At 73.7% G+C, this 55520-nt stretch carries 53 protein-coding genes, 1 tRNA gene and 2 pseudogenes (2 of these 56 running past the window's edge); 26 read left to right on the top strand and 30 right to left on the bottom strand.

Going from position 1 to position 55520, the window contains the following annotated elements:
- Together JSQ78_RS05065 and JSQ78_RS05070 are read right to left on the bottom strand one after the other, a co-directional pair.
- Positions 1–34, bottom strand: partial view of a type IV pilus twitching motility protein PilT gene (locus JSQ78_RS05065; protein ID WP_283245035.1) — the beginning only. 1205 nt of this gene lie to the left of the window's left edge; the window shows 34 of its 1239 coding nt (coding positions 1–34); it begins with the start codon at positions 32–34; its stop codon lies beyond the left edge, outside the window.
- Entirely contained in the window at positions 31–1701 is a 1671-nt protein-coding gene (locus JSQ78_RS05070) for a GspE/PulE family protein (protein ID WP_211449899.1), read from the bottom strand. Before JSQ78_RS05070 ends, JSQ78_RS05065 begins: the two co-directional genes overlap by 4 nt.
- A 421-nt stretch (positions 1702–2122) precedes the next feature.
- Between JSQ78_RS05070 and JSQ78_RS05075 the strand changes: the two genes are divergently transcribed.
- The 7 genes from JSQ78_RS05075 to JSQ78_RS05105 all read left to right on the top strand — a co-directional run bounded on the left by JSQ78_RS05075 (position 2123) and on the right by JSQ78_RS05105 (position 7584).
- A complete protein-coding gene (locus JSQ78_RS05075; RefSeq protein WP_211449901.1) occupies positions 2123–2761 on the top strand; it encodes a TetR/AcrR family transcriptional regulator in 639 nt (212 codons plus the stop codon).
- Positions 2762–2824: 63 nt separating this feature from the next.
- Positions 2825–2897, top strand: a tRNA-Arg gene (locus tag JSQ78_RS05080).
- Positions 2898–2993: 96 nt separating this feature from the next.
- Complete coding sequence (locus tag JSQ78_RS05085; protein ID WP_211449903.1) at positions 2994–3584, top strand: TetR/AcrR family transcriptional regulator; 591 nt, start codon at positions 2994–2996, stop codon at positions 3582–3584.
- A 41-nt stretch (positions 3585–3625) separates the two neighbouring features.
- The gene (locus tag JSQ78_RS05090; protein WP_211449905.1) at positions 3626–3922 is read left to right on the top strand and encodes a metal-sensitive transcriptional regulator; all 297 of its coding nucleotides are present in this window, start codon (positions 3626–3628) and stop codon (positions 3920–3922) included.
- A gap of 31 nt (positions 3923–3953) precedes the next feature.
- Entirely contained in the window at positions 3954–4277 is a 324-nt protein-coding gene (locus tag JSQ78_RS05095) for a heavy-metal-associated domain-containing protein (protein ID WP_249295932.1), read from the top strand.
- Positions 4278–4406: 129 nt separating this feature from the next.
- A complete protein-coding gene (locus JSQ78_RS05100) occupies positions 4407–6599 on the top strand; it encodes a heavy metal translocating P-type ATPase (protein WP_211449907.1) in 2193 nt (730 codons plus the stop codon).
- Between the two features lie 106 nt (positions 6600–6705).
- The gene (locus JSQ78_RS05105; RefSeq protein WP_211449908.1) at positions 6706–7584 is read left to right on the top strand and encodes an alpha/beta fold hydrolase; all 879 of its coding nucleotides are present in this window, start codon (positions 6706–6708) and stop codon (positions 7582–7584) included.
- 11 nt (positions 7585–7595) lie between these two features.
- Here JSQ78_RS05105 and JSQ78_RS05110 read toward each other — a convergent pair whose 3' ends face one another.
- The 4 genes from JSQ78_RS05110 to JSQ78_RS05125 form a co-directional block, all read right to left on the bottom strand.
- Entirely contained in the window at positions 7596–8006 is a 411-nt protein-coding gene (locus tag JSQ78_RS05110; protein WP_211449910.1) for a VOC family protein, read from the bottom strand.
- On the bottom strand, positions 8003–8458 hold the full coding sequence (locus JSQ78_RS05115) for a helix-turn-helix transcriptional regulator (RefSeq protein WP_211450523.1): 456 nt from the start codon (positions 8456–8458) through the stop codon (positions 8003–8005). Before JSQ78_RS05115 ends, JSQ78_RS05110 begins: the two co-directional genes overlap by 4 nt.
- Before the next feature lie 8 nt (positions 8459–8466).
- Complete coding sequence (locus JSQ78_RS05120; protein WP_211449912.1) at positions 8467–9114, bottom strand: arsenate reductase/protein-tyrosine-phosphatase family protein; 648 nt, start codon at positions 9112–9114, stop codon at positions 8467–8469.
- Between the two features lie 86 nt (positions 9115–9200).
- Positions 9201–10634 carry a helix-turn-helix domain-containing protein gene (locus JSQ78_RS05125; protein ID WP_211449914.1) on the bottom strand — a complete coding sequence of 478 codons (1434 nt, stop codon included), beginning with the start codon at positions 10632–10634 and terminating at the stop codon, positions 9201–9203.
- 246 nt (positions 10635–10880) lie between these two features.
- Here JSQ78_RS05125 and JSQ78_RS05130 point away from each other — a divergent pair, with 246 nt between their 5' ends.
- A complete protein-coding gene (locus JSQ78_RS05130) occupies positions 10881–12752 on the top strand; it encodes a phosphoenolpyruvate carboxykinase (GTP) (protein ID WP_211449916.1) in 1872 nt (623 codons plus the stop codon).
- 168 nt (positions 12753–12920) lie between these two features.
- Here JSQ78_RS05130 and JSQ78_RS05135 read toward each other — a convergent pair whose 3' ends face one another.
- Positions 12921–13850, bottom strand: a complete 930-nt coding sequence (locus tag JSQ78_RS05135; RefSeq protein WP_211449917.1) for a putative endonuclease domain-containing protein — start codon at positions 13848–13850, stop codon at positions 12921–12923.
- A gap of 218 nt (positions 13851–14068) precedes the next feature.
- Here JSQ78_RS05135 and JSQ78_RS05140 point away from each other — a divergent pair, with 218 nt between their 5' ends.
- The 5 genes from JSQ78_RS05140 to JSQ78_RS05160 all read left to right on the top strand — a co-directional run bounded on the left by JSQ78_RS05140 (position 14069) and on the right by JSQ78_RS05160 (position 19104).
- Positions 14069–14692: an FMN-binding negative transcriptional regulator gene (locus JSQ78_RS05140; RefSeq protein WP_211449919.1), complete on the top strand. Its 624-nt coding sequence runs from the start codon at positions 14069–14071 to the stop codon at positions 14690–14692.
- 51 nt (positions 14693–14743) lie between these two features.
- Positions 14744–15280 carry a sigma-70 family RNA polymerase sigma factor gene (locus tag JSQ78_RS05145; RefSeq protein WP_249295933.1) on the top strand — a complete coding sequence of 179 codons (537 nt, stop codon included), beginning with the start codon at positions 14744–14746 and terminating at the stop codon, positions 15278–15280.
- Complete coding sequence (locus JSQ78_RS05150) at positions 15277–15999, top strand: hypothetical protein (RefSeq protein WP_211449921.1); 723 nt, start codon at positions 15277–15279, stop codon at positions 15997–15999. The genes JSQ78_RS05145 and JSQ78_RS05150 overlap by 4 nt, the downstream gene beginning before the upstream one ends.
- Before the next feature lie 118 nt (positions 16000–16117).
- The gene (locus JSQ78_RS05155; RefSeq protein WP_211449923.1) at positions 16118–18256 is read left to right on the top strand and encodes a TPM domain-containing protein; all 2139 of its coding nucleotides are present in this window, start codon (positions 16118–16120) and stop codon (positions 18254–18256) included.
- Between the two features lie 53 nt (positions 18257–18309).
- Positions 18310–19104 (top strand): PspA/IM30 family protein, encoded by a 795-nt coding sequence (locus tag JSQ78_RS05160; protein WP_211449924.1) that lies wholly within the window; start codon positions 18310–18312, stop codon positions 19102–19104.
- An 87-nt stretch (positions 19105–19191) separates the two neighbouring features.
- Here the strand turns inward: JSQ78_RS05160 and JSQ78_RS05165 are convergent, their stop codons facing one another.
- Entirely contained in the window at positions 19192–20388 is a 1197-nt protein-coding gene (locus JSQ78_RS05165) for a glycosyltransferase (protein WP_211449926.1), read from the bottom strand.
- A gap of 123 nt (positions 20389–20511) precedes the next feature.
- On the opposite strand from JSQ78_RS05165, the gene JSQ78_RS05170 reads away from it, so the two are divergent.
- Positions 20512–20976, top strand: a complete 465-nt coding sequence (locus tag JSQ78_RS05170) for a hypothetical protein (RefSeq protein WP_211449928.1) — start codon at positions 20512–20514, stop codon at positions 20974–20976.
- A 100-nt stretch (positions 20977–21076) separates the two neighbouring features.
- On the opposite strand, the gene JSQ78_RS05175 is transcribed toward JSQ78_RS05170, so the two are convergent.
- The 7 genes and pseudogenes from JSQ78_RS05175 to JSQ78_RS05205 all read right to left on the bottom strand — a co-directional run.
- Positions 21077–22525, bottom strand: coding sequence for an amidase (locus JSQ78_RS05175; RefSeq protein ID WP_211449930.1), 1449 nt, complete (start codon positions 22523–22525; stop codon positions 21077–21079).
- Entirely contained in the window at positions 22522–22923 is a 402-nt protein-coding gene (locus JSQ78_RS05180) for a hypothetical protein (RefSeq protein ID WP_211449931.1), read from the bottom strand. Before JSQ78_RS05180 ends, JSQ78_RS05175 begins: the two co-directional genes overlap by 4 nt.
- Positions 22924–22970: 47 nt before the next feature.
- Positions 22971–23930 carry an SdpI family protein gene (locus tag JSQ78_RS05185; RefSeq protein ID WP_211449933.1) on the bottom strand — a complete coding sequence of 320 codons (960 nt, stop codon included), beginning with the start codon at positions 23928–23930 and terminating at the stop codon, positions 22971–22973.
- 45 nt (positions 23931–23975) lie between these two features.
- Positions 23976–24758, bottom strand: coding sequence for a uracil-DNA glycosylase (locus JSQ78_RS05190; RefSeq protein WP_211449935.1), 783 nt, complete (start codon positions 24756–24758; stop codon positions 23976–23978).
- Positions 24755–25471: a Type 1 glutamine amidotransferase-like domain-containing protein gene (locus JSQ78_RS05195; protein ID WP_211449937.1), complete on the bottom strand. Its 717-nt coding sequence runs from the start codon at positions 25469–25471 to the stop codon at positions 24755–24757. Before JSQ78_RS05195 ends, JSQ78_RS05190 begins: the two co-directional genes overlap by 4 nt.
- A 91-nt stretch (positions 25472–25562) precedes the next feature.
- Positions 25563–26873 (bottom strand): aspartate aminotransferase family protein, encoded by a 1311-nt coding sequence (locus JSQ78_RS05200; RefSeq protein ID WP_211449939.1) that lies wholly within the window; start codon positions 26871–26873, stop codon positions 25563–25565.
- Between the two features lie 92 nt (positions 26874–26965).
- Positions 26966–27595, bottom strand: a pseudogene (locus JSQ78_RS05205) (nitrilase-related carbon-nitrogen hydrolase); the annotation flags it as partial.
- A gap of 217 nt (positions 27596–27812) precedes the next feature.
- On the opposite strand from JSQ78_RS05205, the gene JSQ78_RS05210 reads away from it, so the two are divergent.
- The 4 genes from JSQ78_RS05210 to cofD are packed head-to-tail and all read left to right on the top strand — an operon-like array spanning position 27813 to position 31667.
- A complete protein-coding gene (locus tag JSQ78_RS05210) occupies positions 27813–28760 on the top strand; it encodes an ABC transporter substrate-binding protein (RefSeq protein WP_211449941.1) in 948 nt (315 codons plus the stop codon).
- On the top strand, positions 28757–29863 hold the full coding sequence (locus JSQ78_RS05215; RefSeq protein ID WP_211449943.1) for an iron chelate uptake ABC transporter family permease subunit: 1107 nt from the start codon (positions 28757–28759) through the stop codon (positions 29861–29863). The genes JSQ78_RS05210 and JSQ78_RS05215 overlap by 4 nt, the downstream gene beginning before the upstream one ends.
- A complete protein-coding gene (locus JSQ78_RS05220; RefSeq protein WP_211449945.1) occupies positions 29860–30672 on the top strand; it encodes an ABC transporter ATP-binding protein in 813 nt (270 codons plus the stop codon). The genes JSQ78_RS05215 and JSQ78_RS05220 overlap by 4 nt, the downstream gene beginning before the upstream one ends.
- Positions 30669–31667 carry a 2-phospho-L-lactate transferase gene (cofD, locus tag JSQ78_RS05225; RefSeq protein ID WP_211449947.1) on the top strand — a complete coding sequence of 333 codons (999 nt, stop codon included), beginning with the start codon at positions 30669–30671 and terminating at the stop codon, positions 31665–31667. Before JSQ78_RS05220 ends, cofD begins: the two co-directional genes overlap by 4 nt.
- 11 nt (positions 31668–31678) lie before the next feature.
- Here cofD and cofC read toward each other — a convergent pair whose 3' ends face one another.
- The 7 genes from cofC to JSQ78_RS05260 all read right to left on the bottom strand — a co-directional run bounded on the left by cofC (position 31679) and on the right by JSQ78_RS05260 (position 40710).
- Entirely contained in the window at positions 31679–32284 is a 606-nt protein-coding gene (gene cofC, locus JSQ78_RS05230; protein ID WP_211449949.1) for a 2-phospho-L-lactate guanylyltransferase, read from the bottom strand.
- 48 nt (positions 32285–32332) lie between these two features.
- Entirely contained in the window at positions 32333–34582 is a 2250-nt protein-coding gene (locus JSQ78_RS05235) for a transglutaminase-like domain-containing protein (protein WP_211449951.1), read from the bottom strand.
- Between the two features lie 41 nt (positions 34583–34623).
- On the bottom strand, positions 34624–35736 hold the full coding sequence (locus JSQ78_RS05240; RefSeq protein WP_211449953.1) for a DUF58 domain-containing protein: 1113 nt from the start codon (positions 35734–35736) through the stop codon (positions 34624–34626).
- Positions 35736–36716, bottom strand: a complete 981-nt coding sequence (locus JSQ78_RS05245) for an AAA family ATPase (RefSeq protein ID WP_211449955.1) — start codon at positions 36714–36716, stop codon at positions 35736–35738. Before JSQ78_RS05245 ends, JSQ78_RS05240 begins: the two co-directional genes overlap by 1 nt.
- Positions 36706–37500, bottom strand: a complete 795-nt coding sequence (gene cofE / locus JSQ78_RS05250; protein WP_211449957.1) for a coenzyme F420-0:L-glutamate ligase — start codon at positions 37498–37500, stop codon at positions 36706–36708. The genes JSQ78_RS05245 and cofE overlap by 11 nt, the downstream gene beginning before the upstream one ends.
- Entirely contained in the window at positions 37497–37979 is a 483-nt protein-coding gene (coaD, locus tag JSQ78_RS05255; RefSeq protein ID WP_211449958.1) for a pantetheine-phosphate adenylyltransferase, read from the bottom strand. Before coaD ends, cofE begins: the two co-directional genes overlap by 4 nt.
- Before the next feature lie 535 nt (positions 37980–38514).
- Positions 38515–40710 (bottom strand): ATP-dependent DNA helicase RecG, encoded by a 2196-nt coding sequence (locus tag JSQ78_RS05260; RefSeq protein WP_249295935.1) that lies wholly within the window; start codon positions 40708–40710, stop codon positions 38515–38517.
- A 71-nt stretch (positions 40711–40781) separates the two neighbouring features.
- On the opposite strand from JSQ78_RS05260, the gene rsmD reads away from it, so the two are divergent.
- Positions 40782–41354: a 16S rRNA (guanine(966)-N(2))-methyltransferase RsmD gene (gene rsmD, locus JSQ78_RS05265; protein ID WP_249295937.1), complete on the top strand. Its 573-nt coding sequence runs from the start codon at positions 40782–40784 to the stop codon at positions 41352–41354.
- An 18-nt stretch (positions 41355–41372) separates the two neighbouring features.
- Here the strand turns inward: rsmD and thiL are convergent, their stop codons facing one another.
- Entirely contained in the window at positions 41373–42365 is a 993-nt protein-coding gene (gene thiL, locus JSQ78_RS05270; RefSeq protein WP_211449962.1) for a thiamine-phosphate kinase, read from the bottom strand.
- A 153-nt stretch (positions 42366–42518) separates the two neighbouring features.
- Between thiL and JSQ78_RS05275 the strand changes: the two genes are divergently transcribed.
- Positions 42519–42977, top strand: coding sequence for a DUF3515 family protein (locus JSQ78_RS05275; RefSeq protein ID WP_208063649.1), 459 nt, complete (start codon positions 42519–42521; stop codon positions 42975–42977).
- A 19-nt stretch (positions 42978–42996) separates the two neighbouring features.
- The gene (locus tag JSQ78_RS05280) at positions 42997–43326 is read left to right on the top strand and encodes a hypothetical protein (protein WP_211449964.1); all 330 of its coding nucleotides are present in this window, start codon (positions 42997–42999) and stop codon (positions 43324–43326) included.
- Here JSQ78_RS05280 and JSQ78_RS05285 read toward each other — a convergent pair.
- The gene (locus JSQ78_RS05285; protein WP_211449966.1) at positions 43323–43676 is read right to left on the bottom strand and encodes an SseB family protein; all 354 of its coding nucleotides are present in this window, start codon (positions 43674–43676) and stop codon (positions 43323–43325) included. The two genes, JSQ78_RS05280 and JSQ78_RS05285, sit on opposite strands and share 4 nt — an antisense overlap.
- A 76-nt stretch (positions 43677–43752) precedes the next feature.
- Here JSQ78_RS05285 and JSQ78_RS05290 point away from each other — a divergent pair, with 76 nt between their 5' ends.
- From JSQ78_RS05290 to JSQ78_RS05310, 5 genes and pseudogenes are all read left to right on the top strand, one after another.
- Complete coding sequence (locus JSQ78_RS05290; RefSeq protein WP_211449967.1) at positions 43753–44391, top strand: 3'-5' exonuclease; 639 nt, start codon at positions 43753–43755, stop codon at positions 44389–44391.
- Between the two features lie 328 nt (positions 44392–44719).
- On the top strand, positions 44720–46057 hold the full coding sequence (locus JSQ78_RS05295) for a quaternary amine ABC transporter ATP-binding protein (RefSeq protein ID WP_211450526.1): 1338 nt from the start codon (positions 44720–44722) through the stop codon (positions 46055–46057).
- A complete protein-coding gene (locus JSQ78_RS05300; RefSeq protein WP_211449969.1) occupies positions 46047–46997 on the top strand; it encodes an ABC transporter permease in 951 nt (316 codons plus the stop codon). Before JSQ78_RS05295 ends, JSQ78_RS05300 begins: the two co-directional genes overlap by 11 nt.
- 64 nt (positions 46998–47061) lie before the next feature.
- Complete coding sequence (locus tag JSQ78_RS05305; protein ID WP_211449971.1) at positions 47062–47979, top strand: glycine betaine ABC transporter substrate-binding protein; 918 nt, start codon at positions 47062–47064, stop codon at positions 47977–47979.
- A gap of 154 nt (positions 47980–48133) precedes the next feature.
- Positions 48134–49348: pseudogene (locus JSQ78_RS05310) on the top strand (HNH endonuclease signature motif containing protein); the annotation flags it as partial.
- Positions 49349–49474: 126 nt separating this feature from the next.
- On the opposite strand, the gene JSQ78_RS05320 reads toward JSQ78_RS05310, so the two are convergent.
- The 6 genes from JSQ78_RS05320 to JSQ78_RS05345 all read right to left on the bottom strand — a co-directional run.
- Entirely contained in the window at positions 49475–51124 is a 1650-nt protein-coding gene (locus tag JSQ78_RS05320; protein WP_211449973.1) for a transposase, read from the bottom strand.
- A 432-nt stretch (positions 51125–51556) separates the two neighbouring features.
- On the bottom strand, positions 51557–52627 hold the full coding sequence (locus JSQ78_RS05325) for an alpha/beta hydrolase (RefSeq protein ID WP_211449975.1): 1071 nt from the start codon (positions 52625–52627) through the stop codon (positions 51557–51559).
- Positions 52624–53253, bottom strand: a complete 630-nt coding sequence (locus tag JSQ78_RS05330; protein WP_211449976.1) for a CoA transferase subunit B — start codon at positions 53251–53253, stop codon at positions 52624–52626. Before JSQ78_RS05330 ends, JSQ78_RS05325 begins: the two co-directional genes overlap by 4 nt.
- A gap of 37 nt (positions 53254–53290) precedes the next feature.
- A complete protein-coding gene (locus JSQ78_RS05335) occupies positions 53291–54061 on the bottom strand; it encodes a CoA transferase subunit A (RefSeq protein WP_211449978.1) in 771 nt (256 codons plus the stop codon).
- The gene (locus JSQ78_RS05340; RefSeq protein ID WP_249295939.1) at positions 54061–55005 is read right to left on the bottom strand and encodes an alpha/beta hydrolase; all 945 of its coding nucleotides are present in this window, start codon (positions 55003–55005) and stop codon (positions 54061–54063) included. Before JSQ78_RS05340 ends, JSQ78_RS05335 begins: the two co-directional genes overlap by 1 nt.
- Positions 55002–55520: the 3' portion of a 3-hydroxybutyrate dehydrogenase gene (locus tag JSQ78_RS05345; RefSeq protein ID WP_211449980.1), read on the bottom strand. Its footprint extends 228 nt past the window's final position; only the last 519 of its 747 coding nucleotides appear in the window; the start codon falls outside the window, past its right edge; it ends in the stop codon at positions 55002–55004. The genes JSQ78_RS05340 and JSQ78_RS05345 overlap by 4 nt, the downstream gene beginning before the upstream one ends.

Below are 55520 nucleotides of genomic sequence, written 5' to 3' on the forward strand. Positions count from 1 at the left end.
CACGCGTCGGCATGCCCTGGACGTCGATGCTCATACGATCACCCGCTGCACTTCCTCGACCGTCGTGAGGCCGAGCGTCGCCTTCTCCCACGCGTCCTGCCGCAGCGAGCGCATGCCCTGCTGCGCGGCGACGCGCGCGACGTCGGAGGTCGAGGCGCGCTCGACCGTGAGCCGCTCGATCTCCTCCGAGACGGTCATGACCTCGTGGATCGCGATGCGGCCGCGGTAGCCGGTGCCGGAGCAGTGGGTGCAGCCGACCGCGCGGTGCACGCCGAGCTGGCCGCCGACCTCGAAGCCCATCGCCGCGAACTGCTCAGGGCTGCGGAGGTCGGGCTCCTTGCAGCGGTCGCAGAGGCGGCGCGCGAGGCGCTGGGCGACGACGCAGTCGAGGGCCGAGCCGACGAGGAAGGGCTCGATGCCCATCTCGGTCAGTCGCGTGACGGCGCTCGGGGCGTCGTTCGTGTGGAGCGTCGAGAGCACGAGATGGCCGGTGAGCGACGCCTCGATCGCGATCTGCGCCGTCTCGTGGTCGCGGATCTCGCCGATGAGCACAACGTCGGGGTCGGAGCGCAGGATCGAGCGCAGCGCGGCCGCGAACGTGAGACCCGCCTTCGCGTGCACTTGCACCTGGTTGACCCCGGGCATCCGGTACTCGACCGGATCCTCGACCGTGATGACGTTGACCTCGGTGCGCGCGACGGCGTTGAGGGTCGTGTAGAGCGTCGTCGACTTGCCGGATCCGGTGGGCCCGGTGACGAGGATCATGCCGTAGGGCTTCTTGTACGACGCCTGGTAGCGCTCGAAGTTGTGCGGCAGCAGGCCGAGGTCGGAGAGCTGGAGCTGCGTGCCGCCGGTGTCGAGGATGCGCATCACGACCTTCTCGCCCCACACCGTCGGCAGCGTCGCGACGCGGAGGTCGACCTTGCGGCCGCCGTGCATGACCGACATGCGGCCGTCCTGCGGGCGGCGGCGCTCGGCGATGTCGATGTCGCTCATGATCTTGAGGCGAGAGATGATGCCCTGCTGCATCGTCTTCGGGGCCGACTGCATCTCGTGCAGCACGCCGTCGACGCGGAAGCGCACGCGCACCGATGACTCGCCGGGCTCGATGTGGATGTCGCTCGCGCGGTCCTGCACGGCCTGGTTGACGAGCAGGTTGACGAAGCGCACGATCGGGGCGTCCTCGTCGGCGGCGTCGGCCATGCCGAAGCCGAAGGGGTCGGCGGCGCCCGCTGCCTCCTGCTCCTCCTGGATTGTGGAGGTGATGTCGCTCAGCTCGGAGTCGGCGCGGTGGAAGCGGTCGATCGCTGCGAGCAGGTCGCCGCGCTCGGCGACGACGGGCTCGACGGCGAGGCCGGAGGCCTGGCGCACGTCGTCGATCGCGAGCACGTCGGCGGGGTCGGTCATCGCGACGACGAGCCGGCCCTCCTCGTGCGCGACGGGGAGGAGGATGTGCCGGCGCGCGATCGCGCTCGGCACCCGGGAGGCGGCGGCTCGGTCGACGTTCATCTCGCTCACGACGACGAACGGGAGGCCGGCCTGCTCGGCGCGCACTCGCGCGGCCTGGGCGCCAGTGATGGTGCCGTCCTCGACGAGGGCGCGGATGGCTCCCTCGTCGTCGAGGCCGGCGGCGAGCAGCTGGTCGCGGCGAGCTATCGAAAGCTCGCCGCGACGAGCCAGCAAGTACGTCAGCGACGCCATGGCGTCCGCGCATTCTTGCGCGCCGAGCGATCGGCGCAGGGCGCATCGATCGCACACGACTGTGCGTACATCTCAGGGACCTTCGTGACAGGGCCTTGGAGCTGGGGGCTCCGGTGCTGGGGTGCTTCGATCGATCCTGGGGAGATCGACCGCCGTGAGAGTGGCACACCGATTGCTCGGCACGCAACATTCATGATGCTCAGGGATTCCTCAGGGCTCCGGGTGCTCCCTCAGCATTCGTGCGGATGGGGCACGTTCGGCTTGACCGAGTCGGTCGCCGAGCGCAGACTTGCGACGCCGTCGCGCCTGCGCCGGCACCGAACCGACGGAGCACGACGGCGCATCCGAGCCCGGCCGTGCCCCAGTGGGCGGGCGGCTGCGCACGGATCCGAGCTGCCGATCCTCGCCCCAGTGAGGCCCCATGTCCCAGACAGCACCGACCGGCGCCGACGATGAGCCGATGCTCGGCCTTCGCGAGCGCAAGAAGCGCCTGACGCGGCGCACGATCGCCGAGGCGGCCTTCGAGCTCACGCTCGAGCGCGGCCTCGACGGCGTGACGATCGACCAGATCGCCGAGCGCGCCTTCGTCTCGCCGCGCACCGTGTCGAACTACTTCCCCTCCAAGGAGGCCGCAGTGCTCGCGGTCGACGGCCACGCGCCGCTCGACCTCCTGCACGGCCTCGAGTCACGGCCCGCCGACGAGCCCCCGCTGCAGTCGCTGCGCGAGACGCTCGTCGCGCGCATGCGCGGCATGAGCAAGGCCGATGCGAAGGTGCTGCGGCGGCGCGAGGAGCTCATCGACCGGCACCCCGCGCTGCAGCTGCAGCGCGCGGCGCAGTACGACTCGTTCGAGGATGCGGTGCGGGCGCTGGTCGCGGAGCGCGCGGGCCTCGATGCCGAGGCCGACCGCTACCCGCGGCTCGTCGCCGGCGCGGCGAGCACGGCGGTCAAGACGGCGATGCGCATGTGGATGCACGCCGACGGGGGCGCGAGCGAGATCGCCGAGCTCATCGACCGGGCGTTCCACGACCTCGAGGCGGGCTTGAGCTCGGCCGAGTGAGCCGGCGGTCGGGCGGCTCGTCGCCGCGGTGGTAGATTGATCGACGCTGCCTCGGGCAGCCCGGCCCCCATAGCTCAGGGGATAGAGCGTCTGCCTCCGGAGCAGAAGGCCGCAGGTTCGAATCCTGCTGGGGGCACCGACAGGCGCTGTCGACGGAACACACACCCCGCGGCCCCGCAACACACAGTGGGCGCATCGGGCCGCCAGGACGAAAGCACGTAGGGTTTGCCGCATGGGACGACCTCGCCTCCACGATGAGCACTTGCGCCAGCGCCTGCTCGAAGCCGCCACGGATCTGATGGCGGTCGAGGGCCCCGACTTCTCGCTGCGCCCGCTCGTCGCCTCGGTCGGCACGTCCACGTCGGCGGTCTACTCGCTCTTCGGCTCGCGCGGCGAGCTCGTCGAGGCGATCACCGTCCGCGCCGCCCGCTCCTTCGTCGATGCGCAGCACGCGATCGAGGCGGAGGAGCCCGCAGAGCTCGTGCCCGCGCTCGCGCATGCGATGCGCTCGTGGGCACGCGAGCACTCCGCGATGTTCCAGGTGGTGTTCGGCCGCAGCGAGGACTCCCCCGCCGTCGACGAGGCGCGCGAGAGCACGACCGACCCGCTGCTGCACGCCGTGACCGCGGCGATCGACGCCGGCACGCTGCACGGCGACCCCGTGACCGCCATGCGCACGATCTTCGCGAGCGTGCACGGCTTCATCACGCTCGAGCTGCTCGGCCTCTACCCCGCCGAGCAGGCCGACGACCTCTTCGACGCGCTGCTCGCGGCGATCTGGCGCAGCTGGGCCTCGACCGAGGTGGAGAGCGCCGTCGCCTGACCCTTGTAGCGCATACCCCTCGGGGGTATGATGGGCGCATCATGATCGACCACTCGGCGCCCGGCTACTCGGCTGACAAGGCTGCGCTCCTCAAGCGCCTGCGTCGCGCCGAGGGCCAGGTGCGCGGCGTCGCCCGCATGGTCGACGAGGACGCCTACTGCATCGACATCCTGACCCAGGTGTCGGCCGCGACGAAGGCGCTCGAGACGGTCGCGCTCCAGCTGCTCGAGGATCACCTCGCGCACTGCGTCGCCGAGGCGGCAGAGCGCGGCGGCCCCGTCGCGCAGGAGAAGCTGAGCGAGGCGAGCGCCGCGATCGCGCGCCTCGTGCGGTCGTGACCCCGATCCGCCTCACCTAGGAAGGCAACCCATGCTGCAGAACATCGAGATCATGTCGACCCCCGCCGAGGCCGACGCGCAGCCCCAGGCCGGCGGCTGCTGCGGCGGCGCGTGCCACGCGCCCGCACCGGCTGCCGACGGCGCCGTCTCGCAGTCCTTCGAGGTCGAGGGCATGACGTGCGGCCACTGCGTCTCGTCGGTCACCGAGGAGCTCTCGGGCCTCGCGGGCGTCGAGGGCGTCGAGGTCGAGCTCGTCCCCGGCGGCCGCTCGACGGTCACGGTGGCGTCGGATGCGGCACTGCGCGTCGACGACGTGCGCGCGGCCGTGAGCGAGGCTGGCTACACGCTCGTCTGAGCGATGGCTTCGAGAGCGCCGGCTTCCCTTGAGGGGGCCGGCGCTCTTGGTCTCGACACGACCGGCTGCGCCGGTTCACTCGACCAACGGGTGATGGCGACCGATACCCCTGGGGGGTATCGTCGTGGCATGGCTGAAGCGCAGATCGTCGAGCTCGAGATCGGCGGCATGACGTGCGCGTCGTGCGCCGGCAGGATCGAGCGCAAGCTCGGCAAGCTGCCCGGCGTCGAGGCGAGCGTCAACTACGCGACCGAGGTCGCGCGGGTGACGCTCCCGAGCGGCATGACCGTCGACGATGCGATCCGCACCGTCGAGCAGACCGGCTACACCGCCGCACTGCCCGCGCCCGAGACCGAGCGCGACGAGCACGGGACGCGCCTCGCGACGCGCCTCATCGCATCCGCCGCCCTCGCCGTGCCCGTGGGCGTCCTCTCGATGATCCCCGCCCTGCAGTTCCCCGGCTGGCAATGGGTCGCGCTCGTGCTGACGCTGCCCGTCGCCGTGTGGGGCGCGTGGCCCTTCCACCGCGCCGCTGCGATCAACCTGCGGCACGGCGCCGCCACGATGGACACCCTCATCTCGCTCGGCGTGACCGCCGCGCTCGGCTGGTCGCTGTGGGCGCTCGTGCTCGGCGATGCGGGCCACATCGGCATGCGCATGGAGATGTCGTGGTTCGGCGGGCACGGCGACGAGCTCTACCTCGAGGTCGCCGCGCTCGTGACGGTCTTCCTGCTCGCCGGCCGGGTCATCGAGTCGCGCGCGAAGCGCTCGAACCAGCAGGCGATGCGCGCGCTCGCGCGCCTGGGCGCGAAGGAGGTCACGCGCGTCGGCGCGGCGGGCGACGAGCGCATCCCGGTCGGCCAGCTCGCGGTCGGCGACCGCTTCCGCGTCGTGCCGGGCGAGAAGATCGCGACCGACGGGGTCGTCGTCGAGGGCGCGTCGGCGATCGACGCGTCGCTGCTCACGGGAGAGTCGCTCCCCGTCGAGGTGACGGCCGGCAGCGAGGTCGTCGGCGCGACCATCAACGGCCACGGCATGCTCGTCGTCAGGGCGCGCCGCGTCGGCGCCGACACCGAGCTCGAGCGCATCGCCTCGCTCCTGCGGCGCGCGCAGGACGGCAAGGCCGACGTGCAGCGGCTCGCCGACCGCGTCTCGCAGTGGTTCGTGCCCGCGGTGCTCGTGCTCGCGCTCGGCGCGCTCATCGGCTGGATCGTGCTCACCGGCGACGTCGCCGCGGCCTTCACCGCCGCCGTCGCGACGCTCATCATCGCTTGCCCGTGCGCGCTCGGGCTCGCGACGCCGACGGCGCTGCTCGTCGGCACGACGCGCGGCGCCGAGCTCGGCGTGCTCATTCGCGACGCTCGCGTGCTCGAGTCGAGCCGCGGCATCTCGGCCATGCTCGTCGACAAGACCGGCACCGTCACCGAGGGTCGGATGCGCGTCGAGGGCGTCGTCGCGGCTGCCGGTGAGGACGCCGACGAGGCGCTCCGCATCGCGGCCGCCGTCGAGCGCGCGAGCGAGCACCCGATCGCGCGGGCGATCGCGGCCGCTGCGCCGGACGCGCCGGTCGCGAGCGACGTGCGCGCCGCCCAGGGCGCCGGCGTCGTGGGCGTCGCCGAGGGCCGCGCCGTGCAGGTCGGCAAGCCCGCGTGGCTCGCCGACGACTGGGGCGTGTCGATGCCGAGCGAGCTCGCGGATGCGTTCGAGCGCTTCGAGCGCAAGGGCGCGACCGCGCTCGCGGTCGCGTGGGATGGTCGGATGCGCGCCGTGATCGGCGTGCGCGACACCGTCAAGGCGACGAGCCGCGCCGCGGTCGAGCGGCTCGCGCGGCTCGGCGTCGAGGTCGTCATGCTCACGGGCGATCACGAGCGGGCTGCCCGCGCGGTCGCCGACGAGGTCGGCATCGAGCGGGTCATCGCCGGCGTGAGCCCCGCCGAGAAGGTCGACGCCGTGCGCGCCGAGCAGGCTCGCGGCGCGAAGGTCGCGATGGCCGGCGACGGGGTCAACGACGCCGCGGCGCTCGCGGCGGCCGATCTCGGTCTCGCGATGGGCACCGGCACCGACGCGGCGCAGCAGGCCGCCGACATCACGCTCGTGCACGGCGACCTCGCGGGCGCCGCCGACGCGATCGCGCTCTCCCGCCGCACGCTCCGCACCATCCGCGGCAACCTCTTCTGGGCCTTCGCCTACAACGTGCTCGCGATCCCGCTCGCGATGGCCGGCATGCTGAGCCCGCTCATCGCGGGCGCCGCGATGGCCTTCTCGAGCGTCTTCGTCGTGCTGCACTCGCTCACGCTGCGCTGGTTCCGCCCGATCGCCTGAGCGAGGTGCACGGCGCGCAATGCTGCTCTGGCGCGCCGCGAGCGACAGGTCTAGCATCGGCGGCACTCGACGCCGTGCTGGCGTCGCGGCTCCTCCGGGGGTGACCATGGCGCGCGAATCGCGATCGGTCGAGGGCGGGAGGTTCCTCGACCTGCCGGGCCTGCGGATGCACGTGGTCGAGTCAGGCTCGGGCACGCCGGTCGTGCTCGTGCACGGGTTCCCGCAGAGCTCGCGCGAGTGGGCGCACGTCATGCCGCTGCTCGAGCCGCACGCGCGCGTGATCGCGCCCGACCTGCGCGGCGCCGGTCGCAGCGAGGCGCCCGACGGCCCCTACCGGCTCGACACGATGTGCGGCGACCTCGTCGAGCTGCTCGACGCGCTCGGCATCGAGCAAGCGGTCGTCGTCGGGCACGACATCGGCGCGCTCGGCGCGCTCGGGCTCGCGATGGACCGGCCCGAGCGCGTCTCGCACCTCGTCGTGCTCTCGGTCCCTCCGATGTACGTAAAGCGGTCCCCCGCGCTGCTGCGCTCGGCGCGCCACTCGTGGTACCAGGTGGCGCTCGCGATGCCGGGTATCGGCGAGCGGCTGCTCGGCGGCGGCGCCCAGCGGCTGCCGCGCTGGCTCCTCTCGACCTCCGCCGTCCGGGGTGGGGCGAGCGAGCGCGATCGCGAAGCGTACATCGCACGGCTGCGCGAGCCCGATCGCGCCAGGGCCGGCTCCCGCACCTACCGCCAGCTCGTCGTGCCCGAGATCCTCCGCATCCTGCGCGGCGGCTACCGCGACCGGTTGCCGACGATGCCGACGCTCGTGCTCTACGGCGCCGACGACCCGCTCGTCTCGCGCGCCGTGCTCGACGACGTCGAGCGCTTCGCGCCGAGCATCCGCGTCGAGGAGCTGCCGGGCACCGGCCACTGGCTCGTCGACGAGCAGCCGGCCGAGGTCGCGCGCCGGATCCTCGAGTTCGCCGGGATCGCGACGGAGTGACCGGAGGCGGCTCAGCCGGCCGACTGCTCGATCCGCACGAGGTTGCCCGCGGGATCGCGCAGCGCGATGTCGCGCACGCCCCAGAACTGCTCGGTCGGCTCCTGCACGATCTCGACGCCGTCGTGCGCGGCGGCCCGATCGAAGACGTCCTCGAGGTCGCTCGCCCGCAGGTTGACGCTGCCGAGCTCGCCCTTCGCGAGCAGCGCGGCGACCGCTTCGCCGTCCTGCTCCGAGCGGCCCGCGCGCGGATGGGAGAGGACGATCTGGATGTCAGGCTGCGACTCGGGCGAGAGGGTCACCCAGCGATAGCCCTCGTTCTCGACCTCGCTCGTGACGGTCATCCCGAGGACGTCGCGGGAGAACCCGACCGCCGCATCCGGGTCGTCGACGATCACGTGCACTGCGCTGATGGAGATGCTCATGCGCTCGAGGCTAGGGCCGGCATCGCGCGCCGCGCTTCTCGGAACCTGCTCGACGGGTCGCCCTTGCGCGGCCGCGTGAGCACCATCGCGAGGCAGCCCGGCATGCCGTCGAGCGCCTCGTGCTCGCGCGCGCGGTACGCGCTCGGCGTCTCGCCCATGAGCTTCGTGAAGCTCGCCGAGAACGAGCCGAGGCTCGAGCACCCGACCCGCATGCACGCATCCGTCACCGACACGTCGCCCGTGCGCAGGAGCGCCGCCGCCCGCTCGATGCGGCGCGTCATGAGGTAGGCGCAGGGCGCCTCGCCATAAGCCTCGCGGCAGCGGCGGCTGAAGTGCGCTTGCGCCATGAGCGCCGTGGGCGCGATCACGGCGAGGTCGAGCGGCCGCGCGAGCTCGCGGTCCATGCGGTCGCGCGCGCGACGCAGGCGCCGCAGCTCGTCGAGGTCGGCCATGCGCTCGCTCACGCCGGGAGCGCGGCGAGGAACTCGGCCACTCGCCGCCGCACGCGGTCGCGGATGCGTCGCACCGCGTCGGTGCCGAGGCCCGCGGGGTCGTCGAAGTCCCACGCCTCGATGCGCTGGCCGTCGCGGAGGTCGAAGGGGTGCTCGATGAGCATCGTGATGATGACGTCGGCAGCGCGGGCGATGTCGTCGGTGACGGGCTTCGGGTAGCTCGCGGCGACCGGGACGCCGTCCTCCTCCATCACGTCGACGACCGTGCGGAGCACCTGGTCGGCGGGATTGATCGCCGCCGAGAGCGCCTCGACCCGGCCGTCGCCGAGCGCGTTGAGGAACGCGGCCGCCATCTGCGAGATGCCGTCGTTGCGGATCGACTCGACGAGCACGCGCACGGGCCTGCCCTCCCTCGGGCCGCCCTCCCCCGCGGCGTCGGCGACCTCGAGCGCCCGCAGCCGATCGGCGGCGAACTTGAGCGCGAGCGCCGGGAGGTGCGTGCGGATGCGCGCCCCGCGCGCGAGCGTCGCGTGCGACTCGAAGACGATGCGCTCGATGAGGCGCGCGTCGAGCCGGGGATGCGAGTCGGCGAGATGCCGAGCGCCGCGGCGCAGGGTCTCGTCGGGCGAGTCGAGCCCGCCGGGTCGCTCGGTCATGTCGGCTCCTTCGGTCGACGTGGCGACTTCAGGCTAGGCGTCGCGGTCGACGCGGCTCAAGGGCCCGCTGCCGGTCTGCACCGGGCTCAGATGACGGGCGCGTGCCGCTCGAGGAACTCGTAGAGCTCGGCGTCGTCGACGCCCGGGTAGGTGCCCGACGGCAGCGGCGCGAGCGTGTGCTGGTGCATGCGCGCCGACGCCCAGGAGCGGTGGCGCCACCGCTCCTGCAGGCCGTCGGTCGGGCGGATGCAGCAGCGCTCGTCGGGGCACGTCGACACCTCGCGGAACGCGGTCTGCGCGCCGCGGAAGAACTTCGCGTCGTCGAAGCGCACCCCGAAGGAGATCGAGAACTCGCCGTCGGTGCCGGAGCCCGTCTGCGTCGAGCACCAGAAGGTGCCGTTCGGCGTGTCGGTGTACTGGTAGAACTCCGTCGTCCGGCTCGTGCGCTCGAACGCCGTGCGGGCGGCGAACCTGCGGCAGACGAGCTGCCCCTCGGCGTGGCCGGATGCGTCGACGGGCACGGGCAGGCCATCGTTCTCGTAGACGCGCGAGAGCGCGCCGTCCTCCTGCACGCGCAAGAAGTGCACGCGCATGTCGAGGTCGGTCGTCGCGAGGTTCGTGAAGCGCATCGCCGCGGTCTCGTGCGTGACGCCGAACGCGTCGCGGAAGTCCTCGACGGCGAGGTTCCGCTCCTTCTTCGCCTTCCGGAGGTAGTCGACGGCGCGCGAGCGCGGCATGAGCGTCGCGGCGGCGAAGTAGTTGATCTCGAGCCGCTGCTGCAGGAACTGCTGGTAGTCCCGCGGCTCGTGGTGGCCGAGCAGCCGGTGCGCGAGCGCCTGCAGCGCCATCGAGCGCAGGCCGTGGCCGCCGGGGATCGACGCGGGCGGCAGGTAGATGCGGCCGTTCTCGAGATCGGTGACCGAGCGCGTCGAGTGCGGCAGGTCGGTGACGTAGACGAGCTCGAAGCCGAGCCGCGCGGCGATCTCGCTCACGGTGCGGTGCGTGAGGCTGCCGCCCTCGTAGCCGACGGCGCGCAGCTGCTCCTCCGCGAGCTCCTCGATCTCCGGCAGCGAGTTGTTGCGCTCGCGCATCGTGTGGCGCAGCGCCGTCGCGTCGCGGCGGGCCTGCTCGGGCGTCGCGATCGCCTCGCGCGCGCGGCGGTCGAGCTCGCGGTGCAGGCCCACGAGCGCGCCGAGCACGTCGTCGCCCATCGAGCGCGTCGGCCGCACGAGCGGCAGCCCGAGCCGCTTGTAGCTCGCGCCCTCCTGCAGCCGCTGCAGGTCGAGCTCCATGCGGCTGCGCTCGCTCGGCGGCTCGGGGTCGAGCAGCTGGCCGGTCGAGACGCCGAGCGTCTCGGCGATCGCCTGCAGGTGGCTGAGCTTGGGCTCGCGGTGGCCGTTCTCGATGAGCGAGAGCTGGCTGCCGGCGAGCCCGATGCGCTCGCCGAGCGCGTCGAGCGTGAGCCCCGTCGCGGTGCGGAAGTGACGGATGCGGTGCCCCAGGACTGCTGCGTCGACCATGCACCCAGCATACGAAAGAAACGACGATCCTTGCACTACGCCCGCCGAGGCGCGTCCGACCGAGCGTTCCCAACGCATCCGACGCCTCGTGCGGCGTGCGCGCGCATCGTGATCGGGCGCCGGAGCTGCGATCTGGCGGCCGTGAGCGCGCACGGTCCCCTCGGACGCTTGCTGATCGCGAAGGAATCGCAGAACCTTTGCGGCCGAGCGTGTGCGCCGTGGGGCGCGACGGAGTTGACTCGAAGCATGACGATCCTCCCTCCCGCGCCGTCCCGCTCCACCTTCAAGACCGTGAAGCCCGCATCGGTGAGCGCGCCCGCCGGCGCCGACCCGGGCGTCGTCTCGTGGGTCGCGTCGATCGCCGAGCTGCTCGAGCCGAAGGACGTCGTCTGGGCGGACGGCTCGCAGGAGGAGCTGCAGCGCCTCATCGGCACGATGCTCGACGCCGGCACGATCGTGCCCGTGCCCGCACGGCCGGGCAGCTACCTCGCGCGCTCGAACCCCGATGACGTCGCCCGCATGGAGGACCGCACCTTCATCTGCTCCGAGGACCGCGAGGACGCTGGCCCCACGAACAACTGGCGCGACCCCGAGTCGATGCGCCAGGTGCTCGGCGGCCTGTTCGACGGCGCGATGCGCGGTCGCACGATGTACGTCATCCCCTTCTCGATGGGCCCCGTCGGCGGCCCGATCTCCAAGCTCGGCATCGAGATCACCGACTCCCCGTACGTCGTCGCATCCATGCACTACATGACGCGCGTCGGCACCGAGGCGCTGCAGGCGATGCACGGCACCGACGACTGGGTGCCCGCCGTGCACTCGGTCGGCGCGCCGCTCGACCCCGGCCAGCAGGACGTGCCGTGGCCGTGCAACCCGACCCGCTACATCTCGCACTTCCCCGAGACGCGCGAGATCTGGTCGTTCGGCTCGGCGTACGGCGGCAACGCGCTGCTCGCCAAGAAGTGCTTCGCGCTGCGCATCGCCTCGGTGCAGGCGCGCGACGAGGGCTGGCTCGCCGAGCACATGCTGCTGCTGCGCATGACGCACGACGACGGCCGCCGCGTGCACATCGCCGGCGCCTTCCCGTCGGCGTGCGGCAAGACGAACCTCGCGATGCTGCGGCCCACCATCCCCGGCTGGAAGGTCGAGACGCTCGGCGACGACATCGTCTGGATGCGCCCCGGCAAGGACGGCCGCCTCTGGGCGATCAACCCCGAGAACGGCTTCTTCGGCGTCGCCCCCGGCACGAGCGAGGCGACGAACGCCACCGCGATGGCGATGCTCGAGCACGACACGATCTTCACCAACGTCGCGCTCACCGCCGACGGCGACGTGTGGTGGGAGGGCATGACCAAGGAGGCCCCCGAGGGCCTCACCGACTGGCTCGGCAACCCCTACGACCCGGCCAACGGCCCCGCCGCGCACCCGAACGCGCGCTTCACGGTGCGCGCCGAGCAGGCGCCGTCGATCGCCCCCGACTGGGAGGCGCCCGAGGGCGTGCCCGTCGACGCGATCATCTTCGGCGGCCGCCGCCCCACGCAGGTGCCGCTCGTGCTGCAGGCGCGCGACTGGGAGCACGGCGTCTACGTCGGCGCGACCGTCTCGAGCCAGCAGACGGCGGCGGCCGAGGGTCCGGTCGGGGAGATCCGCCGCGACCCGTTCGCGATGCTGCCCTTCTGCGGCTACAACATGGGCGACTACTTCACCCACTGGATCGACATGGGTCACCGCCTCGGCCGCCACGCGCCGAAGATCTTCTCGGTCAACTGGTTCCGTCGCGACGACGAGGGCGGCTTCCTGTGGCCGGGATTCGGCGAGAACGCGCGCGTGCTCGAGTGGATCGCGGGCCGCGTCGCCGGCACCGCCGCGGGCGTCGACACCGCGATCGGCGTGCTGCCCGCGGAGGGCGCGCTCAACCTCGAGGGGCTCGACATCGACGACGCGGTCGTCGAGGAGCTGTTCGAGATCGACGCGAAGGCGTGGCTGAACGAGCTCGTCGACGTCGAGGCGTTCTTCGGCCAGTTCGGCCGCGCGCTGCCGACCGGCCTCGTGCGCCAGCTGAACCACGTGCGGTGGCGCCTCGAGCACGTGCAGCAGGCGCAGCCCGTCGGCGTCTGACGGCTCCTCGCTCGTTCGCGCAGCGGCGCGGCCCCTCGGGGTCGCGCCGCTGGCGTCTCCGCAGGCATGCGCCGGCCGCCTCTGCAGCATGGATGTGTGGCGATCTGCTCCAATGTCGCGCGCGACAGCGCACATCGCCACACTTCTCCCAGCGAAGCCGTGGATGCGTCAAGTGCGTCGAGCGCGCGCGGCTCGCACGCGATCCACGAAGTGGGCGCCGCGGCGAGCCATGTGGTCGCGCGTCACCCGCACGTTGATCCAGCCCGCGGCCTCGAAGCGCGCGTAGCGGTCGATGTCGACGTGCCACTGCCGCTCGCCGCGGTGGCCGTCCCCCTCGTACTCGATCGCGATCTTCAGCTCTGGGTACGCGAGGTCGGGATGCCACTCGATGCCGTCGATGACGACGAGCGGATGCACAAGCGGCTCGGGCAGCCCCGCCTCGACGATCAGCAGCCGTGTGATGGTCTCGAAGCGCGAGTCGACCCCGACGCGCGCGTCGAGAGCCGCGGCGCGGAGGGCCGTGATTCCCGCGAGTCCTGCGCAGCGCTCGATGAACGCGGTCAGCTGCTCCGGCGTGGCGTACGGCTGCTCCGGCTTGCGCGGCAGCCGCAGACCGGGGTACCAGCGCGACGGCGTGAGCAGCGCGTCGAGCACCTGCACGAGCGCTTCGTGGTCGAGCTCGCGCGCTAGCGAGAGCGCGGTCGCGAGCGGCTCCAGCAGGACGAGCCCCTCCGAGCGCATCTTGAAGAGGCGGGTGCCGTGGACCGCGATGTGCCTCGTGCCCTTCGCGTAGCCTCGATTGCTGCCGTGCGCCCGCGCGATCACGAGCTCCTCATCGCGGTGCCAGTCCTTCGCGAGCGGCAAGCCCCAGAGCCGCGCGGCGGTGATCCCGCCGTACATCTGATGCGGCGCCATCACCGTCGCGTAAGCGAGGGCAAGGCTGCGCACATCGGTGATCGCCGCGGTGCGCACGCGCTTGAACGGCACGATCAGATCACTCCCGCGCAGCCTGCCGCGGCCTACGCCCGCCTTCAACGCCTCGGCGACGCGGAAGGGCTCCGTCGCGAACGGGTCTGGCAGCCGAGTCGGTTGACGCATCCGCGGAGCATGCTGCATCCCCGCGGCACCGCGAGCGCCGCCGGACACCTCGTGTGGATGGGGACGTCCGCCACCACGAGCGCCGTCGAGAGATGTGTGAGGATCGGCTGGCAAGGCTGCGCGATAGAAGCCGATCGCCACACATCTGCGAAGAGAGTGGGGAGCAGCGACGGGCGGGGCGGGCGCGGGAAGCGCGCTCCATGCGCCACCATGGGGGCGTGCAGCCCAATCCGCTCTACCGCACCGGCGAGACCGAGGTGCGCGACCTCATCCGCCGCGCGCCGTGGATGCTGCTCGTGTCGCATCCCGCGAACGGGCCCGTCGCATCCCCCTCCCCCGTGCTGCTCGACGAGGCCGCGCCCGAGGGCGAGCTCGCGCTGCTCACCCACCTCGGCCGTGCCGACGCGCGGCTGCACGGGCTGCTCGCGCCCGGCCCGCACGAGATGCTCGTCGTCGCGCAAGGCGCGCACGGCTACGTGTCGCCCAGCTGGTACGTCGGCGACGACGTCGGCCAGGTGCCGACGTGGAACTTCGAGATGGCGACGATGCGCTGCGACGTCGAGGTGCTCGACGCCGACGCGAACATGCGCACGCTTCAGCAGCTCGTCGCGCACTTCGAGCAGGCCTACGCGCCCGATGGCGGCGTGCGGCTCGACATCGACGACGAGGGCAACCGCGGCATGGCGATGGGCACGATCGGGCTGCGGCTGACCGTCCGCGAGTTCGACGCGAAGTCGAAGATGAGCCAGAACAAGAGCCCCGAGACGCGAGCGAGCGTGCTCGAGCACCTCGACGCATCCAACCCCCCTCTCGCCGCGCGCATGCGCGCCGCCGGAGCCTGACCCCAACGTTCGACTGCGCTCGTTCGTCGACAGGGGTAGAGGGAGGATCGCGTGGCAGCCAGGTGGGAGCTGGTGGTGGCCGAGCTGGTCGCCGAGCGCGGCGGTGCGCTCGTGCGGTACGCGATGCTCCTCAGCGGCGATGAGGAGGAGGCGCGCGACATGGTGCAGGACGCGCTCGCGGCGACGTTCGGTCGGCTGCGCAACGGCTTCGAGGTCGAGCAGGCCGAGGCCTACGTGCGGCGCGCGATCGCCAACCGCTTCCTCGACCGCGCGCGCCGCGGGCAGCGGTGGCGCCGCATCGCGCCGCTCGTCGGCGAGCGCGAGCGGCTCGACTCGGGCTCGACGCTCACGGGCGAGCGGCTCGACATGGCCGCACGGCTGCAGCGCCTCACGCCGCGCGAGCGCGCGTGCATCGTGCTGCGCTTCGACGAGGACCGCACCGTCGAGCAGATCGCGACCGAGCTCGGCATCTCGGCGGGCGCGGTGAAGCGGTACCTGTCGGATGCGCTGGGCAAGCTGCGCGGGATCCTCGAGCGCGAGCAGGGTCGCTTGCAGCGCGAGGAGCGGGCGCCGGGAGGGACGGCATGAGCGGCGAGGAGGAGCTGCGTCGTCGGCTGCGAGAGCTGCCCGGCCCTGCGGGCAGGCTCGACGTGGATGCGGTGGTCGAGCGGGCGCGGAAGCGCCGGCGTCCGAAGGTCGCGGCCGTCACCGCGGCGGTGACGGGCGCCGGGGTGCTCATCGTCGCGCCGTTCGTCGTGCCGGGGCTCTCGCCGATGTCGCCGTCGAGCACGGTCATGTCGGATCACGGCGCCGCGCAGGAGGCGGCGCCCGAGCAGGCGCCGGCCGAGCAGCACGCTGGCGGCGACTCGGGCGCGGCCGGCGCGGCGCAGGCCGCCGACGCGTGCGCGATCGAGGATGCAGAGGCGGCGCTCGGCGTCGACGTCGCGTTCGAGGACGACCCGGACGACGGCGTCGCGGATGTCTCCTTCACCTTCCTCGAGGACGCCACCTTCCAGGTCGACGGCATCGGCGTCGCGCTCGTCGAGCGCGGCACGGGCAGGATCGTCGAGGTACCCGACCCCGGCGACCCCGCCGTCGAGCGCCTGCGGGGCTCCGCTCGCCACGGCTCGATCGAAGGCGCGGGCGGCGGCACGGACGGCACCGTCATGCTCGGCGTGCCCCTCGTGCTCGCCGCGCCGGTCGCGTGCGGCGGCGGCGACCCCGCCGGACCGGCCCCGGTCGTCTGGCTCACCGATGCGAGCGGCGCGCAGCGCGTCGTCGTCGGCGATCCGTACCGGACCGGCTGACGGCCGCGTTCGCTGAGAGCGGGCGCGACTGGGGGCCATCCCCCGGGCTCGCCGACACCTGCGCTGGTTAGACTCCGGAAACGTCGGCATCGCAGGAGTGCCGTCAGAGGGAGCGCAGATGCAGGTCCGGTTCGTTCGCCCGTTCGCCGTGGTCGCCCTCGGGGCGGCGACGTCGCTGGGGCTCTCCGCCGGCGCGCTCCTCACCGAGGACCCCGTCGACGTCGGCGGCGATCCCTTCGTCGACACGACCGGCGACTACGCGGGCGACGACGCGGAGGTGACGGCGCACCTCGAGGAGGAGAACGCATCCTCCACCGCCGACGTCTACGTCGTGGTCGTCGACTCCTTCGACGGCATCGAGCGCGGCGACTGGTCGGTGCAGGCGGCGGAGGCCTCGAGCCTCGGCCAGGACGACCTGCTCATCGCCATCGCGATGGACGACCAGCAGTGGGGCTACGCCTACCCTGACGGCTACCCGCTCTCGGAGGCCGAGGTGAACCAGCTGGCGCAGTCGAACCTGCTGCCCGCACTCGACAACGGCGACGTCGCCGGCGCCGCGATGGGCTTCGGCACCGCGGTCGCGCAGTACGACCCCTCCTCCGGCGACGGCGGCGGCACGCAGGTCAACGTCGACGGCTCGGCCGTGCTGCCCGTCGTCGCGCTCGTCGGCGGTGCCGCGGTCATCGGCGGCGGCGCGTGGCTCGTCTCGCGCGGCATGCGCTCGCGCCGCAAGAAGCAGGGCGAGATCGCCGCGAAGCAGCAGCAGCAGCTGAGCCTCGACGAGCTCAAGCAGCGCGCCGACATCGCGCTCGTGCAGCTCGACGACACCGTGCAGCAGAGCGAGCAGGAGCTCGCCTTCGCGGGCGCGCAGTTCGGCGAGGATGCGGTGCGGCCGTACCGCGAGGCGCTCGAGAAGGCGAAGGGCGGGCTGCAGGAGGCATTCGCGCTGCAGCAGCAGCTCGACGACGCCTTCCCCGACACCGATCAGGAGCGGCACGACTGGTCGAGCCGCATCCTGCAGATCGCCGAGGGCGCGGGCACGGAGCTCGCGAGCCACGCCGGCTCGTTCGAGCAGCTGCGCGACCTCGAGCGCAACGCCCCGCAGGTGCTCGAGGCGGTCGCGCAGTCGCGGCAGTCGCTCGACGGCCGCATCGCGAACGCGCGCGCGATCCTCGACCGGCTCGACGATGTGCATTCCGGCTCGTCGATCGATCCCGTGCGCGAGAACATCGCGGGCGCCGAGCGGCAGCTGCCGAACATCGACCAGTCGATCGCGGCGGGCCGCGAGGCGGTCGCCCGCGGCGACGGCGCAGCCGCTGCGCTCGCGGTGCACGCGGCCGAGGCCGCCCTCGCGCAGTCCTCGGGGCTGCTGGCGGCCGTCGAGCGCGCCGAGCAGGATCTCGGCAATTCGGCACAGCAGCTGCGCGGCCTCGTCGAGGACTCGATCGGCGACATCGCCGCCGCGAAGACGCTCCGCAGCACCGATCGTGTCGACCTCCGCCCGCTCATCCAGCACGTCGAGCAGCAGGTGGAGCTCGCGCAGCGCCGCCCGACCGACACCCTCGCGGTGCTCGCGAACCTGCAGCGCGCGAACCAGCGCCTCGACGAGGCGACCGCGCAGCTGCGCGAGGGCGGCGTGCAGCTCGAGCGCCAGCGCGCGAGCCTCGACCGCTGGATCGGCTCTGCCCGCGCGAACATCGACCGTGCCGAGGACTACATCCGCACGCGCCGCCTCGGCGTCGGCATGCACGCCCGCCAGCTGCTCGCGACCGCCCAGCAGGAGCTCGCGCAAGCGCTGCGGCTCGCCCAGCAGGACCCGGCGACGGCGATGCAGTACGCGCAGGCAGCGTCGCAGCACGCCGAGCAGGCGATGCAGGATGCGTCGGGCGACGTCGGCGGGTGGGGCGGCATGGCGCAGAACCCCTACTACCGCGGCGGCGGCGGTCGCGGGCAGGACATGCTCACGGGCGGCCTGCTCGGCTACATCCTCGGCGACATGCTGAACGGCTCGAACCACCACGGCGGCGGCTGGGGCGGCGGCGACGGCGGCGGGGGCGGCGGCCTCGGCGACCTCTTCTCCGGCGGGGCGGCGGCTTCGGCGGTGGCGGCGGGGCCTTCTGGCGGCGGCTTCGGCGGCTTTCGGGCGGAGGCGGCGGCTTCGGCGGCGGCGGAGGCGGCTTCGGGGACTGAGCCGGCACCCGCGCGGGCTCCCCGCGCTCGCGAGCCGACGCATCCACTCATCACTTGCAGAGCATGACCAGACGACAATCGATCAGAGGCCGCCTCGGCGGCAGTGCAGGAAGGAACCCCATGTCCAAGCAGTCCATCCTCGGCCGCATCGCGCAGCTCGCGAAGGCCAACATCAACGCGATCCTCGACCAGGCCGAGGACCCGCAGAAGATGCTCGACCAGATGGTGCGCGACTACACCAACTCGATCGCCGAGGCGGAGGCCGCCATCGCGCAGACGATCGGCAACCTGCGCCTGCAGGAGCAGGACTACCAGGAGGACGTGCGCGCCGCCGAGGACTGGGGCCGCAAGGCGCTCGCCGCCTCGCAGCGCGCCGACCAGCTGCGCGCCGAGGGCAAGCCCGACGCCGAGAAGTTCGACAACCTCGCGAAGGTCGCGCTCGGCAAGCAGATGCAGTCGGAGCAGGAGGCGCGCGCCGCCGAGCCGTCGATCCAGTCGCAGAACCAGGTCGTCGACAAGCTCAAGACCGGCCTCGACACGATGAAGCAGAAGCTCGACCAGCTGAAGTCGAAGCGCTCCGAGCTCATCGCGCGCGCGAAGGTCGCCGAGGCGCAGTCGCAGGTGCACGACGCCGTCAAGTCGATCGACATCCTCGACCCCACGAGCGAGATCGGCCGCTTCGAGGAGAAGATCCGCCGCGAGGAGGCGAAGGTGATGGGCCAGCAGGAGCTCGCCGCCTCGACGCTCGACGCGCAGTTCGAGGCGCTCGAGGACGTCGGCCGCCAGACCGAGATCGAGGCGCGCCTCGCCGCGCTCAAGCACGGCGGCTCGGCGAACCAGGGCCAGCTCGGCGCCGGTGCCGGCTCGACGCAGAGCGAGGGCGACCACGTCGAGGCCGAGGTCGTCGACCGCTGAGTCGCGACCTTCGGGCGTGAGAGGGGTGGGCTGCGGCCCGCCCCTCTTCTTCGTCTGCAGGCGGGCGAGCGGATGCGTCGGGTCGCGTCAGGCGCGCGCGCGGACGGCTGCGCGGTAGACCGTCTCGAGCTCGAGCGCGACGTCCTCCCAGTCGCGGCGGGTCGCGGCCCGGCGACCGGCGAGGCCGAGCTCGAGCGCGAGCTCGGTGTCGCCCAGGATCGCGTCGACCGCATCCGCCCACTCCTCGGGGTCGCGGCTGTCGATCAGCACGCCGGTCTCGCCGTCGATGACCGACTCGCACAGCCCGCCGACGCGCGCGGCGACGACCGGCGTGCCGCACGCGGCCGCCTCGAGCGGCACGAGGCCGAACGACTCGGTGTGGCTCGGCACGACGACGACGTCGGCGGCGTCGAGCAGCTGCGCGAGCGCGTCGCGCTCGAGGCTGCCGATGTGGCGCACGCGGCCCTCGACCCCCGCCTCCCGCGCGATGTCGTGGAGCGATTCGAGGTAGCGCTCGTCGCCCGGCACCGCGTCGCCCGCGATGACGAGCACCGCGTCGGGCAGGTGCTCGAGCATGCGCACGGCGAGGTCCTGCCCCTTGAGCGGCTGCACGCGGCCGACGACCGCGATGAGCCCCTGCTCGGGCAGCACGCCGAGCCGCGCGCGCAGCTCGAGCCGCGCGGGGATCGGGCCGGGCTGGAACCGCTGCGCGTCGACCGCGGGCGGCACGAGCCACACCCGCTCGGCGCTCGCGCCGACCCCGTCGCACAGCACGTCGACCTCGGCGCGCGAGACGGCCGCGATCGCGTCGACCTGGCCGGCGAGGTAGCGCTCGGTGAGGAGCCGCCGCTCGGGCTCGGGCCGGTCGCCCTCGGCGACACGGCGGTTCTTCTCCGCCGCGAGCGTGTGGAAGGTCTGCACGATCGGCATGCCGAGCGAGAGCGAGACGGGCAGCGCCGCGAGGCCCGAGAGCCAGTAGTGCGCGTGGATGACGTCGTAGCGCACGCTTGCGGTGAGCGCCGCGCGCTCGAGCTGCTCGCCGAACGCATCCGCGAGGTTCGGCAGGTCGTGCTTGCGGACGATGCCGCCGCCGGTGTCGAGGGCGCGGAGCGTCACGCGCGGCGCGATCGTCTCGGCGTGCTCGGCGCCCGGGGAGCGCGTGAAGAGGTCGACGTCGTGGCCGTGCGCCGCGAGGGCGAGCGCGCTCTCGAGCACGACGACGTTCATGCCGCCCGCGTCGCCCTTGCCGGGGCGGTCGGCGGGCGACGTGTGCATCGACACCATCGCGATCCTCACGGCGTCGGCCTCGACGCGCCGCCCCGCCTGCCGCCGCGACGGCTCGGGGAGGCCGTGCTGGGCGAGACGCGGGTCATGGGCTCAGCGTATCGGCGCGCTATCGTCGGCCGCATGGCCGTCCATCGCTCCCCGCTCGCCGCGGCCGGCGCCCGCGTCGGCGCGCTCGGCCGCTCGCTCGCCGGTCCCGCCTTCCGCGCGGTCACCGCGAGGCCCGTCGCCGCGGCGGGCCACCGCCTCGCGACCGAGGCGGCGCGCCTCTGGGGGCGGATGCTCGGCGGCGAGGAGCGGCAGGTGGGCGAGCTCACCGTCATCTCGGGGCTGCCGCCCTGGGCGTTCGGCCGCGGCGGCACGACGGTGGGCGCGACGTTCCTCACGCGGAGCGCGACGAGCCCGGACATCCTCGCGCACGAGGACGTGCACCGCCGGCAGTGGGAGCGCTACGGGCTGTGGTTCATCCCGATGTACTTCGCCGCGGGCCTCGACGGGCTGACGAACAAGTGGGAGATCGAGGCTGGGCTCGAGCGGGGCGGGTATCTGCCGAAGCGGAGCGCGCGGCCTCGCCCGCTCGTCGAGTAGGCGCCGAAGGCGCCGTATCGAGACGATCTCGATACGCGCGCTGCGCGCGCTACTCGATCAACGGTGGGGGGCGCCTACTCGACGAACGGGGGCGGCGGGGTCAGGGGCGCATGCGGTCGACGACGCGCTGCTCCCACGGCACGCGGCGCTCGAGCTGGCGGCCGATCGCGAGGAGCGTCGCCTCCTCCCCCGGCCGGCCGATGAGCTGCACCCCCATGGGCAAGCCCTCGCCATCCTCAGACGGCGCCGTCCGGTGCACCGGCAGCGCGATCGCGGGCAGGCCGGTGAGGTTGACGAACGAGGTGTGCGGCGTGTGCAGCACCTGGTGGCGGAAGTCGGCCTCGCCGTCGTCGATCGGGTACCAGTCGAGCGGCCGGGGCGTGAGCGCCGTCACGGGCGTGAGCACCGCATCCCACGGCGCGAAGGCCGCGAGCACGCGCCGCTCGAAGTCCGTCGCCCACAGCTGCGCCCTCGCGAGCCCGCCCGCGGTGAGCGCGTCGCTCGACTCGATGATCCAGCGCGCGAGGGGCTCGAGCCGGTCGCGCTCCTCGACGGGGATGGGGATCGTCGCCGCACCGCCTCGCCACAGGTCGGTGAACGCCTCGGGGTAGCCCGACGCATCCGGCAGCGCCACCTCGCCGACCTCGTGCCCGAGCCGCTCGAGCAGCGCGACCGTCTCGTCGACCGCCGCGGTGGCCTCGGCGGCGATGCGGATGTCGTCGCTCGAGTCCCAGGGCGTGCCGCCCGTCATGACGGCGATGCGGTAGCGGCCCTCGCCGCGCATCGCCGCCGCGAGGAGCGAGCCGTCGTCGCGCTCGGGCGAGCGGAGCACGAGCTCGTGCGGCGCGACGCCGTTGACGCGGCCGATGAGCGCGTCGGTGAGGAGCGCGACGTCGATGACCGAGCGCGCGATCGCGCCGGCGGTCGCGAGCCCGCCGACCTGCCCGACGCCGCCCTGCGCGGGGATGCGGCCGCGCGTGGGCTTGAGCCCGACGAGCCCGCACGTCGCGGCGGGGATGCGGATCGAGCCGCCGCCGTCGGAGCCGGGCGCGAACGGCAGCAGGCCCTGCGCGACCGCAGCCGCGGCGCCGCCCGAGGAGCCGCCCGCGTGCAGGTCGGGTCGGCCGGGCAGCGTCGTGGATCCGTGCAGGGCGGAGCGGGTGTAGCCGGCGAAGCCGAACTCGGGTGACGCGGTGCGGCCGAGCACGACGCCGCCGCCCGCATCGAGCACCCGCGGCAGCGGGTCGGTCGCCTCGGCGACCGTGCCCTCGAGCCATCGGCTGCCCATGTCGGCGGGCTGTCCCTCGCGCAGCGAGAGCGCCTTGTCGGCGAACGGCAGGCCGTGGATGATCCCGGTGCGGTCGTCGGCGTCGTCGACCTCGCGCGCGCGGCGGAGGGCGAGCTCCGGGTCGACGTGCACGAACGCGTTCGCCTCGTCGAGCCGCTCGACGCGGTCGAGGAAGTGGCTCGCGACCTCGACGGCGCTCAGCTCGCGCGCGTGCAGCAGGCGCCAGAGCTCGAGCGCTCCGAGCTCGTGGATCGCGCTCACCCGAAGTACCGGTTCGCTCGTCGCTGGAGGCGCTTCCGCTCGGTGCGCTCGCGCATCTGGTCGCGGGTGGCGTAGTTCGTCAGCTCGCGGAAGGGATCGCGGCCGACGACGTGCGGCGGCTCCTCCAGGATCGCCGAGATCGCCCGCTCGAGCTCCCAGTACTCGCCGATGCGCGTGCCCTGGCCGGGGTTGATGTGCCGCAGCCGCGCCTCGAACCGCAGCTCGCGCTTCACCTCGATCTGGGTGATGAAGCCGCGCGTCGCGCCCGAGACCGTCACCATCCAGAAGCCGGGGCCGAGATCGGTCACCGTCGCGTGCGCGTCGCTCGCCGCTGCAGCCGCCGCCGCTGCCGCGTCGGCGCGCTGCCGGGCGTCGCGCCAGGCCTCGAAGTCGTTCACGGCTCCCATCGTGGCACCCGTCGCTGACACGGGCTCCGGCGCGCCGATCACGGGCGCGGCTGCCGCGAGCGCTCGACGATGCCGGCGAGCACCGCGGCGCCCTCCTCGGCCCCGTCGACGGTGACGGCGAAGCGGCTGCCGTCGCGAGTCGTCACGACGATGCCCGGCCCCGAGCGCAGCACGATCGCGACCTGCCCCGGCAGGCCGCGGTAGCCCCATCCGCCCCAGTGCATCGGCTCGATGACGGCGGCGTCGACGGCGCGGATGCGGTCGGTCGCGATCGTGCGCAGCGGCACCGGCAGGAGCGCCCCACGGACGCGGAGGGCATCGCCGTCGATCGTCACCCGGATGCGCGCCATGGCGAGCAGCACGAGCCCGGCAGCCGCCATGACGACGCCGAGCAGCACGCGCAGCGCGACCGCCCCGGTCTCGGGCGCGACGAGCGCGATGACCGCCCCGAGCACGAGCACGCCGACACCGAGCCACGCGAAGACGGCCGAGCCGAGCTCGCCACGCCACTCGGTCGCGTCGCTCAGGAGCAGCGGCATGCGCTCAGCAGGGCCGGCCCAGACATCCTCCTCGCGGGGATGGACGAACCACGGCACGAGCAGCAGCGCGAGGGGCGCGAGGAGCACGAGCAGCCACGCGCCGAGCACCGCGTCCTCGGCGCTGCCCGCCTGCAGCGTCGCGCCGACCGAGGCGATGAACGCGCCCGCGAGCATGCCGCTCACCGCGGCGAGGCACGAGAGCAGCATCGCGCGCAGCCGACCGTCGATCGTCACGGCGGCGAGCACGAGGGCGACGACGAGCATCGCGCTCGTCGCGACGAGCAGCCAGGTCGCCGTCGGGATCGTGGCCGAGAAGCCGTCGGCGACGTCGGCGCCCGACCAGTGGGTCGCGATGACCTCCGGCAGCTGCGGCGCGAGCGAGAGCCACGTCGAGGCGATCGCGAGCGGCGGCAGCGCGAGCACGAGCGCGGCGAGCCAGATGCGGAGGCGGGGCGACATGGTCGTCCCATCCTGGCGGAGGCGCGCGTCGGCGGCGCGCGGAGGTCAGGAGCGCGGGCCGCGGGTTCCGCAACGATGTTGCGGAATTCCTCGGCTCAGGGCTTCCCCGGCCCAGGCCCCGTCGGGGATGCGCCAGTCGATCGGCGGCGCGCCCTGCGCGACGAGCGCCTCGTTCGCACGCGAGAACGGGCGCGAGCCGAAGAACCCGCGACGTGCGCTGAGCGGCGAGGGGTGCGCCGAGACGATCGTCGGCACGCCCTCGAGCAGCGGCGCGAGCGACTGCGCCTTGTTGCCCCACAGGATGGCCACGAGCGGCGCGCGCGAGCCGTCGGGCCGCTGGCGCGCGACGAGCGCGCGGATCGCTGCCTCCGTCACGCGCTCCCATCCCCAGCCCCGGTGCGAGTCGGTGACCCCCGCCTGCACCGTGAGCACGCGGTTGAGCAGCAGCACGCCCTGATCGGCCCATGCCGAGAGGTCGCCGTGCGGCACCGGCTCGAGCCCCAAGTCGTCGTGCAGCTCGCGGTAGATGTTCACGAGCGATCGCGGCAGCGGCCGCACGTGCCGCTCGACGGCGAACGCGAGCCCGATCGAGTGGCCGGGCGTCGGGTACGGGTCCTGCCCCACGACGAGCACCCGCACGTCGTCGAGCGGCCGTCGGAAGGCGCGCAGCACCGCGTCGCCCGGCGGGAGGTACGGCCGCCCCTGGGCGACCTCGGCGCGCAACCGCTCGCCCAGGTCGCGCACGACGTGCTCGACCGGGCGGAGCGCATCCGCCCATGCTCCATCGAGCCGGCCCGCGTCGACGAGCTCGTCGAGCGCCTCCGTCATGCCCCGAGCACGGCCACCGAGACGCGCTCGGTGTCGACCTCGCGCTCGGCCGCCCACACGCTCCCCTCGCCCGCGACGACGAGTCCCCCCGCGCCGACGACGAGCGACGTGCACTCGTCGATCGCGACCACCCGGTCGGCGAGGCCCGCGTGCACGATCGCGACGGCGCGCGAGAGGTTGCCGTACTGCGCCGCGTGCACGTCGACGACGAGGTCGACGAGGCCGAGGCCCGCGTCGAGCGTGACCTCGTCGAGCTGCTCGCTGCTCGCCTCGGGGCAGACGGGCACGCCGCCGATGCGCCAGCCGCCGAGCAGCGCGACGTCGCCCGCGATCATCGCGCCCGCCGAGTAGCCCGCGTAGGGGAGCCCCGAGGCGACGAGGCCGCGGATCGTGTCGGCTGCCGGCATGATCGCGCGGTGGTAGCCGGGCGTGAGCCCGCCGCCGACGAAGATGCCGTCGGCGCTGCCGAGATCGGTCGGGCGCAGCTCGCGGTCGGGGCCGAGCTGCACGATGCGCACCTCGCCCGCGCCGAGCTTCGTGAGGTCGTCGCGGTAGTCGCCGTGCCAGCGCTCGCCCTCCTCGGCGTCCTCCGCCCACAGCACGCACGCGATGACGGGCGGTACCTCGGCGCGCTCGCGGGCCTCGGCGACGAAGCGGCCGGTCCAGGCCGACTCGTCGTCGGCCCAGCCGCCGCCCAGCAGATGGATGCTCATGCCCCCATCCTCCCCCATCGTCTTCAACCGGACAGCCGGTGGGGCGAGGACATATGCGTCGCGCCCTCCCGGCTATCCGGTTGAAGATGCCTCAGAGCGCCGAGAAGGCGTCGTCGAGGATCTCGAGGCCGCGGCGCGCGTCGTCGTCGCCCATGACGAGCGGCGGCACGACGTGGATGCGGTTGTCGGTCGTGAACGGCACGTAGCCGCGCTCGAGCAGCGACGACTTGAGGCTCGCGACGACGGATGCGTCGACCGGCTCGCGCGAGCCGCGATCGGTCACGAGGTCGAGGGCCCAGAAGCAGCCGCGACCGCGCGCCTCGCCGATGATCTCGTGCCGCTCGGCGAGCTCGCGGAGCCCGGGACCGAGGATGTCGGCGCCGAGGTGGGCGGCGTGCTCGACGATGCCCTCCTCCGTCATGGCGTCGATCGTCGCGACGATCGAGGCCGCCGCGAGCGGGTGGCCCGCATACGTGAGCCCGCCGGGGATCGCGCGCTGCTTGAACGTCTCGAGCACGCGGTCGCTGATGATGACGCCGCCGACCGGCACGTAGCCGGAGTTCACGCCCTTCGCGAAGGTCACCAGGTCGGGGCGCACGCCGTCGTGCTGGTGCGCGAACCAGTGCCCCGTGCGGCCGAACCCCGCCATCACCTCGTCGAGGATGAGCACGATGCCGTGCTCGTCGGCGAGCTCCCGCAGCCCCTGGAGGTAGCCCGGCGGCGGCACGAGGATGCCGGCGGTGCCGGGGAGCCCCTCGACCATGATCGCCGCGATCGTCGACGGCCCCTCGGCCTCGATGACGCGCCGCATGTGCTGCAGGGCGCGCTCCGACTCCTGCTCCTCGGTCTCCGCCCAGAACTCCGAGCGGTAGAGGAACGGCCCGAAGACGTGCACGTGGCCGGTCGCGAACTCGTTGCCGATGCGGCGCGCATCCCCCGTCGCGTTCACGGCGGCGCCGGTGTTGCCGTGGTACGAGCGGTAGTGCGAGACGACCTTGACCCGCCCCGTGTGGATGCGAGCCATCCGGATCGCGTTCTCGACCGCATCCGCCCCGCCGTTCGTGAAGAAGACGGCGGCCATGTCATCGATCTTCGAGAGGATGCGCTCGGCCGCCTCACCGCGGACGAGGTTCGTCGTGGCGGGCGCGACGGTCGCGAGCTGCGCCGCCTGCCGCTGGATGGCCTCGACGACCTTCGGGTGCGAGTGACCGATGTTGGTGTTGACGAGCTGGCTCGAGAAGTCGAGGTACTCGCGGCCGTCGTAGTCCCACAGCCGCACGCCCTCGCCGCGCGCGACGGTGAAGGGGTTGGTCGAGCCGTGCTTCGACCACGAGTGCAGGATGAGCGGGTCGAGCTCGCGGGCGCGGGCGCCGTCGGCGGGGTCGAACTGGGGTGCTGGCATGGGGGCCTCCTCGGGGCGCTCGGGGGTCTCTTCACCGTAGCCTGCCTGCCCGGGCGGCTCAGGCTCGGGCCGGGGGGGCACGCGGCGGAGCGGCCGACGCGATTGGGCTGCAGCACGAAGTAGCCGTTCGCGACCGCCGCGGCCGGGCCCTCGATCTCCCACAGCCGGTTCGAGAGGCCGGGCTTCGTCGCATTCGGGTTGAACACCATGTGGGCGCCCGCGAGCCCGAGCTCGCGCCAGCCCTCGGGGAAGTGGCGGTCGTAGCAGATGTAGACGCCGACCTTGCCGACGGCGGTGTCGAACACCGGGTAGCCGAGGTTGCCGGGGCGGAAGTAGAACTTCTCCCAGAAGCGGTCGAGGTGCGGCAGGTGGTGCTTGCGGTACGTGCCGAGGATGGAGCCGTCGGCGTCGACGACGACCGCGGAGTTGTAGTAGACGCCCGCCTGCTCCTCCTCGTAGATCGGCAGGATCGCGACCATGCCGAGCTCCTTCGCGAGCCTCGCGAAGCGCTGTACGATCGGGCCGTCGGCCGGCTCGGCGTAGGCGTAGTACCGCTCGTCCTGCGTGATGCCGAAGTAGGGGCCCTAGAAGAGCTCCTGGAAGCAGACGACCTGCGCGCCCTGCTCGGCGGCCTCGCGCATGAAGGCCTCGTGGCGATCGAGCATGGATGCCTTGTCACCGGTCCAGGTGGTCTGGGTGATCGCTGCGCGCACCGTGGTCATGGTTCCCTCGACTCTCCTCAGTGCCGACGGCAGCGCATCCGCAGCCGGGCGTCGACGCTGACGCCCGCTCGGAGCCTCGCGACCCTTGGGTCGCGGCGGCGCCGAGCGACGGTGCCCTGAGTCTGCTGGGCGGGGCTACAGTGGTCAAGCGCCGGGCATCACCTCCGCGCGCGGACCCATGCACACCGTTCGCGCCAGCCTGCCCGAGGAGCCTGAAGTGTCCCGCCGCCCCGCTCTCGTCTCGACGATCGTCGCCGCCCTGCTGCTCGCCGGTTGCGCCGCGTCCCCCGCTGAGCCCGAAGCGACGCTCGAGGCCAGGGCCGCGACCCCGAACTGCGACGCCGAGGTCTTCCCGCTTCCGGCGCCCGCGGAGCGCATCGTCGCGGTGAAGTCGACCGCTGCCGAGCTCGTCGTCGCGCTCGGGCTCGGCGACGCGCTCGTCGCGACCGCGTTCCTCGACGGGCCGCTCGAGGGCGCCGACGCGCCGACGATCGACGGCATGCCCTCGCGCGAGGCGGTGCTCGCGCTCGAGCCCGACGCGATCGTCGCGGGCTGGGAGTCGGCGTTCGCGCCCGAGGCGATCGGCGACCGCGCGCACCTGCACGAGCTCGGCGTGACGACGTGGGTCTCCCCCGCAGCGTGCTGGTCGACCGACGTGCCGCGGCTCGACTGGGAGGGGCTCTTCGCCGAGCTCGGCGGCGCGGCCGCGATGCTCGGCGTGCCCGAGGCCGGCGGCGAGCTCGTCGATGAGCAGCGCGCGGCGCTCGCGGCGATCGAGCCGCTCGAGGGTGCGCCGACCGCGCTCTGGTACTCGTCCGGCGAGGACGCGCCCTACGTCGGCGGCGGTTCGGGCGCCCCGCAGCTCGTGCTCGAGACCGCGGGCCTCGGCAACGTCGCGAGCGAGCTCGACGACGGCTGGGCGACGCTCTCGTGGGAGGCGGTCGCGGCGAGCGACCCCGACGTCATCGTGCTCGTCGACGCCCCGTGGCACACGGCCGCGTCGAAGGTCGAGCGGCTGCGCGCGAACCCCGCGACCGCAGCGCTCGAGGCGGTGCGGGAGGAGCGCTTCGTCGTCGTGCCGTTCCCGATGGCGGAGGCGGGCGTCGGGACGGTGGATGCGGTGGCCCTCGTCGCGCGCGAGGTGCGGGAGCTGGGGCTCGGATGACGCGCACCGAGCAGCCGGCCGCAGATGTGCGTGCATCGGCTGCCACGGCGGGCGCCGACGCGCCGATCGCCGCACACCTGACCCGCGGGCCGCGCCGCCGTCGTAACCCGGTGCTGCCGCTCGCGCTCGCGCTCAGCGGGCTGCTCGTCGTCGCGATCGCGGTCGCCGCGAGCGCCGGCCCCGCCGGCATCGGCGCGCTCGAGGCGCTCGGCGCGATCCTCGCGCGGCTCGGCATCGGCGAGTCGCCGCTCGGCACCGTCGACGACGCGATCGTCGTCGACCTCCGGCTCCCCCGGGCGCTCGCGGCGTGCGCGGTCGGAGCGGGGCTCGCGGTCGTCGGCGCGATCATGCAGTCGCTCGTGCGCAACCCGCTCGCCGACCCCTACGTGCTCGGCGTCTCCTCCGGCGCGTCGGTCGGCGCGGTGCTCGTGCTCATCGCCGGGCTCGGCGTGCTGCTGCCGGTCGCCGCGTTCGTCGGCGCGCTCGCGGCGCTGCTCGCGACGCTCGGGCTCGCCGCCGCGGCGGGCGGCGCCACCCCGACGCGCACCGTGCTCGCGGGCGTCGTGGTCGCATCCGCCGCGAGCGCGCTCGTGAGCCTCGTCATCTTCTGGGGCGCCGACGGCGACGCCTACCGCGAGATCCTCGCGTGGCTGCTCGGCTCGCTCGCCGCCATCACGTGGCCGACCGCGACCGTCGCGCTCGTCGGCGCGGGGCTCGCGCTCGCGCTGCTGCCGACCGGCCGGCTGCTCGACGCGCTCGCGCTCGGCGACGCGGCGGCCGGGGCCCTCGGCGTCGACGCGCGGCGCGTCCGGTGGGCGCTGCTCATCGCGTGCGCGCTCGTGACGGGCGTGCTCGTGTCGGTCTCCGGCGCGATCGGCTTCGTCGGGCTCGTCGTGCCGCACGCGGTGCGGCTCGCGGTCGGCGCGGGGCACGCGAGGCTGCTGCCGCTCTCGGCGCTCGCGGGCGCGCTCGTGCTGCTCTTGAGCGACACGGTCGCCCGGGCGGCGTTCGACCCGCGCGAGCTGCCGGTCGGCATCGTCACGGCGCTCATCGGGGCGCCGGTGTTCGCGGCGCTCATGCTCTCGGGGCGGGTGCGCACGTGAGCGGCGCGGGGCTTGCGGTCGACGGTCTCGAGGTCGAGGCGCTCTCGGTGCGGGTGCGGGGGCGCGCGCTCGTCGACGACGCGTCGTGGAGCGCGCCCGCGGGGCGGCTCACGGCGCTCGTCGGCCCGAACGGCGCCGGCAAGTCGACGATGCTGCGCGCGATCGCGGGCGTCGTCCCCGAGCGGGCCGAGCGCCGCGGCCGCGTGCTGCTCGGCGGCGAGCGGCTCGACGCGATGCCGGCGCGCGAGCGGGCGCGCAGCGTCGCGCTCGTCGAGCAGCTCGCGGACGGCGCCCCGCAGCTGACCGCGCGCGAGGCGGTGCGGCTCGGCCGCACCCCGCACCACCGCATGCTCGGCTTCTCGCTCGGCGACGACCGGCACGTCGACGCCGCGCTCGACGCCGCGGGCGCGACGGCGCTCGCCGAGCGCCCGCTCGCCGAGCTCTCAGGCGGCGAGTTGCAGCGCGTGCACCTCGCGCGCGCGCTCGCGCAGCAGTCCGGCGACGAGCCGGGCCTGCTGCTGCTCGACGAGCCGACGAACCACCTCGACGTCGCGTGGCAGCTCGAGCTGCTCGAGCTCGTGCGCCGGCTCGCGGCCGACCGCCCCGTCGTCATGACCGTGCACGACCTCGCGCTCGCCGCGACCCACGCCGACCGCGTCGTGCTCGTCGATCGAGGCAGGGTCGTCGCGAGCGGCACGCCGTCCGACGTGCTCACGCCCGAGCGCATCCGCGCTGTCTACGGCGTCGACGCCGAGATCGACGAGCAGCCTGGCGGCGTCGCGATCCGCTACCGGAGGATGGCCTCATGAGGATCACCGTGCTCGCCGGAGGCGTCGGCGGCGCCCGCTTCGCGCTCGGGCTGCGCGAGGCGGCGCGCGCGCTGCACGGCGATCCCGCCGACATCCGCGTCGTCACGAACGTCGGCGACGACCTGTGGCTCGCGGGCGTCAAGGTCTGCCCCGACCTCGACTCGCTCATGTACGCGCTCGCGGGCGTCGGCGACACCGAGCGCGGCTGGGGCCGCGCGGGCGAGAGCGAGCGCGTCGCCGCCGAGCTCGCCGCCTACGGCGTCGGGTGGCCGTGGTTCACGCTCGGCGACCTCGACCTCGGCACGCACCTCGCCCGCACGGCGATGCTGCGCGAGGGCGCGAGCCTCACCGAGGCGACCGCGCGGCTCTCGGCGCGCTGGGAGCTCGGCGCGCGCCTGCTGCCCGTCACGGACGACGAGGTGCCGACGCACGTCGTGACCGACGAGGGCGTCATCCACTTCGAGGAGTGGTGGGTGCGCACGCGCGCCGAGCTGCCCGCGCGCCGCTTCGTGCAGCACGGGCTCGAGCGCTCGCGCATCTCGCACGCCGCGCGCGACGCGATCGCGGCCGCCGACGTGCTGCTCATCGCGCCGTCGAACCCCGTCGTCTCGATCGGCACGATCCTCGGCATCCCCGGCGTGCGCGACGCGCTCGAGACGGCGGCGGCGCCCGTCGTCGGCGTCGCGCCGATCATCGCGGGCAAGGCGCTCCGCGGCATGGCGGCGACGTGCCTGCAGGTGATCGGGGTCGAGGCGGATGCGGCTGCGGTCGCCGCGCACTACGGCGCGCGTCGGGCGGGTGGCCTGCTCGACGGCTGGCTGCTCGCGGAGGAGGACGCCGGCTCGATCGGCGCGCTCGCGGAGCTGGGGATCGTCGCCGAGGCGCGGCCGCTGCTGCTGACGCCGGGCGAGCCCGCGCAGCAGGTCGCGACCGACGCGCTCGCGCTCGCGGAGCGGGTGCGCGGCGCGCGCTCCGCGCATCCGTCCGCCGGTTGAGCCGGCCCGCGCTACGCCGGCAGCGACGCCTGCGCGAGCACCGCTCGGGTGTGCGGGCCGACGCCCGCGTCGAGCGCGGTGTGCAGGTCGGCGAGCTCGTCGACGTCGAGCCGCAGCCCCGTGCCCGGCGCGATGGGCAGCTCGACGTGCCCCGCTTGCCGGTGCCGCTCGGCCGAGCCCGGTCCGAATCGCGGCCGCAGCGCATCCGCCCGCGTCGCCGTGAGCATCGTCGTGCCGACCGCGATCGCGTCGGGCACGAACGCCCGGTGCTCCCGCTCTGCGAGCGCGAGCGCGGCGTCGAGCTCGTCGGGCGTGAGCGCGGGCAGGTCGCCGAGCAGCACCGCAGCGGGCGCCGCGGGGTCGATCGTCGAGAGGCCCGCGTCGATGGCCGCGAGCAGGCCGCCGCTCGGGTCGTCGACGACGCGCACGCGCTCGAGCCCCTCCGTGACCGCGGGATCGCACGTCACGACGATGACCTGGTCGGCGGATGCGCTCCGGCAGGCGGCCGTGATGGCGTCGCGCGCGAACGCGACCGCGAGCGCCGCGCGCGCGTCGCCCGCCGCGAGGCGCGACTTGCCGATCGAGCCCTTCACGGGGATGACGATCGACCACTGCACGAGGCCCAGCCTACGTCGCGGCGGATGCGCCGCCGCTCGAAGCGGGTCTCACCCCTCGATCGGCGGGACGACGCGCGCGAGGCTCGGCGGCAGCGCCGTCGTGAGCGCGCGGCGCCACGGCGGCTGCGAGCGCGCGAGCGCCCGCTCCACGAGCCGCACGTCGGCGTCGACCGCGCCTCGCTCGCGCGGGCCCGCGTCGAAGACGGCTCGCTCGGCCGCGAGCCGCACGCGATCCGCGGCGCTCCGCGCCTCGGCGTCGTCGCCCAGGCGGTCGCCGATCGCGGCTTGCACCTCGCCCGGCGTGGCCGAGGCCGGCAGCCGCGTGCCGGCGTCGGCGAGCGCGGCGCGCAGCTCCTGCCAGCCGCCCGGCGCCCCGCGTCGCAGCCGCACGGCGCGTTGCGCTCGCCGCACGAGCCACGGGAGCGCGAGCAGCAGCGCCACGGCCGCGCCGATGAGCCACGGCCGCAGCGCCGCCCAGTCGATCGCGCTCGCCCCGGGCTCGCCGGCGCCGGGCGCGGTCGGCGTGGGCGAGGCGCTCGGCGCGACCGTCGGGGCGGCGCTCTGCGTCGCGCTCGGCGTCGGGGTGGGCGAGGCCGTCTCGGTCGGCGTGGGCGTCGGCTCCTGCGTCTGCTCGTCGCCCTCGGGGCTCGACTGGCCCGTGCCGGCGCCGGGCGTCGTCTCGACGCGCACCCAGCCGGCGCCGTCGACCCACGCCTCGGCCCACGCGTGCATGTGGTTGGTGGTGACGGAGCGCCCGCCGGTGATCTCGTCGCCCGGCAGGAAGCCGACGACGACGCGCGCGGGCACACCGGCGCCCCGCAGCAGCGCCCCGGTCGCGCTCGCGTAGTGCACGCAGTAGCCGCTGCGCGTCTCGAGGAAGCCCTCGAGCGCTTCCCAGCCGTCGCCCGAGGCGCCCGCGAACCCGGGCAGGTCGAGCTGCTCGGAGTAGTCCCACACGCCCGTCGTCATGTAGGCGTGCACGGCGCGGATGCGGTCGGCAGCGCCCATCTCGGCCGTCACGAGCGAGCCGCCCAGCTCGCGGATCGGCTCGGCCGCCTCGGGCAGGAGGAGCAGCTCGTCGTGCCCCGTCGAGGCATCCCCGACGAGGCTCGCGAGCTCGGGCGAGCGCGTGCCGGCGGAGGTGAACTCGAGCCCGTCGGTGTCGACGCTGCCCTCGATGCGCAGCGCGTCGTTCGCGTCGTCCCAGTGCGCGCCCCGCGGCGCGCTCGCGCCGGCGACGCGCTCGGGCGTCGGCAGGCTCTCGGCGCGCACGGGGCTCATGCGCACCGTGAGCTGCATCGGCGCGCCGAGGTCGGCGCCCTCGACGAGGATCTGCGGAGTGCCCGCAGTCGGCGCCACTTGGCGGAACCCGTCCTCCCCCGCCTCGGGGAGCGTCATGAGGCGCGTGACGGTCGGCAGCCCGTCGCTCGTCGAGTAGGTGAAGACCTGCCGGGCCTCCGGTCGCCGCAGCTCGTCGCCGAGGTCGATGTCGGTCTGCAGCACGGGCGTCGGCGAGCGCAGCAGCTCCTCGAGCGTCGGCAGGTCGAGCGCGACGTCGCGCGGGCTCGGCGCGACGAGCGGCACGGCCGCCGCGAGCACCGCGGCGACGCCGACGAGCGCGAGGGGGGCGACCCATCCGCGCCCGATCGCGACGCGCTCGTCGATCGCGGGGGCCGCGAGCGCGAGTGCCGCCGCGGCGACCCCCGGGAGCGCGTGCCACCACGGGATGTCGGCACGGAACGCGATCGGCAGCAGGAGCGGCGCGGCGGCGAAGAGCACCGCGATCGCGGGCAGCCGCATCGCGTGGCCGAGCAGGTCGACGCCGAGGGCGAGCACGACCGCACCCGCGACGACCGCGGCGAGCACCGCCCCCTCGACCTCGATCGGCGTGCGGAGCGCCCACGCGATCGCCTGTACGCCCTCGCCGATCGCGGTCACCGAGACACCGACCGACTCCGGGGTCGGGATCACCCCCAGGAGCGCCTCGTCGGGCGCCGAGAGCGCGGTGATCCAGCCGACGCCGACGAGCGCGGCGACGCCGGTCGCGGCGAACGCGGGCATGAGCGCGCGGGCGAGCGCGGCGAGGAGCGCGATCGTGAGCACGGCGCCGAGCACGGGCAGCAGCCAGTCGTCCTCGAGCACGGTGCCCGTCGACCACAGCCAGGCGATCGGCAGCACGGCGAGCGCCGTGGTCTCGACGGGCCCGGCGTGGATGCGCGCGGTGGAGCTCGAGGGCGGCGACCCTTTCGGGTCGCCGCCGCGACCCCAGCGCCGTGGCCCGTCCCGGGCCACGGTCACGCCGGAGCCGCCGGTCGATACCCGCCCGGTGGCAGCGGCGCTCACGCGAGCTCCCGCACGGGTCCGGCGCGGTCGATCCAGCGGTGGACGGCGACGCGCGAGCCGGCCGAGATGCGCCTCGGCGGGTCGCCGGGCCGCGCGACGAGCCACAGCGTGGTGCCGGGCGAGAGCGACCAGCCCTCGGGGGCCGACTCCTCGAGCGCGACGACGTGCGCGGCGTCGGCGTCCATCGGCCGCGGCTCGTCGGCGGCGTGCGCCTCGAACGATGCGAAGGCCGCGAGCGCCGAGCGGAGGTCGCGCCAGTCGGCTCCCGGGAGCGACGGCTCCCCCGTCTCCCGCACCTGCACGGCGCGGTCGCGGCCCGCGAGGGCGAGCGCGATCGAGCACGCGGCGCGCGCGAGCCGGTCCTCGGCGTCGCGCCCGTGCCCCGCGGCACGCGCCGTGTCGACGACGACGATGTCGTCGTCGGTCGCGGGGTTCGCCTCCTGCCGCACCATGAGCTCACCGCGCTTCGCGCTCTGCCGCCAGTGCACGCGCCGCTGCGGGTCGCCCGGCCGCCACTCGCGCACCATCGCGTCGACCTCGTCGGCCGTGCGCGACTGCGCGAGCCGGCCCTCGGTGCGGTTCGAGCGCAGCTCGCTCGAGGCGACCGAGAGCACTTCCGGCCCGACGACGAGGCTCGCGCGCGGATCGATCGAGCGCGTCGTGCGCACGACGCGGAACGGGTCGAGGGTCGTCACCTCGACCGGCGCGAGCCGCCAGCGGCCGCGCGGATGCACGCCGAGGTCGACCGACGCCTGCGCCGGCTCGCCGAGGTCTCCCTCGAGCAGCAGGAAGCGCTCGGGACCCGGCGCCCACGTCGACCAGCGCGCGCCGACCTGCCGCGCATCCCCCACGATCCGGAGCGCCGCCGACTGCCCCTCGGCGAAGACGCCGGGCACGCCGAGCCGCACGCGGCCGACCGCGCCGATCGCCCACCACAGCCCGAGCGCGACGACGCCGAGGCACAGCGTCGCCGGCACGAGCAGCACGACCTGCCGCTCCCAGTAGGCGGCGAGCACGAGGCCGAGCCCGGCGAGCACGAGCACGAAGCCGCGCGGGGTGAGGCGCGACCTCGACCGATCCTTCGCGGCCCGGCCCGTGCGCGCGGCCATCAGCGCATGACGGGCGCGACGGTGGAGGCGATCGCGAGCGCGACGACCGCTCGCGCGTCGTCGTGGCGGGCGCGCGGGTCGTGCATCACGAGGTGGTGCGGCAGCACGTGCTCCGCGAGCGCCTTGACGTCGTCGGGCGAGAGCCAGTCGCGGCCGAGCAGGTGGGCGCGCGCCTTCGCCGCCCGGACGAGCTGGAGCGTCGCGCGCGGGCTCGCGCCGAGGCGCACGTCGGGGTGCTCGCGCGTCGCTCGCGAGAGCCGCACGGCATAGCGCTCGACGAGCTCGTGCGCACGCACGGCGTGCGCGGCGGCGATCTCGGCCGAGAACTGGGCGTCGGTCGTCACGGGCCGCACCGCGTCGAGCGGCTGCGCCGTCTCGCGCGCCTGCACCATCGCGAGCTCGGCGCCCTCGTCGGGGTAGCCGAGCTCGAGCCGCACCATGAAGCGGTCGCGCTGCGCCTCGGGCAGCGCGTACGTGCCCTCCATGTCGATGGGGTTCTGCGTCGCGACGACGAGGAACGGCGTCGGCAGCCGGTGCGTGACGCCGTCGACCGTCACTTGCCCCTCGGCCATGCACTCGAGCAGCGCCGCTTGCGTCTTGGGGCTCGCGCGGTTGATCTCGTCGGCGATGACGATGTTCGCGAAGACGGGGCCGGGCTGGAAGCGCAGCTCGCCGCTCGCGCGATCGAGCACCGACATGCCGGTGATGTCGCTCGGCAGCAGGTCGGGCGTGCACTGGATGCGCCGCACCGTGCCGCCGATCGCGGCGGCGAAGGCGCGCGCGAGCTGCGTCTTGCCGACGCCCGGCACGTCCTCGAGCAGCACGTGCCCCTCGGCGAGCAGCACCGTGAGCACGGTGCGGATCTCGTCGGTCTTGCCCGAGATGACGCTCTGCACGGCGCGCTGGATGCGCTCCCCCGCGGTCATCGGCAGGTCGGGCACGTGCTCGAGCACGCGCGCCTCGCGCTCCTCAGCCGTCATGGCTCGCTCCCGCCTCTGCCAGTGCGTCGATCCTGCCCGCCTCGCGCCCGAGCCGGTAGGCCTCGTCGGAGCCGAGGTGGAACATGTCGCCCTCGCGCCGCACGAGCCGCGTCGCGCCGGGCTCGTCGAGCCCCGTCACGTGCCGGCCGAGGCCGCGCACGAGCACGACGGGCACGCCGTCGGCCTTGCCGGCGACGAGGTCGGCGGCGCCCGCGATCTCGTCGGCGATCGCCGGGGCGGTGACGGTGAGCGGCCTGCCGTTCGCGTCGAGCGCGCCCGCGAGCGGCTCGAGCACGCGGATGCCGGCGGCGCCGATCGCGACGTCGGTCTGCCCGACGCGCCACGCGCGGCCGAGCGTGTCGCTCACGACGACGCCGATCTCGGCACCGAAGCGCGACCGCAGCCGCTCGGCGATCGCGCGAGCCGACGCATCCGAGTCCTCCGGGAGGAGCAGGATCGTGCCGTCGTCGGTGTTCGACGCGTCGACGCCCGCGGCGGCGAGCACGAGGCCGGTGCGGTGCTCGACGATGCGCGTGATGCCGCCCGGGAACGCGCGCGAGGCGACGAGCCGCACGGATTCCTCGGTGATCGCCTGCTCGCGCTCGGCGGCGGGGCGGATGCGTCCCTCGGCCTTCGAGACGACCTTGCTCGTGACGACGACGATGTCGCCGTCCCGCGGCTCGAGCGGCGCGATCGCATCGGCGACGAGCGACGGCAGGTCGTCGCCGGGACGGATCTCGCCCATCCCCCGCACGGCCCGCAGCTCGAGGTCGGGCTCGCTCATCGCGACTGCAGGAAGGTCGCGACCGCCCGCGGCACGTAGGGGCTGATGTCGCCGCCGAGCTCCGAGACCTGCCGCACGAGGCTCGACGAGACGTGCGCGTTCTCGGGGTTCGGGAGCATGAAGATCGTCTCGACGCCCGCGAGGTTGCGGTTCACGATCGACATCGGCGTCTCGTACGAGAGGTCGGTCGACGAGCGGATGCCCTTCACGAGCACCTCGGCGCCGACTTGCTGGCAGTAGTCGACGAGCAGGCCCATCGACCAGTTCGCGATGCGGATCTGGCCCTCGATGCGAGCCTCCTCGATCGAGCGCTCGATGAGCGCCTCGCGCTCGACGACCGGCAGGAACGCGTGCTTGTCGGGGTTGTGCGTGACGACGACGTGCACCTCGTCGAAGATCTTCGCGGCTCGCCCGATGACGTCGAGGTGACCCAGGGTGACAGGGTCGAACGAACCGGGCACGACGGCGATGCGAGGCATGTCGCCAGCCTATAAGGCAGACGCGTGCGCGGATGCCGCGCGGAGTGCGAGGACGGGGATGCATAGGCGCGGCATGGGCGGGGTCGCTCGGTCGCGATCGCTCGCGAACCTCTACCGGCCTCGCGAACTCGACACGGTGCGCGGGATCCGCGGAGCGACGTGCCGCGGCGAGGCGACCCGTTCTCTCCCAGCCGAGCCGTTGCAGCAGGTCGATTGGGCGAGAGGGGGTCGAGTCGCCGCCCGAACCGGTCGAGTCGCCGGGAACGGGTCGAGTCGCCGCCCGAACCGGTCGATCGGGCGAGAGGGGGTCGAGTCGCCGCCCGAACCGGTCGAGTCGCCGGGAACGGGTCGAGTCGCCGCTTGTCTGGGTCGAATCGGCGGAAGCGCGTCCCGTCGCTGCTGAGAGCAGTCGCGCACGATGCGATCGCGGAGGCCGCGTGCCGCGGTCGCACGACGCCGACCCGATGCGCCGCCCCGGACCCGCCACGCGGCGTCCGCGGAGCGGCCCGCCGCGCGTCGGTTCATGGAGCGGGCGCTACGCCGTCACGAGCGCCGCGCGGGCGTCGGGGTCGAGCCGGCGGTCGACCGCGAGGCGCAGCGCCGGGTTCGCGAGCAGCTTCGGGTCGGCGTCGAGCACCGCGCGGGCGGCGTCGCGCGCGGCCTCGATGATGCCCGCGTCGCGCGCGACCCGGAGCACCTTGAGCCCGCTGCGGCCGCCCGACTGCGCGGCGCCGAGCACGTCGCCCTCGCCGCGCTGCTCGAGGTCGACCTCGGCGAGCTCGAAGCCGTCGAGGGTCGAGGCGACCGCCTCGAGCCGCTCGCGAGCGGTGCTCTCGGGATCGACCGAGGAGACGAGCATGCACAGCGCCGCGTGCTCGCCGCGGCCGACGCGGCCGCGCAGCTGGTGCAGCTGCGAGACGCCGAAGCGATCGGCCGAGAGCACGACCATCATCGTCGCGTTCGGCACATCGACGCCGACCTCGATGACGGTCGTCGCGACGAGCACGTCGATCTCGCGATCGCGGAACGCGCGCATGACCGCGTCCTTCTGCTCCGTCGTGTCGGCCCCGGTGAGCTGCGCGAGCACCTTGCCCCGCAGCTCCGGCCGCTCACGCAGCCGCGCGAGCGTCGTCACCACGTCGTCGACGGGAGGCAGCGGCCTCGTGCCCGCCGACGCATCCGCCTCGTCGTCGCTCCGGTCGATGCCCTCGAGCTTGCCGGGCGAGATCGCCGGGCAGACGACGAACGCCTGCCGGCCGGCGTCGAGCTCCTCGCGCATCCGCGACCACACGCGCCCGAAGTGCGCGGGGCGCTCGACGGGATCGACGACGAACGTCTTGATCGGGCTGCGGCCCGCGGGGAGCGATCGGATGGTCGAGACGTCGAGGTCGCCGAACGCGGTCATCGCGATCGTGCGCGGGATCGGCGTCGCGGTGAGAACGAGCGTGTGCGGGTGGATGCCCTTCGCGCGCAGCGCCTCGCGCTGGGCGACGCCGAAGCGGTGCTGCTCGTCGATGACGACGAGCGCGAGCTCGGCGAAGGTCGTGCGCTCGCTCAGCAGCGCGTGCGTGCCGACGACGATGCGCGCCGACCCCGCCGCGATCGCGAGCGCCGCGCGCTTGCGGTCGGCGGCGGGCATCTGGCCGGTGAGGAGCGTCGGCTGCAGCTGGGCGGCGAGCTCGGGACCGAGCGAGCGCACGATCGAGCGGAGGTGCTGCACCGCGAGCACCTCGGTGGGTGCGAGGAGCGCCGCCTGACCGCCCGACTCGGCGACCGTGAGCATCGCGCGCGTCGCCACGACCGTCTTGCCCGAGCCGACCTCGCCCTGCACGAGCCGGTGCATCGCGGTGCCGCTCGCGAGATCGGCCGCGATCGCATCGCCCGCCGCGCGCTGGTCGTCCGTGAGCTGCCACGGCAGGCCCGCGTCGAAGCGCTCGAGCAGGGCACCCGGATGCCTCGGCTGGGTCGGGAGGGTGTCGAACCAGTCGCGGGTGGCGAGCAGGTAGGTCTGCAGCAGGAACGCCTCCTGCCACGCGAGCGAGTGGCGGGCGCGGTAGGCGTCCTGCTCGGTCTCGGGCTGGTGCGCCATGCGGAGCGCCTCGAGCAGCGACATCAGCCGGTGCTCGGCGCGCACCTCGGCGGGCACGGGGTCGCGCACGACGTCGAGCGAGTCGAGCGCCTGCGCGACCATCGCCTGGATCTTCGTCGTCGCGAGCGATTGGGTCGCGGGATAGATCGGCACGGGCTGCTGCGCCCAGCGCTCGGCGTCGACGCCCGCCTCCTCGTCGAAGAGCTCGTAGTCGGGGTGGGTCAGCTGCCGCTTGCCCTTGTAGTCGCCGACGACACCGGAGAAGAGCGCGGTGACGCCCTGGTGCAGCTCGGCCTTCCGCCACGCCTGGTTGAAGAACGCGAGCTCGAGCTCGCTCGAGCCGTCGGTGATCGTGATGCTCGTGAGGCTGCGCGGGCGGCCGCGCGCGTCGCGCTGCAGGTCGCGCGTCTCGACGCTCCGCACCTTCGCGACGACGGTGACGTGCTCCCCGGGCACGAGGCTCCGCAGCTCGGTGAGCTCGCCGCGCTTCGCGTAGCGGCGCGGGAGGTGCCAGAGCAGGTCGCCGACCGTCTCGAGCCCGAACGCGCGATGCAGCTTCCCCGCTTGCGCCTTCCCGAGCAGCCGCTCGAGCGGGCGCTCGAGCCCCTCGGGGAGCGCTCCGCCGGCTGCCTTCGACACCACTCGCCCAGGGTAGGCGCTCCCGCCCACGCGCCCCGGCGCATCCCCCAGTCCCCATGCGTCAGGATGTGTCCGTGACGCGCATCATCGGAGGGCTCGCGGGCGGGCTGCGGCTGCACGTGCCGCTGCGGGGCACGCGCCCGACGGCGGAGCGCGTGCGCGAGGCGATCTTCAGCGCGCTCGACGCGCGCGGGCTGTGCGACAGCGCGAACGTGCTCGACCTCTACGCCGGCTCGGGCGCGCTCGGGCTCGAGGCCGCGAGCCGGGGCGCGGAGTCGGTCGTGCTCGTCGAGCGCGACCGCGCGGCGGCGAAGGTCGCGGAGCGGAACGCCGCGGCGGTCGCGAAGGCGGGCGCGGCGCGCGCGGTCGTCGAGCCGGTGTCGGTCGCGCAGTTCCTGCAGCGCTCGGGGCGGCAGTTCGACCTCGTCTTCATCGACCCGCCCTACGACCTGCCGCCGGCCGAGCTCGGCTTCGTGCTCGCGACGCTCGCGCCGCTGCTCTCGCACCCCGCGGTCGTCGTCGTCGAGCAGTCGAAGCGCTCGGGCGACCTCGACCTGCCGGGCGACCTCGTGCTCGAGCGGGCGCGCGACTACGGCGACACGACGCTGCACTACCTCGCGACGGCGGGCACGAGCGCCGACGCCTGAGCCTCGGCGCGCCGGTCGTCAGGCGCGGTAGGGGTCCCAGCCGCGGGGCTCGAGCGGCGCACCGTCGAGCGTGACCCCCTCGCCGGCCTCGACGACGCCGAGCTCGGTCAGCGGCGCGCCCTCGACCTCGGCCGGGAGGTCGATGCCCGCGGGCAGCGTGACGAGCAGCGCGTGGTCCTCGCCCCCGTAGAGCACCGCGTCGCGGTCGATGGCCAGCCTGGCCGCGAGCGCGTCGACGGCGGCGCCCTCGAGCGCGATGCGGGCGGCGGATGCGCGGGCCACGCGGGCGGCGTCGAGCGCGAGGCCGTCGGAGACGTCGAGCATCGCGGTGGCGCCCATCGCCGCGAGTGCGGCCCCCGCCGCGACGGGCGCGGTCGGGGCGAGGTGGATGCGCACGGTCGCATCGTCGGCGGCGAGGCGCCGAGCGGCGCCGGGCTCGAGCGTGCCGCCCGCCGCGTCGCTCGCCGCGAGCAGGCGGCCGAGGCCCGTCGCCGACATGCCGAGCGTGCCGACGGCGCACACGCGGTCGCCCGCCCGCGCGCCCGAGCGGAGCACCGCATCCGCGCCCCGCATGTCGCCGAACGCCGTCACCGCGATCGTGACGCGCTCGGCGGTGCCGAGATCGCCGCCGACGATGCCGCAGCCGGGAGCCATCGCGGCGATGCCGTCGGCGAGGCCCTCCGCGAACAGCTCGAGGTCGGCCACGCGCGTCGCGCGCGGCACCGCGAGCGCCACGACGAGCGAAGTGGGCACGGCGCCCATCGCGGCGATGTCGGCGAGGTTCGAGGCGACCGCCTTCCAGCCGAGGTCGTGCCATCCCGACCAGTCGAGCCGGAGGTCTGCGCCCTCGAGCATCGTGTCGGTCGTGACGACGAAGCGGCCGTCGGGCGCGCACACGACCGCGGCGTCGTCACCGGGGCCGACGATCGTCGCGTCGCCCGCCGGGAGCAGCGGCAGGAAGCGGCGGAGCGCCTCGAGCTCGCCGACGTCGGCCAGCGTCACGTCGTCCATGCCGGCAACGCTAGCCGGGAAGTCCGATCAGCTCCTCGCGGGACCCCTTCCACCCCGCGGGACCCGGTGCACCAGGTCCCGTTCGGTGGGAAGGTCCGGCGGTGGCGGTGCCGCGCCGGGCGGCGCCCGCCGCGCCCTCGGTAGGCTCGAGGGGTGCGCCTCCTCCCCCTCGCTGCCGCCGCCGCTGCGCTCCTCGCGCTCACCGGCTGCGCTCGCGCGGTGACGCTCCCGGCCGCCGACGACGCATCCGACCCCGGGTGCGCGCGCGTGTCGGTCTCGCTCCCCGAGCAGCTCGGCGACGCGAGCCTCCCGGAGCCGCTCGAGCGTCGCGACACGACGTCGCAAGCGACGGCCGCGTGGGGCGACCCGAGCGCGGTGACCCTGCGCTGCGGCATGCCCGAACCGGCGCCGTCGGCGAACCGCTGCATCCAGGTCGGCCCCGTCGACTGGCTCGAGGTCGCGCAGGAGGAGAACGTCTGGACGTTCGTGAGCTACGGCCGCTCGCCCGCGACGGAGGTGGTCATCGACACGAACGTCGTGAGCGCGGTGACCGCGCTCGAGGGCGTCTCGAACGCGGTCGACCGCATCGAGCGCACCGGCGAGTGCACCTGAGCGATCGGGACCGCCGCCGATGGACTACGTGCAGATCGAGCTACCTGTGCGCGATTGGCAGCTCGTCGACGCGTGCGCCGACAACAGCGCAGCCACTGATGCGGTGGGTCTCGACATCGGCTCGGTGACCACGAGCGCGTGCGTGCGCGATGCCGGCTGGCGCGCATCCGCCGCCTTCGCCGACGAGCATGACGCGCTCGGCTGGCCTCCGGCGGATCGGATGCTGGCGATCGTGCTGCAGCGCGAGCACTGGCGCTGGGTCGTCGCGCACCTGGACCGGTGGGCGCGCTTCGAGGATGGCGCCGACCTCGAGCGCGTCCGCGCCGTGATCGAGGAGCGGCTGGACTAGGAAACCGCGTCGGTCGCGAGCACGTCGGGCAGGAAGACGCGGCCGTCGTCATGCCCGGGGTCGAGCACGATCGCGTGCCCCTTCGGGATGGCCGCGGCGAGCTCGGCACCCGTGAGCTTCAGGTGCCGGCGCGTCTTGGTGACGAAGCCGCCGATGCGCTTCGTCGACGTGAACGCGACGACGAGCTGCAGCTCGCCGTGCGGCACGACGAGGAACCGGCCGGAGCCCGGGTCGCGCGGGTTCTCGACGACCGCGGGCACGACGAGCTCGGCGTCGCGCACGACCGCCCACGCGCCGGCGTGATCGGTCGCATCGATGTCGTGCAGGGCGTCGAGCGTCGGGTTGGCCACGCATCCATGCTGGCAGACGGGGGGCGGATGCCGTGGGTCGGGAAAGCATGTCGGTGGCGGCTGGGAGACTGGTCACATGGCGCTCGACTTCACGGCAATCGACTTCGAGACCGCCAACGGCAGCGCGGCCTCCGCGTGCGCGGTCGGCCTCGTGAAGGTGCGGGACGGCCTCATCGTCGACCGCTTCTCGACGCTCATCCAGCCCTCCTTCCCGCACGATGAGTTCTGGGAGTGGAACACGCGCATCCACGGCATCCACGCCCACCAGGTGCTGGATGCGCCCGATTGGGCCGAGGCGCAGCGGCTCATCCTCGAGTTCGGCGGCGACGACGTCTACGTCGCCCACAACGCCGGCTTCGACAAGGGCGTCATGCGCGCGGCAGCGAAGGCCGCGCGGCTGCCGGTGCCCGACATGCGCTGGACCGACTCGCTGCGCATCGCCCGCAAGACCTTCGCGCTCGAGTCGTACCGGCTGCCGGTCGCGGCGCTCGCGGCGGGCTTCGACGACTTCCGCCACCACGACGCGGGCGGCGATGCCGAGGCGTGCGCGGCGATCGTGATCGGCGCCGCGAAGCGGCACGAGCTCGACGATCTCGACGCGCTCGTCAAGCGCTGCATGTCGGCCGTGCACGAGATCGGTGAGCGCCACGAGGAGCTCGCCGAGCTCGAGGCGGCACGGCGCGCGGCGCAGCGCGAGCGGCCGTGGTGGCAGTAGTTCGGCGAGGCCTCGCTATAACGAAACCATCACATTTCGACGGTGAGGATCGGTCGAGATCCGCGTGATCCTGCGGAAGTCGGCGCCGGCGCCCCGTAGCTCTTCTACTGCCCTGGGGTAACGTCGATCCGCGGTGGCCACGGCTGGCCGCCCTTCCGAATGGACGCGACCGTCGGCTCCCCAGCTGTCGACGAGCGTATGGTGCCGCTTCGCAGACGACCTCCGTCGTCGATGGACGGCAGACGACACACCGCCGGCGCGGTGGCACCCGTCCTCGACTGAACGCCCTCGCGGCGTGGCAGGAGTGACCGTGACCGAACCGCAAGTGATCGCGCGCCCCGGGGGTGCCGACGAGACCCGTGGCGCCGACGACATCGCCGTGCGCGTCGAGCACCTCACGAAGGTGTTCGGCCGCCGGGGCCTCGAGGCCGCCGACCGCCTCGCCGCCGGCGCCTCGCGAGAGGACGTCGCCAAGCTCGGCACCGCCGCCGTCATCGACGCCTCCTTCGAGGTGCGACGCGGCGAGATCTTCGTCGTGATGGGGCTCTCGGGCTCCGGCAAGTCGACGCTCATCCGCATGCTCAACGGCCTGCTCGACGCCACGCACGGCACCGTCGAGATCGCCGGCGAGCGCGTGACCGGCATCGACGCGAAGCGACTGCGCGCCGTGCGCCGCTCGCAGGTCTCGATGGTCTTCCAGCACTTCGCGCTCCTGCCCCACCGCACGGTGCTCGACAACGTCGCCTACGGACTTGAGATCCAGGGCGTCGACCGCGAGCGCCGGCTCGAGCTCGCGCGCGACGTCGTCCGCCGGGTCGGGCTCTCCGGCTGGGAGGAGCGGTTCCCGAGCGAGCTCTCCGGCGGCATGCAGCAGCGCGTCGGCATCGCCCGCGCCCTCTGCGCCGACACCCCCGTGCTGCTCATGGACGAGGCGTTCAGCGCGCTCGACCCGCTCATCCGCCGCGAGATGCAGGAGCAGCTCGTCGAGCTGCAGGCCGAGCTCGGCAAGACGATCGTCTTCATCACCCACGACCTCAACGAGGCGATGTTCCTCGGCGACCGCATCGCCGTCATGCGCGACGGCCGCATCGTGCAGATCGGCACGCCCGAGGAGATCCTCACCGACCCCGCGAACGACTACGTCGCGCAGTTCGTGCAGGACGTCGATCGCACCCGCGTGCTCACCGCAGCGAGCGTGATGGAGCCGCCCGCCGCATCCGTGCCCGCCACCGTCGGGCCGCGCGGCGCGCTCCGCGCGATGCGCGACGTGCAGAGCTCGACCCTCCTCGTCACGGGGCCGGGCCGCACCGTGCTCGGTGCCGTGCGCGACCGCGACGTGCTGCGCGCCGTGCAGCGCGGGCACCGCGAGCTGCGCCCGCTCGTCGACGCCGACGTGCACCGCGTCTCGCCCGACACGAGCCTCGCCGAGCTGCCGGAGCTCGCCGTCACGAGCGGCCTGCCGATCGCGGTCGTCGACGGCGGCGACCGCCTGCTCGGGGTCATCCCGCGCGTCATGCTGCTCGCGGCGCTCGGCAACGTGCCGACCGAGACGTCGGAGATGGCGATCGTCGACCTGCCGCCCGCGCTCGACCCGGCGCTCGTCGCCCAGACCCTCGACGATGCGAGTGCTCGCTTCGATGGACAGGAGGTGCGCGATGCTCGATGACATCCGCCTGCCGCTCGGCGACTGGGTCGAGACCGGCGTCGACTGGATCACCGACAACCTCGCCGTGCTCTTCGACGTGATCCGCACGGTCGTCGGCGGCGTCTTCGACGTCGTCGAGATGGCGTTCACGGAGCCGCCCGCGATCGTCATGATCGTCGTGCTCGCGCTCATCGCCCTCCTCGTGCGGGGATGGCGGATGGGTGTGGGCACGGTGCTCGGGCTCGTCGTCATCGTGCTCGTCGACCAGTGGGACAACGCGATGGCGACGCTCGCGCTCACGGTCGTCGCGGCGCTCCTCGCGCTCCTGCTCGCCATCCCGCTCGGCATCTGGGCGGCGCGCTCCGACACCGTCTCGGCGATCATCCGACCCGTGCTCGACTTCCTGCAGACGATGCCCGCGTTCGTCTACCTGATCCCGGCGATCATCCTGTTCGGCATCGGCGTCGTGCCCGGCATCATCGCGACCATCGCGTTCGCGATGGCGCCCGGCGTGCGCTTGACCGAGCTCGGCATCCGCGGCGTCAACCGCGAGATCGTCGAGGCCGGTGCCGCCTTCGGCGCCTCCCCCGGCCGCATCCTGCGCCAGATCCAGCTGCCGCTCGCGCTGCCGACGATCATGACGGGCGTCAACCAGATCATCATGCTGTCGCTCTCGATGGTCGTCATCGCGGCGATGGTCGGCGCCGGCGGCCTCGGGCAGGACATCGTGCAGGCGCTGCAGCGCATCGACGTGGGACTCGGGTTCGAGGCGGGCCTGTCGGTCGTGACCCTCGCGATCGTGCTCGACCGCGTGACGAACGCGCTCGGCAGCCTGCAGGCGCACAGCCCCGTCGCGAAGCTGCGGTCGCGCCGGCGCAGCGCAGCCCCGAGCGCACCATCGCCGCACGACGTCGCCGCCGTGACGACCGTCGAGACGGCACCGGCCGGCAGCGGCCGCTGAGACTTCGGCGGCCGCGCAGGCGGCCGCTGACGGACGGAAGATACGGAACGAGAGAGGACACAGCATGCACAAGCGATTCATCCGCGCGACGGCCGTCGCTGCCGTCGGAGCGCTGGCTCTGGCCGGCTGCGCGTCGAGCGGCTCCGAGGCGGAGGCGCCCGAGGGCGACGCCGCCGCGACGAGCGACCAGACCGACCTGACGATCGGCGTCTTCAACGGCTGGCCCGAGGGCGAGGCCGTCTCCTACCTGTGGGAGGCGATCCTCGAGGAGCAGGGCTACGACGTCGAGCTCGAGTACGCCGACGCGGGCCCCGTCTTCGCGGGCGTCGCGGGCGGCGACTACGACGTGACGCTCGACGGCTGGCTGCCGATGACCCACGCCGACTACATGACCGAGTTCGGCGACGACCTCGTCGACCTCGGCTCGTGGAACGACGACGCCGTGCTGACCCTCGCGGTCAACGAGGATGCGCCGATCACGTCGATCGCGGAGCTCGCCGACAACGCCGACGCGTTCGGCAACCGCATCGTCGGCATCGAGCCGGGCGCGGGCCTCACCGGCGCGACGCAGGACAGCGTCATCCCGACCTACGGCCTCGAGGGCATGGAGTTCGTCACGTCGTCGACCCCCGCGATGCTCGCCGAGCTCAGCGGCGCGATCGACGCCGGCGAGAACATCGTCGTGACGCTGTGGCGCCCGCACTGGGCCTACGACGAGTTCGCGATCCGCGACCTCGAGGACCCGGAGGGCACGCTCGGCGCCGCCGAGGGCATCCACTCGATCGCCCGCACGGGCTTCGAGGAGGACTTCCCGCAGCTCACCGCCTGGCTGCAGGCGTTCGAGATGGACTCGGAGCTGCTCTTCTCGCTCGAGAACGCGATGTTCAACAGCGATGCGTCGCAGAGCGACTACCCCGAGGTCGTCGCCACCTGGATCAGCGAGAACCAGGAGTACGTCGACTCGCTCACCGCGACCGAGTAGTCGCGCGAGCACGCGAGGCCCCGCATCCAGGTGATGGATGCGGGGCCTCCGTCGTGCGGGCACCGCGTGTGGGCGGCCTCCCCTACGCTCCTCGCAACGAGGTCGGGAGTGGATGTGGGTGGCCCCATCTACCCTCCTCGCAAGGGAGGCAGCGATGTCGAGCACCGAGCGGGCAGGAGCGGCGGTCGAGGCCGCTCGCGCGCTGCTCGCGGATGCTCCGTCGTTCCCTCGAGCGTCGACCGGCGAGATCGTCGAGATCCTCGGCTGTGTCGCCGAGCTGTCGCGGGTGACTGAGTCGCTGCAGGTGCGGCTGGCGCACGAGGTCGAGGAGCGCTCGCAGGGCCCGACCGACGAGCCGCTGTCGCTGGTGCTCGGCGCGCGGCACGCGAAGGAGGCGGTCGGGCGCGCGTTCGGCGTGCGGCCCGGTCGAGCGCTCGAGCTGCTCGTCATGGCCCGCGCGACCTCCGCCTCGCTCGGCCTCACCGGCGCCGAGATCGCCGCGAGGTACCCGGCCATCGCGGCCGCGCTCGCCGACGCGGAGCTGTCGTTCGCGCAAGCGCACGCGATCCTGACGACGCTCGATCCGGCCGCGGCCCGCGCGGATCTCGCGCAGCTCGCGCTCGCCGAGCAGACGCTCGTGCGGCACGCGACCGATCCGGCCATGCCGCTGCCGCCCGAGCAGCTGACGGTGCTCGCTCGCCGCTGCGTCGCGATCCTCGACCCCGACGGTGTGCTGCCGAACGACGAGAAGCAGCGGGCGCTGCGGTCGCTGCGCATCCGGCAGCAGCCCGACGGGTCATGGCTGACGATCATCCGCTCCCCCGCCGAGGATGGCTCGAAGGTCAAGGCGTTCACGGATGCGTGGGGCGGCCCGCGCGTGAAGGTCGCCTTCCACGACGAGCGCTGCGCGAAGGGCGGCTGCGACGGCACCGACTGCGACGCCGAGGGCTCGCTCGACGACCGCACCCCCGAGCAGAAGGCGCACGACGCGCTCATCGCCGCCGTGAGCGCGTACGCCGCCTCCGGCGACGCGCCGCTCGCCGGCGGCGAACCGCCCGTGCTGTTCCTCACCGGCACCGTCGAGGCCTACAGCGCGCACGTGCAGGGCCTCGCCAGCACCGATTGCACGCTCACGATCGAGCACACCGGCAGCCTCACCCCCATCCAGGGCATCGACCAGCTGCTCTGCTTCGCCGACACCCACACGCTGATCGTCGACGAGGACGGGCACCCGCTCTGGCTCGGCCGCGCGAAGCGCCTGTTCACGCGGGCGCAGAAGCGCGCGCTCGCCAAGCGCGACAAGGGCTGCCGCGTGCCCGGCTGCGGCATGCCCGTCGCCTGGTGCGAAGCGCACCACATCATCCCCTGGCAGCTCGGCGGCAAGACCGACATCGACAACGGCATCCTCGTGAGGCTGTCGCGCGAATGTCGTCCGGGTCGACGGCGACGGGTATCGGCAGTCGCTGCGAGCGCGCGGGGCGTGCCCGCCGGGCAGCTATGCCCCTGCGGTGCGCAGCTTCAGGAGGTTGTGTGCGGCGCAGATGAGGCGCCATTCGCTCTGGACTGCGTCGAGGCCTCGGCGGGTGAATCGTCGGTAGCCGAGGTTGCCCTTGATGTTGCCGAAGACCGGTTCAATCGTGTGCTGGCGCTGGGCGTAGAGGGCGGAGCCGCGTGGCTCGGCGAGCTTCTCGTCCATCACGGCCCTCGCGATCGACGGTTCGACGGCCTCGCCGCGGACGTGGGCGAGCATGGAGTTGATCCGGGTGCCTGAGACCATGAGCTCGCCGGCGGCTTCTCGCTTGTTGATCTCGCCGCGATTCAGGCGCTCGATCACGGGCAGCCATTCAGCCGGCGTCGGTTCCGCAGCGCGCCCAGCTCGAGGTCCGTCCTTGCCGAAGTAGCGCTTGGTCATGTCGCCGACCCACGTGTAGGAGACGCCGAGGATCTCGCCCGCCTTGCGCTGGGAGAGCTCGCCCCGGTTGACCTTCGCCAGCACTGACAGCTTGTGGTCGTCGGGTCGCTCGGCGCGGTGATCGGCGGGCTTCTTCGTCGCGATCAGCACCTCGGCGCCGACATCGGCGGTGCCGTTCGCGGCGGTCCAGTAGCCGGCGTCGGCGACGAACGTGCCGACCGGCTCGTCGTGGCCGGCGTCGGCGAGGTTCTCGGTGACCGCGGTCGCCATCGGCACGAAGTGCGGCTGGTCATTGGTGGTGACGGTGACCTCGGCGGCGACCACGATCTGGCCGCCCGCGGTCGCCGCGGTCTGCGCGTTGTAGCCCTGCATCGCGCCGCGCCCGGTGTTCGGGATGATCCGCGAGTGCGGGTCGGTGGTGTTCGCCCGTCGCGGCTTCGCCCGCCGCGCCGTGTCGGGCCGCGGTTTCGGGCCGGTCAGTTGCTTGCCTGAAGCGGCCTCCTTCCGCTCCCGCTCCGCGACCCGCGACTCGTAGTCGCGCGCCTTCTCCCGCTCCAGCTCGTCCAGCGCGGCCCGAATCCGCTCGCGCCGGTCCCGGCCGCCGGACCATGCCGCGGGCAGCTCGTCGCCGCGGCGATCGCCGAACAGGGCGTCCTCGGCCGCGTCGGTCTGCTCCGCCTCGTCGAGGATCTCGGCGGCGAGATCCTCGCGCGAGCGGTTCGCGAAGAACGACGCGTCCGCGGCGATCTTCGTCCCGTCGATCGCGATCATCCCCGCATCGACGATCCCCGCCTTCACGCAGAGCCCGAGCACCTGCCCGAACAGCGCCGCGATCGCCTCCTGGTGCCGGGATCGGAACCGCGCCAGCGTCGCGTGATCCGGCGTCTGGTTCACCGCCAGCACGCGGTAGGCGACGTCCTCGACCAGCTTCCGCTCGATGCGCCGAGAGGAGCGCTCGCCGGTGCAATAGGCGTAGAGCAACACGCCCAGCATCAGCGCCGGATCGTAGACCGCGCCGCCGCGACCATCGGCCGGGTACGACGCGTAGAACGCTGTGAGATCGAGCTCCGCGACCGTGTCCAGCACGAAGAACGCGAGGTGGTCTTCAGGGAGCCAATCCCGCACCGACGGCGGCATCAGGAACAGCTGATCGAGATCCCCAGAGCGCACGTTCACGGCCATGACCCATTCTCCCGCGACCCCTCCGCAGACCCACGCAGGCACGCCATTCATGCGACAGCCTCTCGTCTGCAGCTACCACCACCACGAGATCCACGCCGGCCGACTGCGAGTCGAGCGAGCAGGACCGCGGCCCGGCCAATGGCGCATCGTGCCCGAGCTCCAGCCCGCCCGCACCCGCACCGCGGCCCTTTCGTTCGCCGGCCTCTCGTTCGCGGGCCTGCAGACACCGCCCGAGCAGCCGCGAAGCCTCGAAGCAGCCGCACCGGCACCGCTCGCGGTGAAGCTGCCCGAGCTCCCCGAGCCCGGCGGCGAGCCGGCGGTCGAGCCATCCGCCCGACCACCTCGGCGCCGTCGACGCCCGCCCATGCTGACCGAGCGCCGCCTCCGCGCGCTGCTCGAGCGGCACGGTCGTGCTCGGGAGCATCGAGCACGCGCCGACGTCTTGCCGAGACCGGGGCTCGTGCTCCGCCGCTGAGCAGCGGTTCAGCCGGCGGCGACGGTCCCGTCGTGCGCCTCGATGTGGCGCAGGAACGCCTCGCGGAACCGCTCCGGCTCCTCGATGTGGGGCGAGTGGCCCGCCGTCTCGAAGACGACCTCCTCGTACGAGCCGCCCGCCGCGGCGTACTCGTCGAGCACTCGCCGCGTCTGCGCGATCATCGGCTGGGGCGGCGCCGCCTCCTCGCCCGGCCAGCCAGGAACGACGCCGTGCTTGCCGAGCGTGTTGAAGTCGAAGAACGACTCGTCCGAGACGATCGGGTCGTGCGCGCCACGCACCCACAGGATCGCAGGCTTGCGCTCGATGCCCACGATGCCGCTGAGGTCGAGGTGCACCGCCGACATCGTGTTGAGGATGCCGCGCGTGCCGGGCGCGAAGCCCGGCCACGACTCCGACGCGACCCCGTCGCCCGGCTGGTTGTCGAGCCCCGTCTTCGTCGAGAGCATCGACTCGACCCAGAGGTCCTCGTGCTCGTCGGCGAAGCCGGGCGCGACGTAGCTCGAGCGGAAGACGCTCCGCGGGCTCGTCGGCGCCTCGTCGGTTGCGTCGCCCGCCTCGAGCCTCGCGACGAAGTCGGGGTTCGCTCCCCCGCCGCCGGTGCCCGCCGCATCCGGCGTGCAGCGCGAGCCGTCGAGCCGCGTGCCGAAGCCGTGCGGCGGCACGGGCGCCATGAGCGTCACCGAGCGGATGAGGTCGGGCCGGTCGAGCATGAGCTGCATGACGACGCCGCCGCCCATCGACCAGCTGAGCAGGTGCGCATCGGCGATGCCGAGCGCATCCATGACCGACGCGACGTCGTCGGCGAAGTCGCGAAGGCCCCGCGTCGCATCGACCGGCAGCGTCTCGCTGTCGCCGTAGCCGCGCAGGTCGATCGCGATCGACGGCCGCGGCAGGGCGAGCATGAGCGGCTGGAAGAAGAGCGACGACGACACGTTGCCGTGGATGAGCACGACGGGTCGCTCATCCTCGCGCCCCGCGACCTCGCGGCGGACCACGGATGCGGCGAGCCGCTCCGTGCGGACGCTCGACTGCTCGATCCCCGCGAGGATCGTCGTCACTCGAGGATCTCCGGCTCGGTCTTCGCGCGCACCTCCTCGATCGTCACGCCCGGCGCGAGCTCGACGAGCCGCAGCCCCTCGGGCGTCACGTCGAGCACCGCGAGGTCGGTGATGATGCGGTCGACGACGCCCTTGCCCGTGAGCGGCAGCGAGCACGCGTTCAGGATCTTCGCCGAGCCGTCCTTCGCCGTGTGCTCCATGAGCACGATGACCTTCGCGGCGCCGTGCACGAGGTCCATCGCGCCGCCGGGGCCCTTGACCATCTTGCCGGGGATCATCCAGTTGGCGATGTCGCCCGAGGCCGACACCTGCATCGCGCCGAGGATCGCGGCGTCGATCTTGCCGCCGCGGATCATCGCGAACGACGTCGCCGAGTCGAAGAACGACGTGCCCGGGAGCGTCGTCACGGTCTCCTTGCCGGCGTTGATGAGGTCGGGGTCGACCGCATCCTCGGTCGGGTAGGGCCCGACGCCCAGGATGCCGTTCTCGCTCTGCAGCACGACGGTCACGTCGTCGGGCACGTAGTTCGGCACGAGCGTCGGCAGCCCGATGCCGAGGTTGACGTACATGCCGTCCTCGAGCTCCTTCGCTGCGCGCGCGGCCATCTCGTTGCGGGTCAGTGCCATGGCTGGTCTCCTCTCGCCCGTCTCAGTCTTCTCGCGGTCAGTCTTCTCGCACCGTGCGGCGCTCGATGCGCTTCTCGATGTCGGTGCCGACCTCGATGATCCGGTGCACGAACACGCCCGGCAGGTGCACCGCATCCGGGTCGATCTCGCCCGGCTCGACGAGCTCCTCCACCTGCGCGATGCAGATGCGCCCCGCCATCGCCGCGGGCGGCGAGAACTGGCGGGCGGCCTTGTTGAAGACGAGGTTGCCGTGCCGGTCGCCGCGCAGCGCGTGCACGAGCGAGAAGTCGGTCGTGATGGCCTCCTCGAGCACGAACTCCCGCGGCTCGCCGTCGACGTCGAACGTCGCGGTGGGCTTGGGGGCGGATGCCTTGGCGACCGTGCCGTCGGCGTTGTACAGCTGCGGGAGCCCGCCCTCCTGCACCTGCGTGCCGACGCCCGTGCGCGTGTAGAACGCGGCGATGCCGGAGCCGCCGGCGCGGAGCTTCTCGGCGAGCGTGCCTTGCGGCGTGAGCTCGAGCTCGAGCTCGCCCGTGAGGTAGCGGCGCTCGAACTCCTTGTTCTCGCCGACGTAGGACGAGGTCATCTTGTCGATCTGGCCGCCGCGCAGCAGCAGGCCGAGCCCCCAGTCGTCGACGCCGCAGTTGTTCGAGACCACCCCCAGGTGCTTGACGCCCCGCTCCTCGAGCGCGCGGATGAGCGCCATCGGGTTGCCGGAGAGGCCGAAGCCGCCGACCGCGAGGGTCGCTCCGTCCTGGATGTCGGCGACAGCCTCCGCCGCCGAGCCGTAGGTCTTGTCGATCGCCATCAGCGTGCCCCTTCCGTGCGGGATCCCTGCCCCGCTGCCTGCAGGCGCGCGACGACGGCCGCGACCGCGTCGACGCCCGAGCCCATCAGGATCGTGTAGTGATTGGTGTCCTCGACGTCGTCGACCTCGAGTCCGGGCAGCCGCGACCGCCACGTCGCGAGCCACTCGTCATCGTAGAGGCCCGGCGATTCGTCGAACAGGCCGCGCGGGCTCCGCAGCAGCGCGATCGGCGCCTCGAGGGCCTCGAGGGCCTCGGTGTAGCCGCCGCGGCCGTCGAGCTCGACGAGGTTCGCGACGACCGCGTCGGGGTTCGCCGAGGGCCGCAGCGCGAAGCCCTCCGACTCCTCCCGCTCGTCGGGCACGAGGTCGTAGTCGACGTACTCCTCGATCGCCGGGCTCCAGTAGGGCCCGAAGGCCGGGTGCTGCCGCCAGAAGTCGCGGTAGGCGGCTGTGTCGGGGAACGTCATCCGCAGCCGCTCGATCGCCGGTCCGAGCACGTCCTCAGGGCTCAGGTCCGAGCCCTCGGGGGCTGGGCGCAGCGGCAGGCCGCCGTCGACGAGCACGAGCGACGCGACGAGCTCGGGATGGGCGCTCGCGAGCCGGGTCGCGACGTGGGCGCCCATCGAGTGGCCGACGATGATCGCTCGCGCGAAGCCTGCCGCGCGCATCGCCGCGGCGACGTCCTCGGCGTGCTGCACCATGCCGAACGGCGCGGGCAGCGCGCGCGAGCCGCCGCGGCCGCGCAGGTCGACGGCGAGCACGGGCGCGCCCAGGCGCTCGGCGAGCGGCGAGAACGAGCGGTGGTTGGCCGTGATCCCGTGGATGGCGACGACGGGCGTGCCCGGCGCATCCGCCCGCCACACGGTCGCGGCGAGCTCGCCGCCGTCGACGGCGACGCGCAGCGGCTGCTCCGCCGAGGCGGGTGCATCGGTCGCGGTCGTCACCGGGCGCTCCAGCCGCCATCCATGACGTACGAGGTGCCCGTGACCATGCCCGCGTGCGGGCCGGCGAGCCAGGTCGCGAGCGACGCGACCTCCTCGGGCTCGACGAGGCGCTTCACGGCGGCCTCGGTGAGCATGACCTTCTCGAGCACGTCGGCCTCGGGGATGCCGTGCGTCTTCGCCTGGTCGGCGATCTGCGCCTCGACGAGCGCGGTGCGCACGTAGCCGGGGTTGATGCAGTTCGAGGTGACGCCGTGCGGGGCGCCCTCGAGCGCCGTGACCTTCGAGAGCCCCTCGAGCCCGTGCTTCGCGGCGACGTAGGCCGACTTGAAGGCGGATGCGCGCAGGCCGTGCACGCTCGAGAGGTTGAGGATGCGGCCGAAGCCGCGCTCGTACATCCCCGGGAGCGCCGCGCGGATGAGCAGGAACGGCGCCTCGAGCATGAGGGTGTGGATGCGCCGCCACATCTCGGGCTCGTAGCTCTCGATCGGGGCGACGCGCTGGATGCCCGCGTTGTT

The sequence above is a fragment of the Agrococcus sp. Marseille-Q4369 genome (assembly GCF_018308945.1).
Classification (GTDB): Bacteria; Actinomycetota; Actinomycetes; order Actinomycetales; family Microbacteriaceae; genus Agrococcus.

Bases quoted from the DNA above. Each gene is read 5' to 3' on its own strand.
- JSQ78_RS05070 (WP_211449899.1), bottom strand. From the start codon at position 1,701: ATGGCGTCGCTGACGTACTTGCTGGCTCGTCGCGGCGAGCTTTCGATA.
- JSQ78_RS05075 (WP_211449901.1), top strand. From the start codon at position 2,123: ATGTCCCAGACAGCACCGACCGGCGCCGACGATGAGCCGATGCTCGGC.
- JSQ78_RS05085 (WP_211449903.1), top strand. From the start codon at position 2,994: ATGGGACGACCTCGCCTCCACGATGAGCACTTGCGCCAGCGCCTGCTC.
- JSQ78_RS05090 (WP_211449905.1), top strand. From the start codon at position 3,626: ATGATCGACCACTCGGCGCCCGGCTACTCGGCTGACAAGGCTGCGCTC.
- JSQ78_RS05095 (WP_249295932.1), top strand. From the start codon at position 3,954: ATGCTGCAGAACATCGAGATCATGTCGACCCCCGCCGAGGCCGACGCG.
- JSQ78_RS05100 (WP_211449907.1), top strand. From the start codon at position 4,407: ATGGCTGAAGCGCAGATCGTCGAGCTCGAGATCGGCGGCATGACGTGC.
- JSQ78_RS05105 (WP_211449908.1), top strand. From the start codon at position 6,706: ATGGCGCGCGAATCGCGATCGGTCGAGGGCGGGAGGTTCCTCGACCTG.
- JSQ78_RS05110 (WP_211449910.1), bottom strand. From the start codon at position 8,006: ATGAGCATCTCCATCAGCGCAGTGCACGTGATCGTCGACGACCCGGAT.
- JSQ78_RS05115 (WP_211450523.1), bottom strand. From the start codon at position 8,458: ATGGCCGACCTCGACGAGCTGCGGCGCCTGCGTCGCGCGCGCGACCGC.
- JSQ78_RS05120 (WP_211449912.1), bottom strand. From the start codon at position 9,114: ATGACCGAGCGACCCGGCGGGCTCGACTCGCCCGACGAGACCCTGCGC.
- JSQ78_RS05125 (WP_211449914.1), bottom strand. From the start codon at position 10,634: ATGGTCGACGCAGCAGTCCTGGGGCACCGCATCCGTCACTTCCGCACC.
- JSQ78_RS05130 (WP_211449916.1), top strand. From the start codon at position 10,881: ATGACGATCCTCCCTCCCGCGCCGTCCCGCTCCACCTTCAAGACCGTG.
- JSQ78_RS05135 (WP_211449917.1), bottom strand. From the start codon at position 13,850: ATGCGTCAACCGACTCGGCTGCCAGACCCGTTCGCGACGGAGCCCTTC.
- JSQ78_RS05150 (WP_211449921.1), top strand. From the start codon at position 15,277: ATGAGCGGCGAGGAGGAGCTGCGTCGTCGGCTGCGAGAGCTGCCCGGC.
- JSQ78_RS05155 (WP_211449923.1), top strand. From the start codon at position 16,118: ATGCAGGTCCGGTTCGTTCGCCCGTTCGCCGTGGTCGCCCTCGGGGCG.
- JSQ78_RS05160 (WP_211449924.1), top strand. From the start codon at position 18,310: ATGTCCAAGCAGTCCATCCTCGGCCGCATCGCGCAGCTCGCGAAGGCC.
- JSQ78_RS05165 (WP_211449926.1), bottom strand. From the start codon at position 20,388: ATGGTGTCGATGCACACGTCGCCCGCCGACCGCCCCGGCAAGGGCGAC.
- JSQ78_RS05170 (WP_211449928.1), top strand. From the start codon at position 20,512: ATGGCCGTCCATCGCTCCCCGCTCGCCGCGGCCGGCGCCCGCGTCGGC.
- JSQ78_RS05185 (WP_211449933.1), bottom strand. From the start codon at position 23,930: ATGTCGCCCCGCCTCCGCATCTGGCTCGCCGCGCTCGTGCTCGCGCTG.
- JSQ78_RS05190 (WP_211449935.1), bottom strand. From the start codon at position 24,758: ATGACGGAGGCGCTCGACGAGCTCGTCGACGCGGGCCGGCTCGATGGA.
- JSQ78_RS05195 (WP_211449937.1), bottom strand. From the start codon at position 25,471: ATGAGCATCCATCTGCTGGGCGGCGGCTGGGCCGACGACGAGTCGGCC.
- JSQ78_RS05200 (WP_211449939.1), bottom strand. From the start codon at position 26,873: ATGCCAGCACCCCAGTTCGACCCCGCCGACGGCGCCCGCGCCCGCGAG.
- JSQ78_RS05215 (WP_211449943.1), top strand. From the start codon at position 28,757: ATGACGCGCACCGAGCAGCCGGCCGCAGATGTGCGTGCATCGGCTGCC.
- cofD (WP_211449947.1), top strand. From the start codon at position 30,669: ATGAGGATCACCGTGCTCGCCGGAGGCGTCGGCGGCGCCCGCTTCGCG.
- JSQ78_RS05240 (WP_211449953.1), bottom strand. From the start codon at position 35,736: ATGGCCGCGCGCACGGGCCGGGCCGCGAAGGATCGGTCGAGGTCGCGC.
- JSQ78_RS05245 (WP_211449955.1), bottom strand. From the start codon at position 36,716: ATGACGGCTGAGGAGCGCGAGGCGCGCGTGCTCGAGCACGTGCCCGAC.
- cofE (WP_211449957.1), bottom strand. From the start codon at position 37,500: ATGAGCGAGCCCGACCTCGAGCTGCGGGCCGTGCGGGGGATGGGCGAG.
- coaD (WP_211449958.1), bottom strand. From the start codon at position 37,979: ATGCCTCGCATCGCCGTCGTGCCCGGTTCGTTCGACCCTGTCACCCTG.
- thiL (WP_211449962.1), bottom strand. From the start codon at position 42,365: ATGGACGACGTGACGCTGGCCGACGTCGGCGAGCTCGAGGCGCTCCGC.
- JSQ78_RS05280 (WP_211449964.1), top strand. From the start codon at position 42,997: ATGGACTACGTGCAGATCGAGCTACCTGTGCGCGATTGGCAGCTCGTC.
- JSQ78_RS05290 (WP_211449967.1), top strand. From the start codon at position 43,753: ATGGCGCTCGACTTCACGGCAATCGACTTCGAGACCGCCAACGGCAGC.
- JSQ78_RS05300 (WP_211449969.1), top strand. From the start codon at position 46,047: ATGCTCGATGACATCCGCCTGCCGCTCGGCGACTGGGTCGAGACCGGC.
- JSQ78_RS05305 (WP_211449971.1), top strand. From the start codon at position 47,062: ATGCACAAGCGATTCATCCGCGCGACGGCCGTCGCTGCCGTCGGAGCG.
- JSQ78_RS05320 (WP_211449973.1), bottom strand. From the start codon at position 51,124: ATGAATGGCGTGCCTGCGTGGGTCTGCGGAGGGGTCGCGGGAGAATGG.
- JSQ78_RS05330 (WP_211449976.1), bottom strand. From the start codon at position 53,253: ATGGCACTGACCCGCAACGAGATGGCCGCGCGCGCAGCGAAGGAGCTC.
- JSQ78_RS05335 (WP_211449978.1), bottom strand. From the start codon at position 54,061: ATGGCGATCGACAAGACCTACGGCTCGGCGGCGGAGGCTGTCGCCGAC.